General features: G+C 37.0%; 51 protein-coding genes, 4 pseudogenes and 1 riboswitch. Of the genes and pseudogenes, 38 read left to right on the forward strand and 17 right to left on the reverse strand.

What is annotated here, in order from left to right; translation table 11 throughout:
* Positions 1–103: 103 nt before the first annotated feature.
* The 5 genes from BT1A1_RS08010 (at position 104) to BT1A1_RS18635 (ending at position 1,606) form a co-directional block, all read left to right on the forward strand.
* Complete coding sequence (locus BT1A1_RS08010; protein WP_034769901.1) at positions 104–352, forward strand: hypothetical protein; 249 nt, start codon at positions 104–106, stop codon at positions 350–352.
* A 47-nt stretch (positions 353–399) separates the two neighbouring features.
* Positions 400–750, forward strand: a complete 351-nt coding sequence (locus BT1A1_RS08015; RefSeq protein WP_034769902.1) for a hypothetical protein — start codon at positions 400–402, stop codon at positions 748–750.
* 137 nt (positions 751–887) lie between these two features.
* Entirely contained in the window at positions 888–1,334 is a 447-nt protein-coding gene (locus tag BT1A1_RS08020) for a YaiI/YqxD family protein (protein WP_034769958.1), read from the forward strand.
* Between the two features lie 33 nt (positions 1,335–1,367).
* On the forward strand, positions 1,368–1,502 hold the full coding sequence (locus BT1A1_RS19470) for a hypothetical protein (protein ID WP_269147490.1): 135 nt from the start codon (positions 1,368–1,370) through the stop codon (positions 1,500–1,502).
* Positions 1,469–1,606: a hypothetical protein gene (locus BT1A1_RS18635; protein WP_156103201.1), complete on the forward strand. Its 138-nt coding sequence runs from the start codon at positions 1,469–1,471 to the stop codon at positions 1,604–1,606. The genes BT1A1_RS19470 and BT1A1_RS18635 overlap by 34 nt, the downstream gene beginning before the upstream one ends.
* A 13-nt stretch (positions 1,607–1,619) precedes the next feature.
* Here BT1A1_RS18635 and BT1A1_RS08025 read toward each other — a convergent pair whose 3' ends face one another.
* Both BT1A1_RS08025 and BT1A1_RS08030 read right to left on the reverse strand, forming a co-directional pair.
* Positions 1,620–2,018 (reverse strand): hypothetical protein, encoded by a 399-nt coding sequence (locus BT1A1_RS08025; RefSeq protein WP_034769905.1) that lies wholly within the window; start codon positions 2,016–2,018, stop codon positions 1,620–1,622.
* A 75-nt stretch (positions 2,019–2,093) separates the two neighbouring features.
* Positions 2,094–3,008 (reverse strand): CAP domain-containing protein, encoded by a 915-nt coding sequence (locus BT1A1_RS08030; protein WP_231553313.1) that lies wholly within the window; start codon positions 3,006–3,008, stop codon positions 2,094–2,096.
* 471 nt (positions 3,009–3,479) lie between these two features.
* On the opposite strand from BT1A1_RS08030, the gene BT1A1_RS19475 reads away from it, so the two are divergent.
* The 6 genes and pseudogenes from BT1A1_RS19475 to BT1A1_RS08050 all read left to right on the forward strand — a co-directional run bounded on the left by BT1A1_RS19475 (position 3,480) and on the right by BT1A1_RS08050 (position 6,665).
* The gene (locus tag BT1A1_RS19475) at positions 3,480–3,581 is read left to right on the forward strand and encodes a putative holin-like toxin (RefSeq protein WP_268756472.1); all 102 of its coding nucleotides are present in this window, start codon (positions 3,480–3,482) and stop codon (positions 3,579–3,581) included.
* A gap of 445 nt (positions 3,582–4,026) precedes the next feature.
* Positions 4,027–4,197, forward strand: a complete 171-nt coding sequence (locus BT1A1_RS19300) for a metal-sensing transcriptional repressor (RefSeq protein WP_231553317.1) — start codon at positions 4,027–4,029, stop codon at positions 4,195–4,197.
* A 71-nt stretch (positions 4,198–4,268) separates the two neighbouring features.
* Positions 4,269–4,766: pseudogene (locus BT1A1_RS08035) on the forward strand (glycogen/starch/alpha-glucan phosphorylase); the annotation flags it as partial.
* Positions 4,767–4,959: 193 nt separating this feature from the next.
* Positions 4,960–5,220, forward strand: coding sequence for a transcriptional regulator SplA domain-containing protein (locus tag BT1A1_RS08040; protein WP_034769908.1), 261 nt, complete (start codon positions 4,960–4,962; stop codon positions 5,218–5,220).
* Between the two features lie 17 nt (positions 5,221–5,237).
* On the forward strand, positions 5,238–6,266 hold the full coding sequence (splB, locus tag BT1A1_RS08045) for a spore photoproduct lyase (RefSeq protein ID WP_034769961.1): 1,029 nt from the start codon (positions 5,238–5,240) through the stop codon (positions 6,264–6,266).
* 132 nt (positions 6,267–6,398) lie between these two features.
* The gene (locus BT1A1_RS08050; protein ID WP_034769963.1) at positions 6,399–6,665 is read left to right on the forward strand and encodes a YqhV family protein; all 267 of its coding nucleotides are present in this window, start codon (positions 6,399–6,401) and stop codon (positions 6,663–6,665) included.
* A 65-nt stretch (positions 6,666–6,730) separates the two neighbouring features.
* Here BT1A1_RS08050 and BT1A1_RS08055 read toward each other — a convergent pair whose 3' ends face one another.
* Positions 6,731–7,486 (reverse strand): acyl-[acyl-carrier-protein] thioesterase, encoded by a 756-nt coding sequence (locus BT1A1_RS08055; protein ID WP_034769909.1) that lies wholly within the window; start codon positions 7,484–7,486, stop codon positions 6,731–6,733.
* 191 nt (positions 7,487–7,677) lie between these two features.
* Here BT1A1_RS08055 and BT1A1_RS08060 point away from each other — a divergent pair, with 191 nt between their 5' ends.
* Together BT1A1_RS08060 and BT1A1_RS08065 are read left to right on the forward strand one after the other, a co-directional pair.
* Entirely contained in the window at positions 7,678–8,004 is a 327-nt protein-coding gene (locus tag BT1A1_RS08060) for an ArsR/SmtB family transcription factor (RefSeq protein ID WP_034769911.1), read from the forward strand.
* 159 nt (positions 8,005–8,163) lie between these two features.
* Positions 8,164–9,108 carry a cation diffusion facilitator family transporter gene (locus tag BT1A1_RS08065; protein WP_034769912.1) on the forward strand — a complete coding sequence of 315 codons (945 nt, stop codon included), beginning with the start codon at positions 8,164–8,166 and terminating at the stop codon, positions 9,106–9,108.
* 96 nt (positions 9,109–9,204) lie between these two features.
* Here BT1A1_RS08065 and BT1A1_RS19480 read toward each other — a convergent pair whose 3' ends face one another.
* Positions 9,205–9,333 carry a hypothetical protein gene (locus tag BT1A1_RS19480; RefSeq protein WP_255602025.1) on the reverse strand — a complete coding sequence of 43 codons (129 nt, stop codon included), beginning with the start codon at positions 9,331–9,333 and terminating at the stop codon, positions 9,205–9,207.
* A gap of 58 nt (positions 9,334–9,391) precedes the next feature.
* Positions 9,392–10,012, reverse strand: coding sequence for an FMN-dependent NADH-azoreductase (locus BT1A1_RS08070; protein ID WP_034769913.1), 621 nt, complete (start codon positions 10,010–10,012; stop codon positions 9,392–9,394).
* Positions 10,013–10,316: 304 nt separating this feature from the next.
* Positions 10,317–10,429, forward strand: a riboswitch (SAM riboswitch).
* Between the two features lie 59 nt (positions 10,430–10,488).
* Here BT1A1_RS08070 and BT1A1_RS18205 point away from each other — a divergent pair.
* The 3 genes and pseudogenes from BT1A1_RS18205 to BT1A1_RS08090 all read left to right on the forward strand — a co-directional run.
* Positions 10,489–11,955, forward strand: a pseudogene (locus tag BT1A1_RS18205) (bifunctional homocysteine S-methyltransferase/methylenetetrahydrofolate reductase); the annotation flags it as partial.
* Positions 11,956–12,077: 122 nt separating this feature from the next.
* A pseudogene (locus tag BT1A1_RS18210) lies at positions 12,078–12,785 on the forward strand (vitamin B12 dependent-methionine synthase activation domain-containing protein); the annotation flags it as partial.
* Between the two features lie 235 nt (positions 12,786–13,020).
* On the forward strand, positions 13,021–13,953 hold the full coding sequence (locus BT1A1_RS08090; protein ID WP_034769919.1) for an aldo/keto reductase: 933 nt from the start codon (positions 13,021–13,023) through the stop codon (positions 13,951–13,953).
* A gap of 320 nt (positions 13,954–14,273) precedes the next feature.
* On the opposite strand, the gene ilvD is transcribed toward BT1A1_RS08090, so the two are convergent.
* The gene (gene ilvD / locus BT1A1_RS08095) at positions 14,274–15,944 is read right to left on the reverse strand and encodes a dihydroxy-acid dehydratase (RefSeq protein WP_034769964.1); all 1,671 of its coding nucleotides are present in this window, start codon (positions 15,942–15,944) and stop codon (positions 14,274–14,276) included.
* Positions 15,945–16,491: 547 nt separating this feature from the next.
* Here ilvD and BT1A1_RS08100 point away from each other — a divergent pair.
* The 3 genes from BT1A1_RS08100 (at position 16,492) to BT1A1_RS18640 (ending at position 17,702) form a co-directional block, all read left to right on the forward strand.
* Positions 16,492–17,289: an HAD family hydrolase gene (locus tag BT1A1_RS08100; RefSeq protein WP_034769921.1), complete on the forward strand. Its 798-nt coding sequence runs from the start codon at positions 16,492–16,494 to the stop codon at positions 17,287–17,289.
* Between the two features lie 91 nt (positions 17,290–17,380).
* Complete coding sequence (locus tag BT1A1_RS08105) at positions 17,381–17,560, forward strand: hypothetical protein (protein WP_034769922.1); 180 nt, start codon at positions 17,381–17,383, stop codon at positions 17,558–17,560.
* Positions 17,541–17,702 carry a hypothetical protein gene (locus tag BT1A1_RS18640; RefSeq protein ID WP_156103202.1) on the forward strand — a complete coding sequence of 54 codons (162 nt, stop codon included), beginning with the start codon at positions 17,541–17,543 and terminating at the stop codon, positions 17,700–17,702. Before BT1A1_RS08105 ends, BT1A1_RS18640 begins: the two co-directional genes overlap by 20 nt.
* On the opposite strand, the gene BT1A1_RS08110 is transcribed toward BT1A1_RS18640, so the two are convergent.
* The 7 genes from BT1A1_RS08110 to pplA (BT1A1_RS08140) form a co-directional block, all read right to left on the reverse strand.
* Positions 17,699–18,316 carry a YhcN/YlaJ family sporulation lipoprotein gene (locus tag BT1A1_RS08110; RefSeq protein WP_034769924.1) on the reverse strand — a complete coding sequence of 206 codons (618 nt, stop codon included), beginning with the start codon at positions 18,314–18,316 and terminating at the stop codon, positions 17,699–17,701. The genes BT1A1_RS18640 and BT1A1_RS08110 overlap by 4 nt on opposite strands.
* Positions 18,317–18,406: 90 nt before the next feature.
* Positions 18,407–19,207 carry an energy-coupling factor transporter transmembrane component T family protein gene (locus BT1A1_RS08115; RefSeq protein WP_034769925.1) on the reverse strand — a complete coding sequence of 267 codons (801 nt, stop codon included), beginning with the start codon at positions 19,205–19,207 and terminating at the stop codon, positions 18,407–18,409.
* Entirely contained in the window at positions 19,204–20,067 is an 864-nt protein-coding gene (locus tag BT1A1_RS08120; RefSeq protein ID WP_231553314.1) for an energy-coupling factor transporter ATPase, read from the reverse strand. Before BT1A1_RS08120 ends, BT1A1_RS08115 begins: the two co-directional genes overlap by 4 nt.
* A complete protein-coding gene (locus tag BT1A1_RS08125; RefSeq protein ID WP_034769926.1) occupies positions 20,052–20,876 on the reverse strand; it encodes an energy-coupling factor transporter ATPase in 825 nt (274 codons plus the stop codon). The genes BT1A1_RS08120 and BT1A1_RS08125 overlap by 16 nt, the downstream gene beginning before the upstream one ends.
* 12 nt (positions 20,877–20,888) lie before the next feature.
* Positions 20,889–21,827, reverse strand: coding sequence for a 1,4-dihydroxy-2-naphthoate polyprenyltransferase (gene menA / locus BT1A1_RS08130; RefSeq protein ID WP_034769927.1), 939 nt, complete (start codon positions 21,825–21,827; stop codon positions 20,889–20,891).
* A 284-nt stretch (positions 21,828–22,111) separates the two neighbouring features.
* Positions 22,112–23,185 (reverse strand): FAD:protein FMN transferase, encoded by a 1,074-nt coding sequence (locus BT1A1_RS08135; protein ID WP_156103203.1) that lies wholly within the window; start codon positions 23,183–23,185, stop codon positions 22,112–22,114.
* Between the two features lie 92 nt (positions 23,186–23,277).
* A complete protein-coding gene (pplA, locus tag BT1A1_RS08140; protein WP_034769929.1) occupies positions 23,278–24,192 on the reverse strand; it encodes an extracellular electron transfer flavoprotein PplA in 915 nt (304 codons plus the stop codon).
* Positions 24,193–24,449: 257 nt separating this feature from the next.
* On the opposite strand from pplA (BT1A1_RS08140), the gene BT1A1_RS08145 reads away from it, so the two are divergent.
* The 4 genes from BT1A1_RS08145 (at position 24,450) to BT1A1_RS08160 (ending at position 28,790) form a co-directional block, all read left to right on the forward strand.
* Positions 24,450–26,324: an FAD-dependent oxidoreductase gene (locus BT1A1_RS08145; protein ID WP_034769931.1), complete on the forward strand. Its 1,875-nt coding sequence runs from the start codon at positions 24,450–24,452 to the stop codon at positions 26,322–26,324.
* A gap of 50 nt (positions 26,325–26,374) precedes the next feature.
* Positions 26,375–26,791, forward strand: a complete 417-nt coding sequence (locus tag BT1A1_RS08150; protein WP_034769933.1) for a NusG domain II-containing protein — start codon at positions 26,375–26,377, stop codon at positions 26,789–26,791.
* Between the two features lie 23 nt (positions 26,792–26,814).
* Entirely contained in the window at positions 26,815–27,354 is a 540-nt protein-coding gene (locus BT1A1_RS08155) for a Gx transporter family protein (RefSeq protein ID WP_034769934.1), read from the forward strand.
* 455 nt (positions 27,355–27,809) lie between these two features.
* Entirely contained in the window at positions 27,810–28,790 is a 981-nt protein-coding gene (locus BT1A1_RS08160; protein ID WP_034769935.1) for a polyprenyl synthetase family protein, read from the forward strand.
* Between the two features lie 336 nt (positions 28,791–29,126).
* Here BT1A1_RS08160 and pplA (BT1A1_RS08165) read toward each other — a convergent pair whose 3' ends face one another.
* The gene (pplA, locus tag BT1A1_RS08165) at positions 29,127–30,050 is read right to left on the reverse strand and encodes an extracellular electron transfer flavoprotein PplA (protein ID WP_034769937.1); all 924 of its coding nucleotides are present in this window, start codon (positions 30,048–30,050) and stop codon (positions 29,127–29,129) included.
* Between the two features lie 162 nt (positions 30,051–30,212).
* Between pplA (BT1A1_RS08165) and BT1A1_RS08170 the strand changes: the two genes are divergently transcribed.
* The gene (locus BT1A1_RS08170) at positions 30,213–32,078 is read left to right on the forward strand and encodes an FAD-dependent oxidoreductase (RefSeq protein ID WP_034769939.1); all 1,866 of its coding nucleotides are present in this window, start codon (positions 30,213–30,215) and stop codon (positions 32,076–32,078) included.
* A gap of 23 nt (positions 32,079–32,101) precedes the next feature.
* On the opposite strand, the gene BT1A1_RS08175 is transcribed toward BT1A1_RS08170, so the two are convergent.
* Complete coding sequence (locus BT1A1_RS08175; RefSeq protein WP_034769940.1) at positions 32,102–32,608, reverse strand: CcdC family protein; 507 nt, start codon at positions 32,606–32,608, stop codon at positions 32,102–32,104.
* A gap of 618 nt (positions 32,609–33,226) precedes the next feature.
* On the opposite strand from BT1A1_RS08175, the gene BT1A1_RS08185 reads away from it, so the two are divergent.
* From BT1A1_RS08185 to BT1A1_RS08235, 11 genes and pseudogenes are all read left to right on the forward strand, one after another.
* Entirely contained in the window at positions 33,227–35,296 is a 2,070-nt protein-coding gene (locus BT1A1_RS08185; RefSeq protein WP_034769942.1) for a thioredoxin domain-containing protein, read from the forward strand.
* A gap of 661 nt (positions 35,297–35,957) precedes the next feature.
* A complete protein-coding gene (gene recA, locus BT1A1_RS08190) occupies positions 35,958–37,007 on the forward strand; it encodes a recombinase RecA (protein ID WP_034769943.1) in 1,050 nt (349 codons plus the stop codon).
* A 415-nt stretch (positions 37,008–37,422) separates the two neighbouring features.
* On the forward strand, positions 37,423–38,982 hold the full coding sequence (gene rny / locus BT1A1_RS08195) for a ribonuclease Y (RefSeq protein WP_034769944.1): 1,560 nt from the start codon (positions 37,423–37,425) through the stop codon (positions 38,980–38,982).
* Positions 38,983–39,167: 185 nt separating this feature from the next.
* A complete protein-coding gene (locus BT1A1_RS08200; RefSeq protein WP_034769945.1) occupies positions 39,168–39,965 on the forward strand; it encodes a TIGR00282 family metallophosphoesterase in 798 nt (265 codons plus the stop codon).
* A 152-nt stretch (positions 39,966–40,117) separates the two neighbouring features.
* A complete protein-coding gene (spoVS, locus tag BT1A1_RS08205; RefSeq protein ID WP_033829016.1) occupies positions 40,118–40,378 on the forward strand; it encodes a stage V sporulation protein SpoVS in 261 nt (86 codons plus the stop codon).
* 433 nt (positions 40,379–40,811) lie between these two features.
* Positions 40,812–42,362 carry a tRNA (N6-isopentenyl adenosine(37)-C2)-methylthiotransferase MiaB gene (miaB, locus tag BT1A1_RS08210; protein WP_034769948.1) on the forward strand — a complete coding sequence of 517 codons (1,551 nt, stop codon included), beginning with the start codon at positions 40,812–40,814 and terminating at the stop codon, positions 42,360–42,362.
* A gap of 4 nt (positions 42,363–42,366) precedes the next feature.
* Entirely contained in the window at positions 42,367–42,807 is a 441-nt protein-coding gene (locus tag BT1A1_RS08215) for a YlbF/YmcA family competence regulator (protein ID WP_034769950.1), read from the forward strand.
* An 81-nt stretch (positions 42,808–42,888) separates the two neighbouring features.
* Positions 42,889–43,677 (forward strand): metallophosphoesterase, encoded by a 789-nt coding sequence (locus BT1A1_RS08220; RefSeq protein WP_231553315.1) that lies wholly within the window; start codon positions 42,889–42,891, stop codon positions 43,675–43,677.
* 182 nt (positions 43,678–43,859) lie between these two features.
* Positions 43,860–44,399: an outer spore coat protein CotE gene (cotE, locus tag BT1A1_RS08225; protein WP_034769951.1), complete on the forward strand. Its 540-nt coding sequence runs from the start codon at positions 43,860–43,862 to the stop codon at positions 44,397–44,399.
* Between the two features lie 609 nt (positions 44,400–45,008).
* Positions 45,009–46,574, forward strand: coding sequence for an acyl-CoA synthetase MbcS (gene mbcS, locus BT1A1_RS08230; RefSeq protein WP_156103205.1), 1,566 nt, complete (start codon positions 45,009–45,011; stop codon positions 46,572–46,574).
* Positions 46,575–46,654: 80 nt separating this feature from the next.
* Positions 46,655–47,335, forward strand: a pseudogene (locus tag BT1A1_RS08235) (ISL3 family transposase); the annotation flags it as partial.
* A 93-nt stretch (positions 47,336–47,428) separates the two neighbouring features.
* Here BT1A1_RS08235 and BT1A1_RS08240 read toward each other — a convergent pair.
* The gene (locus tag BT1A1_RS08240; RefSeq protein ID WP_034769953.1) at positions 47,429–48,601 is read right to left on the reverse strand and encodes an MFS transporter; all 1,173 of its coding nucleotides are present in this window, start codon (positions 48,599–48,601) and stop codon (positions 47,429–47,431) included.
* Positions 48,602–48,613: 12 nt separating this feature from the next.
* A complete protein-coding gene (locus BT1A1_RS08245; protein WP_034769954.1) occupies positions 48,614–49,081 on the reverse strand; it encodes a MarR family transcriptional regulator in 468 nt (155 codons plus the stop codon).
* Positions 49,082–49,293: 212 nt separating this feature from the next.
* On the opposite strand from BT1A1_RS08245, the gene BT1A1_RS19660 reads away from it, so the two are divergent.
* The 3 genes from BT1A1_RS19660 (at position 49,294) to BT1A1_RS08255 (ending at position 51,684) form a co-directional block, all read left to right on the forward strand.
* Positions 49,294–49,422: a tRNA-dependent cyclodipeptide synthase gene (locus BT1A1_RS19660; protein WP_081912311.1), complete on the forward strand. Its 129-nt coding sequence runs from the start codon at positions 49,294–49,296 to the stop codon at positions 49,420–49,422.
* 336 nt (positions 49,423–49,758) lie between these two features.
* Entirely contained in the window at positions 49,759–50,454 is a 696-nt protein-coding gene (locus BT1A1_RS08250) for a tRNA-dependent cyclodipeptide synthase (RefSeq protein WP_034769955.1), read from the forward strand.
* Positions 50,455–50,475: 21 nt separating this feature from the next.
* Positions 50,476–51,684: a cytochrome P450, cyclodipeptide synthase-associated gene (locus tag BT1A1_RS08255; protein WP_034769956.1), complete on the forward strand. Its 1,209-nt coding sequence runs from the start codon at positions 50,476–50,478 to the stop codon at positions 51,682–51,684.
* Positions 51,685–51,737: the final 53 nt, after the last annotated feature.

The following is a 51,737-nucleotide window of genomic DNA, read 5'->3' on the forward strand; positions in this document are numbered from 1 at the left end:
GTTCGGTGAAGTTGGATTGTCCTTTTCATATAATCACAAATTGGTCTTGAGTGATTTTTCATTTTTACGATGTTGATGAACCGGGTGAAGGGAATATGGAAAAATGAAGAGCTTGTACAATCGAGCGGTAAATAAAGTTCAAAGCAAAATTATTGAAGATATTGATCGTTATTTTGAACGGCTTGATGATTTGCCAACACTTGATCAATATTATCATGATCGCAATAATTTTTTACAACAGATTTGGCAAAATATATGGGTAAATGTTGTGCAAGGGGCATACTCGATTAAGGAACGGAAGCAGTATTTGATTGAAAAAGGTGTGCAATTTGAAAGTGCAGATAATAATTAGTTAAAAAATTATTTCAAAGTGAGATAAAGGATGCATATACCTTTGATGTGGAACAATGGCTTAATGATACATTTCCGGTCGCTGTATGGGAGAAAAAGTTTTTTGAAATTAAAAAGATGCAACTAAAAAGAGAAGAAGAAAGAAAGCTGGAAGCCATGCGTGAGGAGCAAGAAAGGATTCTTGAAGAATTGGCTGAACAATGGCTTAGTAACAATGCAAAAAAACTATACATTTATATTCGGTACAAAATCGCACTCGAAGTAAAAAAGGATATGGAAGAGAGACCCAAATATGCGGGAAAAAGCTTCCCTTTCATCACCAATATGCGATATGCGACCGTTGTTATGAGAGACGATTTTTTTATTTTTAACAAGGCCAGTGAAAATCAATTTGAATAAGTATACTTACACAATATACAAGTGGGGTAGACCACATGAATAGAACTAGGTATGGTGTTTGACGGGCGATCTTATGAATTTTTGCATTTTTTAGTGGTCTCATTTTTAACAAAAAGGAATGTTGAGAAGTGGAGAATGTGTTACCGAAAGTATTAGTCGATGCTGACGGGTGTCCTGTCATTGATGAAACAATAAAAGTGGCAAAACAATTTGGCTTACAGGTTTTGCTGTTTTGTGATACATCCCATGCAATTGATCGCCCCGAAGCGGAAACAATTATTGTCTCCAAAGGGGCGGATGCGGTGGACTTTAAGTTAGTTAATCATGTCCGAAAAGGAGATATTATTGTAACGCAAGATTATGGTCTTGCCTCAATGGTCCTTGCAAAAAAAGGATATGCCATCAATCAAAACGGTTGGGAATATACGTCTGAAAATATTGGACAACTTTTAGAATTCAGGTATACTTCACAAAAAATCAGGCGTGCCGGCGGGAGATTAAAAGGCCCGAAGAAGCGTCAAAAAGAAAACGATGAAAAGTTTGAACAAGCATTAACGGAACTTTGTCTTAGAGCGATAAATTAAATTTACGATAATATTATTATGTAAATTTGTGTAGTGACGATAAGTGTTTTCGTCACCATTTTGCGATGGAAAATCAACTTTTTTGGCGATGAACCCCGTTCTCGTCGTCATTTTGAGAAGAAAAGAGCATTATTTTGGCGACGAGATCCATTCTCGTCGTCATTTTAAGCCGAAAAACTTGCTATTTTGGCGACGAGATCCATTCTCGTCGTCATTTTAAGCCGAAAAACTTGCTATTTTGGCGACGAACCCCGTTCTCGTCGCCATTTTGAAGAGAAAATAGCTTTATTTTGGCGACGAACCCCGTTCTCGTCGCCATTTTGAAGAGAAAATAGCTTTATTTTGGCGACGAACCCCGTTCTCGTCGCCATTTTGAGCCGAAAAACTCACTTTTTTGGCGACGAGATCCATTCTCGTCGTCATTTTTTGCCGGAACCCCCATTTTTTGGCGACGAGATCCATTCTCGTCGTCATTTTTTGCCGGAACCCCCATTTTTTGGCGACGAGGCCCTTTCTCGTCGTCAATTTGAGGCCGGAAACTTCACTTTTTGGCGACGAACCCCGTTCTCGTCGCCATTTTGAAGAGAAAAGAGCATTATTTTGACGACGAGAACCAATCTCGTCAGCTTTATGAAGCGAAGATACGAAGATATTGCCTTCATAGAGTTCAACTTTAGCGGTCACTCAGTGAACTCAATTCGGAAGGGTGGCGTTTTTTCATTTATGAGGCGGCATAATGCTGGCCGCCATTTAGGTTTCTTACTTCCCGATAAACATTTGTGTCCAATGGTATCCCTGTGTTTCAAAACCAACTCCTATATGGGTGAAGTTTTTATTTAATATATTAGCACGATGCCCGGAACTGTTCATCCATGCGTTTACTACTTCTTTAGGTGTTTTTTGCCCCTGTGCAATATTTTCTCCTGCCGTCTTGTAAGTAACACCAAAATCACGCATCATATCAAACGGTGATCCATAGGTGGGGCTTGTATGAGAAAAATAATTATTTTGTTGCATATCTTGAGATTTTCTTTGGGCGACATCACTTAATGTCGTATCAATTTGTAAAGGAGCCAATCCGTTTTTTTTCCTTTGTTCGTTTGTTAAGTTTACAACTTGTCTGGCGAATTCCGATATGCCTGCATTTTGATTGGCTTCTGGATTGGTTGTATTTTGTTGGTTTTGATTGTTTGTTCCGGGTGCTCCTGTCTGTCCTTCATTTGGTGGTCCCGCTTGTTGATTATTGTTGCCTTGCCCTCGATTTGTTCCCCCAAAAAATTGGCTGAATTGCCCGCCAAAATATCTTTGGATTCTTTCATTTCGATAACTTATTTGTTCTTCATTGGTTGGTACATAATCATATTTTGCCTCTTGTATTAATATCGGCTTCGTATGGGGATAGTTATTACTGTTCGTTTTTGTTGAAGTTGCTGAAATTTCATTATTGTTTATATCATCTGTCATCTGCCTATCACCATTTGTTCTTCGGTTGGCATGGATTTCGTCATTGGTAACGCTATAATATGGCGAAGTTTGATTAGGTGTCCAACTTTCTTCCATATTCGTATCTCTAACTTGATTATTTTCATTCCCGTTGTCTGCACCAAAATTTCCATTACATCCGGTGAGTAAACTAAAGGTTAACAATAAAACCGGATAATATTTTTTAATCATTAAATATCCCTCCTTTCGTTCGTAGCGGCAATATTAGTTTTCTTATCGGTTGATGATTCTATTATGGTAATTCCAGTCATAAGAGGAACTCAATGGACATCTATAATAAATTAAACGGAGATTATGTAAATTCGGTATAAAAGCTTGCCGGGTTCGATTCGTTATTGATATTAAATTTACATGAAAAAGAAATGCAGATGATTTGTACTATGTAGGATAAAACATAGAAAAGATTGCTGTTCGAATTGGAAAGCGCTTTAGGTGTAAAAGGAAAATTGCAGCAAATGGGGTATCTGCATAAAAGTAGAGTTTGAAAGAAAAAAGTATTGACGATCAGATTCAAGTAGAACTAGGCTGAAAAAATGATATAATTGAGACATACAACTACATAGCAGGGTGGGCAGTGGCCGCAATCTTTCTTTGAATGGAGGTGATGTTTTAAAAACTTCCTTCGAAGGGAGGTGGCCACTGGTGGTTACGTATGAAGCACTAAATTTGATGTTAGCCTTCGGAATGTTTATTTTAACATTCATATCAGTTTTAGTGGCTATCTTTTTCAATAAAAAGAAATAACCCCACCCTTGCACCGACCAAGTGTTTTAAAGGGTAGGGTTTTTCTGCTCTGAAATTCATGCGGTCACTGCTATTCTGGCAGTGTAGTTGTATATATGGATGCCATTTTTAAGGCATCCTTTTTTAGTATCATCTTCTATTTTTATTATATACCAGAAAATGATTTTTACAACTCAATATGCTTGTTTTTGTTAAAAATAAGCCATATTTTTCTTCATGGACGGCAAGATTTGGCCATTGTTTTGTCAGTATAAATAGGGAGCAGATGAAATTGTTCCACTTACGACCATCTCTATCATGTATATTTTCTCTTTACGCAAATAATGGGCTTCGACTTCTCTTTTTTAGTTGTTTTTCTGCATTAATTGCTCTTACCTTTACAAGTTTTTTTAATAATCATATTCCCGAAGGCTTTTATAGTCAAGTGAAAAACCGTTTATAACGGATTGAAGGTCAAATTCGCATTCGCGAGATCTTACATGCAAAAGATTGTAAGGATGTGGTTACCCAATTGTCCGCAACTAGGACAGCGAATGATCGTACCATTGAGGTTATTGCCAGTTCGAACATCTTTGAATGTGTAAAGAACTCTGAAACAAACGGTGCTAAATTGTAAAGTCAAATGCATAAAATTTTTTTAAATCTTGTTAGATTACGGTTGCCTGTAAAAAGCTAATCCTATCAAGGGAAATGATGCGGATTTTGATGGATGAAGAACGATTGAGCTGGGACGATGCATGGAATATTACGACAAAAGTTTTTGCCTATACCAACCATACGACATTAAGTGAGGCAATGGAGACTTGGCCAATCGAAATGTTTCAACAATTGTTACCGAGAATCTACATGATCGTCCATGAAATCAATGAACGGTTTTGTCAACGAATCTGGTATGATTATCCCGAGTTTAGGGAACAGATTCCGGAAATGACAATCATTGCTCGCGGAAAAATACATATGGCGAAACTTGCCATCGTGGGAAGTTTCTCCGTTAATGGAGTTGCCAAGCTTCATACAGAAATTTTAAAAACGAGGGAAATGAAATATTTTTATCAAATGGATTTGGGAAAATTTAACAATAAAACAAATGGGATTGCTCACAGGCGCTGGTTATTGCAGGTTAATCCGAAATTAGCCTCGCTTATTACAGAGGTAATCGGCCCGAATTGGATTATATTCCCCAGGCTTGTTGCAGTAAATTTTAAGAATTGAGTATAAGCGGCTAAGGGACCGAACTGACAAATTGCTAGATCATATTATTTATCATAAATTTTTCTCTTCAAAACGATTGATGAAACATAAATAGTGAAAATTACCAAGCAAAATTTTTTATAATAAAAGTTTTTATAGGCAAAATGTAGATGAAAGAGGTGATTAGATGAACTTTTTTGATGAAAACCATTCTTATCAAGCAGGGGATATTGTCTATGTATTTTATCGCAATCCTCATACACAAGATGTTGCCAATATACAAGAAGCTGCAGTCGTTCGCCATCCCGATAATCCAAATCAACTGGCTATTTTTTTATATGAAACATATTATCCGCTCTCAGATGAAATCGCTATTTTTCAAAGTGAGGAAGAAGCAAAGCAAGCATATCATTATTTTTTTGGTGATGATGAAGAGACTTATTTTTAAAGAAGGGAGTGAAATTGATCGTGAAGCCGTTTATGCCCCGACTAGTTTATTTTGAACCGAAAGCTTTAGAGTATCCGCTCGGAAAACAATTGTTTGATAAATTCGAAAAAATGAATTTAGAAATTCGCTATACGACATCCCACAATCAAATACGTGATTTACCCGGCGATAATGATTTTCAGAAATACCGAGTGGCCAAATCAACATTAGTCGTCGGAGTAAGGAAAACGCTCCGTTTCGATACATCAAAGCCCTCTGCGGAATATGCCATTCCACTTGCGACAGGTTGTATGGGTCATTGCCATTATTGCTATTTACAAACGACAATGGGCAATAAACCGTATATTCGAACGTATGTAAATGTCGAGGAAATTTTTGAAGCTGCTGATAAATATATGGAGGAACGAGCGCCGGAAATAACGAGATTTGAAGCTTCATGTACGTCTGATATTGTTGGGATCGATCATTTAACCCATTCATTAAAGCGAGCGATTGAACATATTGGTGAGTCAGAATATGGCAGGCTCCGGTTTGTGACGAAATTTGATTCCGTCGATCATTTATTAGATGCGAAACATAATGGCAAAACAAGATTCCGCTTTAGTATTAATGCCGATTATGTAATAAAGTACTTTGAACCGGGCACGGCACCATTAACCAAAAGAATTGAAGCAGCCGCAAAAGTTGCCAAAGCCGGCTTTCCATTAGGGTTTATTGTCGCTCCTATCTATTTGCATGAAGGATGGGAAGAAGGTTATTACCATTTATTTGAACGATTGGATGCGGAATTGCCGCAAGAGGTAAGAAAAGATTTAACGTTTGAATTTATCCAGCATCGTTTTACAAAACCGGCCAAACGAGTCATACAAAAAAATTATCCAATGACAAAACTGGAACTGAATGAAGAAGCGAGAAAATATAAGTGGGGAAAATATGGTATAGGCAAATATGTATACAAAGATGATGAGCAATTAGAAATTCAGAAACATTTACATGTATATATGAAAAAGTTTTTTCCGGAAGCAAAGCTGGAATATTTTACATAATATATTTATGGTAAAGACAAAACCGTTATCCCGCACTTTATTGTTTTATGGCGAATAAAAACTTGTCCTTCTTTTTCCTACTGCTTCATATACATTTTATAGTTAGGTAAAGGAGGGCAGAACATGTTTCAAATGTTCGAAAAGGCAATTTTAGGGATGGCATTTTTACGCATTTTTTCCGGATCCTTAGAAATATTAGTTGCACTAATTATTTTGAAGTTAAACAATGTAGAGAAAGCTTTAGTTGTCAATAGCTCTTTAGCATTGATCGGACCGCTTATTTTAATTACGACAACGTCCATTGGTTTAATCGGGATGGCAGATAAAATTTCTTTTACAAAAATTATTTGGGTATTTATCGGAATTGCCTTTATTCTGTATGGAGTAAAGAGTGGCTAGAAAGAAAATCATAGTGATGAGGCTCCCTAATAAAATAAAGAGCCTCATTTCAAAAGATGGACGAATTATCTTTCGCTTATTTCTACTGTCGCTTTAAAAACAGTATTTCCGGATTCTCCCTTTTGACCTTCGATATAAATTTTGTTTTCACGGGATTCTGATACATCACGAAATAATGTGATGGTATCGCCCGGTAAGGCTTCATTAATAAAATTTACTTCAATCGCCTTTACTTCAAATTGCCGGTGATTTTCGATCGGAAAACAATCCATTGCATAGTCAACATATCTGGAATTGTTTAAATGTCCGTTAAAATCTACATCACTATACCCGATTACTTTTTGATATACTTTTTCAAGATGTCCATAGCCATTCAATTTCCCCAGTTTTTTCTCAAGAGCTCTTTCTTTAATGACACTTGGATAATGAATGCCAATTGCATCATTGCGTTTCAGTCTCCGTTGATGGATATCCATTAATACCCAGACCGAAACCGCCCGGATGATGACTTCTCCATTGGCGTCACGGACAAGATAATCTCTTTCAAATTCGATTCGTTTAGGTTCTAACGGCCAAGTCTCAATTGTTATTTTCTCGTCCCATTCCGGCATTCGGGTAATTTCAACACGAATTCGAATTAAAACCCAACTTACCCCAAATTGGCTTTCCAGTTGTTCAATTCCATAACCTAATTCGACTGAGGCCAGACTTGCGACATCTTGAAAATAGCTAAAAAGGGTGCTTAATTTCACTTTTTTTGTAAAATCAACATCGCGTAAATCAACATGAATTTTTGACTGGAAACGAATATTTTGTTCCATAATGAATCCTCTTTTCTATATGTCCATTATTGGAGTTTGTAATGAAGTATAAGTTTATCGTAACAAATGAATAAAAAATTTGCTATCCCTGACCAAATTTGCTTACTGAAAAAGTTCATCTGGATTTAACTGGATTAATATATGAATATATGTTAATATATGAATATAAGAATATGGAAGGTGATCATTTTATGGGGGAAGATGAAAGACTCGAGAAACCGAATGAGAAAGATTTAGACGAGGAAACATTATTTGTCGTTTCACAGACCTTTAAAGCATTGAGCGATCCGACCCGAATTCGGATTCTAAATCTGCTTTTCGAAAAGGAATATGCGGTAAATGAAATTGCTGAAGCATTAGGATTACGACAATCGACCGTATCCCATCAATTACGTTTTTTAAAAAATTTACGACTTGTGAAGTACCGTCGAGAGAAAACGACCTTATATTATTCCTATGACGATAACCATGTCATGGATTTATTAAAACAAGCAATTGAACATGCACGCCATGAATAAAATGTCTTATGTTTACACAGATTCGTCAGTGACCATTTTTTCTTTTTAAGATAGGATAATATGGCCGGAGGAAAAATTTTTTCGCTGGAACATTCCTATATGAACATGGATAAATATATTGGAAGTAAAAAAATATGCTTCATACGTAGGGGGATTAAAATGTCAAACCATCATGGCCATAGCCATTCCCATACAGGAAATAAAAAAGCCTTATTGATAAGTTTTTTGATCATAACAGGATATATGATTGTTGAAGCAATTGGCGGGTTATTAACGAACAGCTTAGCACTTCTTTCCGATGCCGGTCATATGTTAAGCGATTCAATTTCATTGGGGATTGGATTATTAGCATTTACTTTTGGGGAAAAAGTTGCAAATTATAGTAAAACATACGGATATAAACGATTGGAAATATTGGCGGCCTTTTTTAATGGTCTAGCGCTTATTGTGATTGCCGTGTTTATCATTTATGAGGCAATTGGCAGATTTTCCAACCCGCCGGAAATTGCGTCAACAGGTATGTTTGTAATCGGGATTATTGGTTTATTCGTCAATATTCTTGTTGCTTGGATTATGATGCGCCAAGGTGATACGCATGAAAATTTAAATTTGCATGCAGCATTTTTGCATGTAATAAGCGATATGTTAGGTTCGATAGGAGCAATTGTTGCGGCCATTCTCATTATGCTATTTGGTTGGGGTTGGGCCGATCCGGTTGCCAGTCTTATTGTTGCCGTCTTAGTTTTGAACAGTGGTTGGCGGGTTACCATGGATTCTCTTCATATCTTAATGGAGGGGACACCGCAAAATATTGATATTGATGACATTGTAAACACAATGATAAACATACCCGGAGTAATCAGTGTTCATGATTTGCATGTATGGAGCATTACGAGCGGAAGCAATGCCCTATCCTGCCATGCTGTTGTTGACGGGGATTTATCGATCACTGATTGTCAAAAGATTTTACGGAACATTGAACATGAATTGGCTCATAAAGGGATTCAACATGTCACCGTTCAAATGGAGAACAGTGAAAATCCCCATGAAAATTCAGTTATGTGTAGGACCCAATATGAAGTTCACCTTCACCATCAACATTAAAAAAGCAATTGGAAAACAATAAAACGCCTTCGTAGGCGTTTTATTTGTGGCATCAGTGGGATAAAAAACCCCACCGATGGAAGTTTCACTTTACTGTTATTTCTTCTTAGTTGTTTTTAACAATTTTTCCTCTTTACTGTTACCGCCGTAATCGGGCAATTGTCCGGCATGGGTTTCGTGATATTTTGATCCGGAGTCATTATGATTGTGATCGTCCTTTACCAAAAGACTCACCTCCATCTATCTTTGTTGTTCATCCTAAATAGAGAATAAACAGTCATTCCTAAAAAGCTTTCGCCAATTGTTGGGCTTTTTCGACTGCTTTTTCTACAATTTCATCGGCTTTTTCCGGGTTATGGTCCATCCCTTCAACAAATAGTTGATGAAAGTCGGTCACACCTAAAAAGGTAAAAATCGTTTTCACATATTGGCTGGCCGGGTCTGAACCATTATATACTCCTCCGTTTGCTTGAATATGTAGGACTTTTTTTCCTTTCACAATACCGACCGATCCGGTTTCCGTATACTTAAATGTTTTCCCGGCCACGGTAATACAGTCAATCCAAGCTTTTAATCGTGTCGGTATACTTAAGTTCCACAACGGGTTCGCAATAATAATTTTATCTTGTTGCAGAAATTCTTCCGTATATGAATTGAACATATTTACCTTCTGCTGTTGGGAATCAGATAACGAATCAAAAGGTTTTCCTTGATTCAAATCATTCCATGCATTAAGCAGGTCTCGGTCAATCTCAGGGACGTTTACGTGATATAAATTCATATCTTCAATCTTATGGTCCGGGTGTATCTCTTTATAAGCGTTAAGGAAGGCATCGGTTACTTTCATAGACCGAGAAACTTCTTGATTTAGCGGGTGTGCCCTGACAATTAAAACATTTACCATTATTTTTTCTCCTCTCGAAACCAATCTATCTTTTTCACTTGATATTAGTAGTATAAGCGCAATGTTCATTTTTATCAAAAGTTTTTGCAACAAAATAATGGGTGAAAATTAGGAATATTATTAGGAAAAATTTGGTTTGAACTATTTGCCCGGTTTCTAACCGACTTTGACTGAACAAGATTGGAATAGACGAATGGCCAAAAAAAGACAAAAATATTTTATGAAGTTTTCATTTTTTTATTGATTATTTTATCAAAATTCGTTAAAGTAAGAGTAATTTATATTAGAAAAAGTAAATGGATGATTCTTATCAAGAGAAGTGGAGGGACTGGCCCGATGAAGCTTCAGCAACCGGATACCCATGGGTACCACGGTGCTAAATCCAACGTGCTTTCTTTTCGGCACGAAAGATAAGAAGAAGATTAGATAAAAAAGTCTTCTTCTTTGGAAGGCTTTTTTCTATTGGGGGGAACACAATGGGATTAATACAAGATCTTGAAAAGCAAATTTTGATAGCGGACGGCGCTATGGGAACACTGTTGTATTCATACGGGATTGATCGTTGTTTTGAAGAACTAAATGTATCAAATCCGCAAGAAATTGAACGGATTCATAGGGAGTATATTGAAGCGGGAGCCAAGATCATTCAAACCAATACATATGGAGCAAATCGGATCAAACTTGCCCGTTACGGATTGGAAAACGAAGTACAAGAAATTAACGCAAAAGCAGTTGAAATCGCAAAAAAAACGGTAAAGACAAGCGGTAAGCCGGTTTATGTTCTCGGTACAATCGGCGGGATCCGGACTTTCCAAAAAGCAATTTTTTCAACAAATGATATTTTACAAAGCTTCGAGGAACAATTGGACATATTACTGAAAGAACAAGTGGACGGAATCTTATTAGAAACCTATTATGATTTAGATGAAATAAAAGCGGTTCTCGAAGTAGCAAGAAAGAAAACAGATTTACCGATAATGGCAAATGTTTCTTTACATGAAAAGGGTGTATTGCAAAACGGGACTCCTTTGGCGAAAGGTTTCAACCAACTTATTGATCTTGGCGCAAATATCGTTGGACTGAATTGTCGGCTCGGACCATACCATATGATTCAACCATTTGAGGAGATCACTATACCGAATGATGCATTTTTATCTGCTTAACCAAGTGGAAGTTTACCAAGTATGGAAGATGGACGATTAGTATATGAGTCGGATGAACAATACTTTTATGAAGCAGCGATTCAATTCGTAAAAGAAGGGGTCTGTTTATTGGGAGGATGTTGCGGGACAAGACCCGAACATATTAGAGCAATGGCTGAGGCGGTGAAAAATCTTTCTCCGGTCACTGAGAAAAAAGTTATTAAAGAAAAACCAATCATTCAATTAATACAAATTCAACAAGTTCATGAACTGTCTCTAGTTGATATCGTAAAAAGTAGAAGATCGGTTATTGTTGAATTTGATCCGTCTAAAACATTGCCGATGAGTCAATTTTTATCAGGGGTCAATGTGTTAAAAAATGCAAAGATTGACGCAATTACACTTGCGGATAATTCTTTGGCATCACCGCAGATTAATAATGTTGCTTGTGCACAAATTGTGAAGAATCGTTATCATCTCCGCCCGATTGTTCATTTAACTTGCCGGGACCGGAATTTAATCGGTATTCAATCACATTTAATGGGATTACATGCGTTAGGTATCCATGACATTTTAGCATTAACCGGTGATCCGACAAAATTGGTGTCTTTTCCCGGAGCTTCATCGGTTTTTGATTTGACTTCATTTGATTTAATTCGGTTAATTAAGCAATTTAATGAAGGTTTATCCTATTCCGGAACATCTTTAGGAGAAAAAACAAATTTCACAGTAGCGGCTGCTTTTAACCCTCATGTAAAAATTATTTTTTCTGCCAAAATCCGTTCTTCTTCGGGAATCGAGGCATACCTTTCTAATTTTTCTGTATTCACAATTGCATAGTCTAACCCTGCTTGTGTAAAGTGATATAAAAAAACTGCAATCTTTGGAAGAACGGCTGGCGCAATATGTTGTGGAAGGGACAAAACAATTTTGGACAAAAAGGAAATATTAACAAAAAGCTGGCTGAAAATCACGTAAAGGCAGTGGAAATAAAGGCAGTGATCGATGAATTGTTCGAATTAGGAAAAGTGGAAAATTGGTTCCGACCGTCTGCAATTTACCGATTTTTCCCTGCTTATCGTGAAGGAAATTCCATCCATATTCTGGATTCAGAAACGAAAAAAACAATCATCGAAACTTTCAACTTTCCACGACAAGAATAGCCGCCATATTTATGTATTGCTGATTATGTGAGTGAACAAACGGAGGATACTCCTCATGACTATATAGCTTTGTTTGCAGTAACAGCCGGGGAAAATATTCGCAAGTTAGCTATTCAGTTTAAGGAAAAGGGTGAATTTTTTAAAAATCATGTAATTCAGGCCATGGCATTGGAACTGGCAGAAGGGTTAGCAGAACGAACTCACCAATTAATTCGCGATCGTTGGGGATTTCCGGATCCGCTCGATTTTTCAATGAAAGATTGTTTTCAGGCAAAATATCAAGGTCAACGGTTTTCATTCGGATATCCGGCATGTCCAGATTTAGAAGACCAAGCGAAATTATTTAAATTACTGCAACCTGAAAAATTTGGCATCCAGTTGACGGAAGGGTTTATGATGGAGCCGGAAGCCTCTGTTACTGCATTTGTTGTCGCTCACCCCGAAGCGAGATATTTTAATGTCCTGTAAGACAAGTTATAATGTTAAGTTTGGGATGGAGATAAAGGATTGTATCAATTGTTTGAAAGAAACTGTAATACAAATAAATAAATCTTAAGTAGGGGATGTTGAAAGGTTTGCATTTGACCTTTTGGACATCCCTTTGTTGATATTTGGAAAAACAGGGAATTGTTCATGAACTTGTAATTATTTTTAGACTTAAATATGGTAAGCTAAATGTAGAAATGATATAGAGGTGGGAATGATGAAAAGAGTTCAACTTGGTAAAAGTGATTTACAAGCTCCTAATATTGCCTTAGGCTGTATGGGAATGTGGAAACTATCCGTAAAAGAAGCAGAAAAAGTTATTCATCATGCACTGGAACTTGGTATTGATTTTTTTGACCACGCGGATATTTATGGCGGGGGAAAATCAGAAGAAATTTTTGCGGAAGCGATTGCTTCAAATCCTTCCATTCGTGAAAACATGATTTTGGAATCAAAAGCCGGAATCAGACAGGAAAACGGGACGAACATCTGCTTTGATTTTTCGAAAAAACATATTATAGAATCTGTTGAAGGCAGTTTAAAACGATTGAAGACGGATTACATCGATATCTTTTTACTTCATCGCCCGGATGCTTTAATGGAGCCGGAGGAAGTGGCAGAAGCATTCACTGTATTGAAAGAAAGCGGGAAAGTAAGATATTTTGGTGTCAGTAATCAAAACCCAATGCAAATCGAACTTCTAAAAAAGTATGTTAAGCAAGATTTAATTATTAATCAGTTGCAATTGAGTGTCATGCACACGGGTATGATTGATGCCGGATTAAACGTAAATATGACAAATGCTGTTGGAATCAATCGGGATGATTCAGTACTTGATTATTGCCGTCTAAATAATATAACTGTTCAAGCATGGTCACCATTCAGATACGGTCAATTTGAAGGGTTTTTTATCGATAATGAAAAATTCCCGGAATTAAATGCCAAACTTCAAGAAGTAGGAGACAAATACGGCGTAGATAAATCAGCTATTGCCGTCAGCTGGATTTTACGGCATCCTGCAAAAATTCAAACGATTGTTGGCACAATGCGACCGGAACGTTTGACCTCAATTGCTAAAGCTTCTGATATCGTATTGACACGGGAAGAATGGTACGATATTTATCTTTCGGCAGGTCATCAATTGCCGTAATTAATTAGAAATAAAAAAATCATCACAAAGAACGGGAGGTAAAACAATATTTTTTGTTTCTGCCTCCTTTCGTGTTGATATATTGCTTGCTGCTAACGCCGAGATAAAATGCTAGAGCATATTTGTCCTTTAAAAAATTGGGTTCTTTCCTCGAAAAATATGTTACCAATTCAATTGGACTCGACCACTAAAAAATCGGACGTTTTACTGGAACACTCCACTGCCCTAGCCATGTAGCAGGGAAGGTGAAAAACGCCGACAGGGAGATAATGGCATTGAAAAAGCTATCCGTTTATCGTACGGATAGCTAAAACGATATTTTAAATTTTCATTACGCCTCCTGTACTTGCAGAAGTAACAAGTTTTGAGTAGCGAGCCAAATAGCCCTTTTTCACTTTTAGTTCAAAACCTTTCCATTCCGCTTTCCGTTTTTCAAATTCTTCATCAGAAATTTCAAGGGTAATTTTTCGGTTATTTAAATCCAGTTCAATCATATCTCCGTCTTTTACAAAAGCAATTGGACCACCCTCAGCGGCTTCAGGAGAAATATGACCGATGGAGATTCCGCGGGATGCACCGGAAAAACGTCCGTCGGTAATTAAACCGACCTTTGCCCCAAGTCCGCGACCAACAATCTGGGAGGTAGGTGCCAACATTTCCGGCATTCCCGGTCCGCCTTTTGGTCCTTCATAACGGATAACAACGACATGACCTTCTTTTACTTTTCCGGAAATAATACCGGACAATGCTTCCTCCTGGGAGTCAAAGCAAATCGCCGGTCCGCGATGATAACCCCCGACTGAAGGATCCACCGCCCCCACTTTTACAATGGCACCATCCGGGGCAAGATTCCCAAATAATACGGCAAGTCCGCCTGTTTCAGAATGTGGGTTATCTAATGGGTGAATCACATCTTTATTGATAATTTCACAACCCGACACATTTTCACGAATCGTTTTTCCTGATACCGATAAGCAATCACCATTAAATGCGCCCGGCTTTTTCAAAAGTTCATTAATAATGGCACTGACACCACCGGCCTGATGGACATCTTCAATATGATAATCGGAGGCCGGAGCAATTTTAGCTAAATGAGGAACCCGGTTTGCTATTTCATTAATTCGATTTAACGGATAATCGATTTCTGCTTCATGTGCTAGGGCAAGGGTATGCAAAACGGTATTTGTCGAGCCACCCATCGCCATATCCAAACTGAAAGCATTATCGATAGATTCCATAGTTACGATATCTCTTGGTTTAAGATCTTTTTTGATTAGTTCCATTAATTGTTTGGCAGAACGTCTGGCAAATTCTTTCCGCTCTTCTGTATCGGCCAAAATCGTACCATTTCCCGGTAAGGCGAGACCTAAAGCCTCTGCAAGACAGTTCATCGAGTTTGCTGTGAACATCCCGGAACAGGAACCGCAAGACGGACAGGCAAATTGTTCAATTTCTTGCAATCGGTCTACACTGATTTTGCCTGATTGATAAGCACCAACGCCCTCGAATACAGATGTTAGAGAAAGCGGGTTCCCTTGACTGTCCCGACCGGCTCTCATTGGACCACCGCTGACGAAAATGGTTGGGATATTAACCCGTAGTGCTCCCATCAGCATTCCCGGTGTAATTTTGTCACAGTTCGGGATACAAATCATTCCGTCAAACCAGTGTGCAGATACAACAGTTTCAACAGAATCGGCAATGATTTCCCGGCTAGGAAGTGAGTATCTCATGCCGATATGACCCATGGCGATTCCGTCATCCACACCAATTGTATTCATCTCAAACGGAACGCCACCCGCTTCACGGATCGCTTCTTTCACGACTTTTCCAAACTCTTGTAAATGGACATGTCCAGGAACAATATCAATATAGGAATTGACAACCGCAATGAACGGTTTGCCAAAATCTTCCGGTTTTACGCCGGCAGCACGAAGAAGACTTCTGTGCGGTGCCCGATCGACTCCTTTTTTAATCATGTCACTACGCATTTCTACCAACTTAATTACCTCGCTTTCAAGAAGATTACTATTCAACCAATTTTTGAACTTTTTCCTATTTTAACACTGTTGTCGGAATATGTGTAGTTTAAATTTTTGTGTACGTTAAGAAATTATAAATTTCGGAAAGGATGGGAATTTGCTTGATTTAAATGCAAGTGTACGGGAAAAGCAACGAAGACAGGGGAGGTTTTAAAGGCAATTTCAGAACGCTTTGTCCGATAGAGCACTGTTTGGTCACTCCTATGGGACATTTTAGCTTCAATTTCCGATTAATTTGTCCCATAGGGCTGGTCCATGAGACATTTCTGTTCGCTTTTCCGGCGTTTTTGTCCCATAGAAAGCGTTTCGGCCACTCCTATGGGACCATAAAGCAATTCCACTGCACATTTCTGTACTTACTTTATTACTTCAGAAGGTTTGGTCCTACGTAAAGAACTTTATATCTTCTTTTAACGTATTAAAAAGTAGTTAACTTTTCACCTATTTTATATTAAACTATTAAAAAGTAGAAAAATTACAAAAAAGTAGGGATATGATGATTAAAGCAATTTTCTTTGATTTAGATGACACGCTTTTATGGGATCAAAAAAGTGTGCAAAAAGCATTCTTGGCCACATGCAAAATAGCTCAGGAACGTTACGGGATTGACCCGAGTAAACTGGAGGATGAAGTTCGGCAGGCTGCCAGAACATTGTATCTATCTTATGAAACATATCCGTTCACCCAAATGATCGGCATTAATCCTTTTGAAGGGTTATGGGGTGAATTTTGCGATAAAAATGACCAATTCAAAGCGTTACATGATATCGTCCCAACGTATCGAAAAGATGCATGGACACAAGGGTTAAAAGCACTTGGTATTGATGACCCTGATTTCGGCTCTGAATTAGGAGAGACTTTTCCTAAAGAGCGAAGAAAAGTCCCGATTGTTTATGAAGATACGTTTCCTGTACTGGAACAATTAACGAAGGATTATCGTTTACTTTTATTGACAAACGGTTCACCGGATTTGCAAACGACAAAATTATCCTTGACTCCTGAACTACCCCCGTATTTTGAACATATTGTCATCTCCGGTAATTACGGGAAAGGAAAACCGGATCCGGGAATTTTTCAATATGCTTTATCTTTAATGTCCTTAGAGGCAGACGAGGTTCTAATGGTCGGGGATAATTTAAATACCGATATTTTAGGGGCAAATCGTACAAAGATTAAATCTGTTTGGGTGAATCGCCATCAAAAAAGAAGAACGGACATCACACCGACGTTTGAAACACAAAATTTAACCGAGCTATTCTCCATCCTAGAGAAAGTAAATGTGAAAAACAGCTAAATCATATACATTTGTAGCACGTTTTGCCACGTATCATTTCTGTATCGATGAGGAAAATAAAGAAAGAAATAAACATGAGGAGATGAATCAAATGGCAAAACGGAAAGCAGAGAGAAATGCTGTTGAAAAATACACAAAAACGCCACATAAAAATAACCGAGAAACTGATTTTACAGCCGAGTTTGCCGGTGAGGAAAACCCGATGAAAGGGGCAAACAGAAATTCACAAAAGGGAAGAGCGGGAAAGCATAATGAAAGACCAATCGAATAAAACGAACAAGGATCTCAAGGGCCGGGTTGAATTTGGCATTGAATTTGGAAATGTGAATGCAGGAAAGGAATTGGAAACACTCATAATGAATCAAAAAGAACAGAAGCATAAAAAGAAAGATTCCTCTAAAAAAGAACGTTAATCATTTGTTTGCACTGAAATGAAGTCAAAGAGTGGCACAGGTCCACTCTTTGAAAAACCAGTTTTAAAAGTTATTTCGTAAAAATAGTCATTCAGCATCTGGTTAAAATCCTCCGTAACATTTTGGTCGCCACGCTTCAGTCTTCTGGAGAATTCACTCATTTGCTGAATAAAATGTGGATTTTCAGAAATATATACATGGTCAATTTGTGGATGATTCTTTTTTACTTGATCGGTTATTTGATTTTTCATCTTGGACGTCAGTTTTTGCCTTTGTTGCAGAACCACCGCCACATAAGCATTATTGTTGCTAATAATGACATTTGTATCGATGACTTCCTTCATGGCTAAAAGGTTGTTTTTTGTGTCCGTATCGGTAAAAATCGTTGGTTGACGAGCTTCATTTTTTTGTTCGTTTGTACCTGGATTTTTACTGTTTATGAAATTTTGCCCTTTCGATTGAGAAACATTAGATGTCCTCCATGGATGATCAGAAGTGTCTGTTACGGTCAAATTGCGATGATCATTAGATTGATTTTTATCATAATACGTACACCCGGACAATAGAAGAAAAACCGAGAGAATTGAGCAAGAGATAACGATTATTTGTTTCAAAATGGACCCCCCAAAGGATTGCAAATTGTTGTATTCCTATTTTTTGCACTAAGAAAATTTTTTATGCAATCGTTAAGAGGGGACCTTGATTCAGACAATTGTATTCATGATCAGTAAGCCGACTGTTAAGAAAATCATAATGACTAAACTTAACGTATCAGCCCATTTCCAACGCAGTTTCCGAAATGAGGAGCGTCTAGCGTTTGGTTGATAACCACGAACTTCCATAACATTTGCGACTTCTTCCGCCCGGTTTAGTGAACTCACAAATAATGGTAAAAAGATTGGTACGAGAGTTTTCATTTGTTGGAATAAAGAACCTTTGCCGAATTCTGTCCCTCTTGCTTTTTGTGCATCCATGATTTTTTGTGTTTCATCTAATAAGTTTGGAATAAAGCGCAAAGCAATGGACAGCATAATGGATATTTCTTCAACAGGTATTTTAAAAATCCGAAGTGGCTTGAGAAGAAAATGAATGGCTTCGGTTAAGTCAATCGGTTTTGTTGTCAGTGTAATAACCGTAGAGATAAAAATGATCATGACAAAACGGAAAAAGATATAAATACCGCTCACTATCCCAAATTGAGATATGGTTACCGGACCCCATTCGAAGTAAATTTCTCCCCCGGCTGTAAATAATACTTGTAAGCAGACGGTAAATAAAATCAACCAAATTAAAGGTCGTACGCCACGTATGTAGGTTTTGAAATGGACACCGGATAAATGCATGACCCAAAAGGTAAACGACCATAGAAGAATATAGGCCGGCCAATCCTCGGCAAAAAACAAAATAAAAATAAAATAAAAACCGGCGATTAATTTTGCTCGAGCATCAAGTATATGGAGTAAAGAAGTACCGGGAAGATAACGACCGATGATTAATTTATTCATGCAAGTCCCACCTCGATTAAGCAGTCTGCAAGTTCCTCCACTGTCAGACAAATTTTTGGCAAGGATACACCGGTTTTTTCTTCAATGAGTAATTGAAATCTTCTTGCTTCCGGAATATCAAGGTTCCAAGATTGGATTTGATTAAGATCAGCAAAAAAAGTTCGCACATCATCATGAAAGACGATTTTTCCTTTTTCCATAACAATTACATCATCAGCGAATTTAGCTACATCATCCATTTCATGTGTGACCATCATTGTTGTCAGTTTATTGTTTTTATTCCAAGAAGCAATTAGCGAAAGGATTTCTTGTTTTCCAATAGGGTCAAGTCCTGCTCCGGGTTCATCTAAAATTAAAATATCCGGTTTCATCGCTAAGATCCCCGCAATGGCGACCCGTCTTTTTTGGCCGCCGGATAATGAGAAGGGGGATTTCGGTAAAAAGGAGGCATCCAGGCCTACCTGGTAAATGGCTGTTTTTGCCATTTCTTTCGCTTCACTAAGCCCCACACCAAAATTCAAAGGACCAAAACAAATATCTTTTTCCACGGTCTCTGCAAATAACTGGGATTCAGGAAATTGGAATACCATGCCTATACGTTTTCGTACTTCTTTTAAAGAAGTAGGATCGTTATTTGAAGAAACAGAGTATTTGCCGATTTTTACCTCACCTTGTTTCGGGCGTATTAAGCCATTCATTACTTTTAGTAAACTTGATTTTCCGGCTCCGGTTTGGCCGACAATAGCGGTAAAGGATGAAGGTTTTACGAATAAATTTACATCATCTAAAACATTTTTTGTTCGAATCGGACCTAATTGGTAATCTGCGGATACATTGCTATATCTTATTTCCATAGCCATTCTACCATCTCTTCTTCACTCATATACGTATTTGGCACGTTTCTTCCTTTCATTTGTAAAATTCGTCTTAGTTTTTCGGTAAAGGGGGCTTCAAAATCAAGTTCTTTACTGAAAACTTCTTTCGGTGTGCCAATGGAACTGATTGTTCCGTTTTTTAACACAATAATGCGGTCACTGGATGCAGCTTCATTCATATCATGTGTAATGGAAATAATAGTCAGTTGATGCCGAGATTTTAATTTTTGTAGCGTTTTTAATAAATCTTTTCGACTTTTCGGGTCTAACATAACAAAGGCTTCGTCCAATAATAATATTTCCGGTTGTAAAGCTAGTAAACCGGCAATTGCCACTCGCTGCTTCTGTCCGCCGGATAACCGGGTCGGATCAGCGTGACGATAATCATACATATCAACCATATGAAGTGCTTCATAAACTCGCATCTTCATCTGTTCATAAGGCATATTCAAATTTTCTAAGCCAAATGCCACATCGTCTTCAACGGTCGAACCGATAAATTGATTATCCGGATTTTGGAAGACAATACCCATTCGCTTTCTTATTTCCCATTTCGTCTCTTCATTTAACTCATAACCGGCGATTGTTACAGAACCAAATTGCGGTTTGTACAACCCTAATAAAATACCGGCTAATGTTGATTTCCCGGAACCATTGTTGCCGATAATGGCGACCCACTCACCTTTTTGGACGGAAAAGTTAATGGAAGATAAGGTTTCAGTCGAACTACGTAAATCATAACGAAAAGATACATCTTTTACTTCAATGATTGGGTTTGTTGAATCAAGTACCATGAACAGCACCTCTTATATGAAAACAGCTAAACAAAGGATTGCGGAAATGACCCCGTTAATAATGACCAAATTTTTTACGGAAATGACAAACGTCTCGGATTTTATTTGTTTCTTATTAAATAATTTCACGTGTTTATAGACAGGGATACTTGCTAAAAGGGCAAGCAACATAATTTTTGGCAATAAATGTAACGCAACAGCTGCCAAAATTGCAAAAAAGGCAATGAGATATAAAGCATTAAATAACCAGATGGCGTATTTTTTCCCAATGTAATAGGGGAGGGTAAACCGATTATTTTTAATATCCTCCTCCAGATCACAAATGTTGTTGGCCAACATGATATTGGCAATGGTGGCTACACATGGAATAGAAACAAGAACAATTTCTAATATTAGCAGAAGATCGGCTCGGAAACTAATCATTCTGCCTTTCCAAACAAGATTGGCGATATTTTGATCAAAAGCATTTACATAGACAGTAAGAAACAGAATTCCAAATCCCATTGTTACCCCGGAAAAAATTTCTCCAAGAGGCATTCGTGAAATAGGAATCGGACCAAACGTATATAAAATACCGATCGCAAAACAAACCATGCCGATAACTAATACGAGAATATCCGTTTTAAAAACAAGCCAAATGCCGAGACAGGTTGCTGTTGTCAATAAGCAAAGTATTGTAGTTACGACAAGCCATTCCGGAATATTCTCTTGACCGATAATATTCTTTTGTTTTCTGTATTGTTCATTTGTTGCTTTTCTGTAATCCATATAATTATTTATTGCTGTTGTTGTCAAATCAAATAAAAACATGGAAAAAAAGAAAATCAATGTATTGATCGGTCTAAATGTACCATAACGATAAAAAACGAATAACGATCCTACTAAAAAAGGGAAAAGGCTGGCCAATTTTGTTTGAATTTCAACTAGTTTTAAAAATGCACGTAAAGACATTATAAACGCCCCTTCACGGATCAAAGGATTTTGAGTTTGTTTTAGCTAATAGGAAAGTATAAATTTTTCAATTTCTACTTTCCTAACGTATAAGTGCTCTTGCGGCTCTGCTCTCACCTAAAGGCTCGGCAATCGCCGAGTTTTCTTTATTTTTCAGTTCTGTCCCACCATAACGGCGAGCCAAGACTCCACCTCAAGATTTTGAGATTACAAAGAAGATAGGTGGGATGCTTGCCGCACACGATTGGATCAACGAACGATTAGCGGGGATGAAAAAATCCCACTTATGGATGTTTCACTGTGAATTCTTTATTAGTAAGCTTAAATTTATTTTTAAGTTTGCTTGTCAAATATACATCTTTATTATGTGTAATGAAAATAGCATCTACACCGATTTTCTCGGCATAGGCAAGTCCATCTTTTACTCCTTTTGAAAAGAGGAGAGTCGAGAGTGCGTCACCGTCCGTTGATTCATCTGTAATCACAGATACACCGGCAATATCATTTTTGAAAGGATACCCGTCTTGCGGATTTAATAAATGATGGTAAATTTCACCATTAACTTCTAAATACCGTTCATAAATGCCGGATGTAACAATTGATTTATTCGCTTCTTGAATGCTCCCGATAATTTGACCACGAGGAGAGAAGGGATCTTGAATGCCGACGGTCCATTTGTTTCCACTGGCATTTTTTCCTAATACATAAACATTCCCACCTAAATCAATGATGGCGGAAGTAACACCATGGTCTACCAACACATCACGGACTTTATCGGTAATAAATCCTTTTGCAATGCCGCCTAAATCAATTTCCATTCCTTTATTTTGTAAATAGACAGTTTGCTTGTCGTCATTTAATTCAACGAAACGATAATCAATCAGTGGAAGGACGTTATTAATTTCTTCTTGTGTTGGTTTTCTTGCATCAGGAAAACCAATATGCCAAAGAGAACTGAGGGGACCAATTGTAATATCAAAAGAACCATTCGCACGATCACTATAAGTTTTTCCGGCTGTAATTAACGTAAAAATATCCTCCGATACTTCAACAGGGCTTATTCCGGCATTTTGATTGATTTTATCAACTTCAGATTTTGCTTCCCCATCATTGACAGTAATTTCATCAGCTAATTTTTGAATCTTTTTAAATACCGGATCCAGCACATCTTCTTTATTTTTATCATAAATTTTTACAGTAACAACTGTCCCCATTAAAAATTCAGTTCGGCTTGCCGGGTTGGTCGTCGTCTGTGAATGGTTTTCATCAGCAGTTTCATTTTTTGATTGACCGCAGCCGGTGAACAAAAAGGTAAATAAAATCAATAGGATAAGTCCGGTTTTTTTCAAATAATTCATCCCCTTCCTGGAACGTTTGTACTGAAAAAAAGACTTTAGAGAAGTCTCTAAAGTCTTTTAACTTGTCTATGGAAGTTGATACGTAATACTTATTATTCTTCCTCAAAAACAAAATTATCAACTTCAATAGGAGTAGTATCTCCTTTTTGTGCAGCATTTATTAATTGAGCAGCATACATTTTAAATGCATGACTGGAATGTGTTGCCCCACTAACAACTTCAACATCAGCAGCACTTTGCTTATCAATTAACGATTGACTTAATGCCGGAATGTATTCTTGTGGACCTGTACCTGATTTTTCAGTCATTGTTTTTTCATAATCTTCATCTTCGGTTTTTAATTTTCCATCTTTATTTAAGAAGTTATAATCAACTGCAGTAATTTTTCCACCGGATACGGTCATTTTAATGTATGTTTTCCAACCGGTTGAACCAAGATTTTTTTCAGAAAGGCTATATTCACCATCTTTTAAAGTTCCTTGGGCATCAATTTCAATCGGCGTTGTGTCACCTTTTTGAGCTGCTTGAATTAATTGTTGTGCATAGTTAATAAAGTTTTCCGATGAATGGGTAGCACCGCTGACAACTTCTACTTGAGCAGCATCTTGTGTACTTACTAATTGTTTATTCAGTTCAGGTATATACTCAGCAGGACCGACACCGGATTTCGCTTTCATTGCTTCTTCATATTCTTTGTCTTCCGATTTCAACTTGCCGTCTTTGTTCACGTAATTATATTTAGATTCGGTAATTTTGCCGTCTTTCACCGTAATCTCAAAAGTCGTTTTCCATCCTTTATCATCAAAATCTTTTTCTGTTAACGTGTATGTCCCGTCTTGTAATGGACTCCCGGCAATTATTTTTTTAGCAACTTTCTCCGTTTTAGCAGCATGGTTGCTTTCACTACCGTTATCTTTAGTTTTTGTACTACTTTCATTAGATCCGCAAGCTGCTAATAGTAATGAAAGTGAAAGAGTGGCTGCAAATATAATTTTGTTGAATTTCATGGACTCTCACCTTTTCTATATTGTATTATTTGTGAATGAAATCACAATTACCGAGTTTTATATTAGCATGACGATAACCAGATGTCTATGACAAATTTGTTAATAATATCACATTTTAATAACGTGGAGATTATGAAAATATAGTGAACAAACTAGACAGATACCATGAAGACATGTAAAATAACAAACTGTGTTCACTTTTTCACAATTTATTTAACTTGATAGATATTTAAATGAAGACATATGGAGGAATCGTAATGGATAATAAGAACATTGTGATTATTGGTGCAGGTTATGCCGGTGTTCATGCGGCAAAAAAACTTGCTAAAAAATATAAAAAAGACGATAGGGTAACCATTACGTTAATCGATCGTCATTCTTACCATACCATGATGACAGAATTGCATGAAGTTGCTGCTCACCGCGTTGAACCGAATGCAATTCAATATGATCTGCGAAAATTATTTAACCGGACAAAAGTAAAACTTGTCACAGATAATGTCACAAAAGTTGACCATGAGAAAAAAATTGTAACAACAGAGCACGGTTCATTCCCATATGATTATTTAATTTTAGGAATGGGTGGAGAGCCAAATGATTTTGGAACTCCGGGTGTAAAAGAACACGGCTTTACCCTTTGGTCTTGGGAAGATGCTGTAAAACTTCGTGAACATATTGAAAAAACGGTTCATCAAGCAGCCATGGAACATAATGATGAAAAACGCCGCACAATGTTAACTTTTGCTGTTTGCGGATCAGGTTTTACCGGTGTAGAAATGGTTGGCGAACTGTTAGAATGGAAAGAACGTCTGGCAAAAGATAATAAGTTAGATCCGGAAGATATTACATTATATCTGGTCGAAGCAGCTCCAACCATTTTGAATATGCTTGACCGGAAAGATGCAGATAAAGCAGAAAAATATATGGTGAAAAAAGGGATTAAAATCTTAAAAAATTCACCCATTGTGGAAGTGAAAGCTGACCGGGTTGTTTTAAAATCCGGCGAAGAAATACCAACACATACATTGATTTGGACAGCAGGAGTCAAAGCAAACTCAGACACGAAAGATTACGGTATGTCTCAAGCTCGTGCCGGTCGACTTAAAGTCAATGAATATATGGAAGCGGAAGACCTAAAAAATGTATACGTTGTTGGGGACTTGGCCTATTTTGAAGAAGCGGAAGGCAAACCAACTCCTCAAATTGTTGAAGCAGCCGAACAAACAGCAATGACGGCAGCGAAAAGTATTATTGCTGAAATTAGCGGCGGTGAAAAACAACCGTATCAAGGGAAGTACCACGGTTTTATGGTATCCATTGGGGCGAGATACGGTGTTGCAAACTTAAGTGGACTCCGTTTAAGCGGCTGGTTAGCTATTTTAATGAAACATTTAGTGAACTTATATTATTTCTTTGGAATCAGAAGCGGTTATTATATGTTCCAATATATTATGCATGAATTTTTCCATATAAAGGATAAACGCAATATTTTCCGTAATTTCACCAACCGTTATGGAAATGTTTTATGGAGCTTTCCATTACGTTTATTTGTTGGAGGTTTTTGGTTAGTTGAAGCCGGTGCAAAAATTTGGGGAGAATCCACTTGGAAGGAAGCCATTTCCAGTTGGTCAAAAGTTCCTACCTTATTTGACGGACTAGGTGAAGATTCTTGGTTAGTCGGGTCTACAGTAAGAATGCCATTTGATTGGTTGCAAACAACAACAAGTGGTGCAAGTGAATCCGCTAGTGCAACTGCAACAGAATGGGCGACTCCAATACTAAGTCATATGCCGGGCTGGTTTGAATGGATTATGCAAATCATGTTACCGAATGCAGATATGGCAGTATTTATGCAAAAAATGATGGTATTTATTGAATTAGGTATTGGTCTTGCTATCTTAGGCGGATTATTTACATGGCTTGCCAGTGCAGCCAGTGCCGGTTTCTTAGTTGTCTTTACCCTTTCTGCAATGCTTGGTTGGGATAAAGTTTGGGCACTTCCGGCTTCTATTGCTTTAATGAACGGATCCGGACGAACACTTGGTCTCGACTATTGGGTTGTTCCATTCCTGCAAGCAAAATTAGGCCGTGCATGGTATGGTAAAGAAAGGGCAATATATAAAGACAAGTAAATTATTTTTGATTGATGAGAATTTGGAATTAAATGTTTGGAGGAATAGAGATGAAATCTTACTACAAAATGATTAAACCTTGGGATATCATCGTAGTATTCTCTTTAGTCCTTCTTTCATTTATTCCTTTTTTTATTTTCAGTTTTGTTCAAGCCCAAAAGACAGAAGGTACATCAGTCAATACAGCAGTCATTTCTGTTGATGGGAAGGAAATTAGACGGATTGTCCTTACTGATAATACATCAACAGAAACATTCGATGTCCATAGTTCAGATGGTGGATATAATACCATTGAAGTTACGAATAATAAAATTAGAATTAAGGCTGCGGATTGTACCGATCAAGTATGTGTCTTAACCGGATACATATCGAAGCCCGGGGAAACGATTGTTTGTTTACCGCATAAAGTGTTAATTGAAATCGTTAGTGAAACAGCCGCTGAAGATGATATTATTATAAGTTCATGACTTTGGATCGAAGGGGATAACCGATGACAAAAAATCAACGAATTGCTTACATAGCTTTATTAGCTGCACAAGCTGTTATCATTAGTTTAGTTGAACGAGCGATTCCCTTTCCTTTCCTTGTTGCTCCAGGTGCAAAACTAGGTTTGGCAAATATTATTACATGCATGGCTATGTATACGTTGTCGGCAAAAGATACAATAAAGGTTATTGTCATTCGGTTAATTTTGGCTACATTACTTGGAGGCACCATATCGACATTTATGTATAGTGCTTCTGGAGCTGTTTTAAGTTTTTTTGGAATGTGGATGGTAAAAAAATTAGGTCCGAATCGGGTAAGTATGATTGGTGTTAGTACAACAGGAGCAATTTTACATAATGTTGGTCAGCTTCTTGTTGCCAGCCTAATTGCTCAAACATGGACGGTTTTATTATATTTACCTATCCTTTCTTTTGTTGGAATTTTAGCAGGTATTGCTACGGGAATCATGGCCAACTTTTTACTGACACATGTAGAAAAACTTGAGTACTACATGTATTTGCAACAGTCAGAAAATGCGGGTTAAAGGCGAACATGATCGTTTGCGTCAAGATCAACGTCGCATTGCCTGAGGTAAATGAATAGCAGCGTTCGCTTACAATTAGTATATGAAGAACTCTTCACTGATGGAATTTTCACTTTTTTAGCTAATAGGAAAGTATAAATTTTTCAATTTCTACTTTCCTAACGCATAAGTGCTCTTGCGGCTCTGCTCTCACCTAAAGGCTCGGCAGTCGCCAAGTTTTCTTTAAAAGATAAGAAAGTATAAAAATACAAGTAAATAACTTGGAATTAGTTTTATTGTCTAGCTCCGAGCGCCAGCGACTAGCAAACTTCACTCCCCTCCACTACGATAAGTCAACATCGGCTCGTCCCTCGCCGTGTTTCCTTTATCTCATTGCGGGGCGCTCCAGTTTGTACGTCGCTAAGCGGGCGCTCTGCGCTTTTCTTATACAAATTATTGATGAAAGGAGGATCATTATGGGGGTACACTCAATGTGGGAAGATTATCCAGAATTAGCTAAGGACTTATCCAGTGTAATTGAACTTATTGATTCACAAATTCACGTTCGTGATAAAACCATTGAGACAATTGTTAAAAATTTCCTTCACTCCGGTGGTAAATTACTACGTCCGGCTTATTCTTTACTATGTTCGCAAATCGGACCTGAACAAGATAAAGAACGTGCCATTGCAATAGCTGCTGCAATTGAATGTATACATATGGCAACTCTTATTCATGATGATGTCATTGATGAAGCTGAAACCAGGCATGGAAATCCTACCATTCATTCCCAAAAAGGAAATAAATATGCCGTCTACTCAGGAGATTATTTATTTTGTCTCACGTTCAACCTTCTTTCAAAATATGCTCAATCATTATCACAATTAGAATTCAATGTAAAGGGAATGGAAAAAATTTTAACCGGTGAATTAGAACAACTAAATTCTCAGTATGTTGAGCCTGTGTCAGTAAAGGACTACTTGTCAAGAATTGCGGGAAAAACGGCACAATTATTTGCTGTTAGTTGTTATTCCGGGGCTGTAACCAGTAAAGCTGCTAAAAGGGCAACAATGCAAGCATGGAATTTAGGGCATTACATTGGGATGGCTTTTCAAATTATTGATGATATTTTAGATTACCAAAGCGATGACCAAACATTAGGAAAACCGGTTATGAATGATTTTCGCCAGGGAATATATACCTTACCTCTTATATATGCAATGAAAGAAAATCGTCAGGCATTTATCCCTTTTATTGCAAAAAAAGATCAATTAACTGATAATGATATATCCGCTATTTCCGATTTAATTAAACAGTATCAAGGGATAGAAAAGGCATATGACCTTGCCGGAAAATATACCAATAAAGCTTTAAAAGAGCTGGAAAAATTACCTGACGGCGAATATAAAAACATATTATATGATATCACGGCTTCCTTATTAAAAAGAAACATGTAATGTAAAGAAAACTCGGGTGTCGAAATCTAAAGGCGAGGGGGAGCCGTACAGGTAAAAATTTTTGCTGCGTCGAATTCACATCTTTGCTGGACGTAAAAAAAGCATCTTGTTTGATTTTTTACAAGATGCTTTTTTTGGTTAATAGGAAAGTAAAAATTTTTCAATTTCTACTTTCCTAACGCATAAGTGCATAAGGAATGCTTCGTGGGAATACATCGCAGCCAAAAAATTTTATATTTTTTCGGTGACTAGAGAGATTTCGGTAGCATTCCCTTGCAAGCGAAAATGTTTATTCGCTGAACTACAGCTCTGCTTTCGCCTAGTTTTCTTTATAAATTATTCTTCAGCAAAAACGATGTTATCTACTTCAATCGGAGTTGTGTCGCCTCTTTGTGCCGCATTGATTAATTGTGCCGCATACATTTTAAATAAATGACTGGAGTGGGTTGCACCGCTGACTACGCTAATCCCTTCTGTGTTTTGACTTTCAACTAATGCCTGGCTTAATTGTGGAATATATTCTTTTGGCCCAACACCGGACTTATCTTTCATATTCTTTTCGTAGTCTTCATCTTCTGATTTTAATTTTCCGTCAGCATTCACATTATTATAGTCCACTTGCGTAATTCTTCCGCCTTCTACTGTCATGTTGATATATGTTTTCCAACCATTTGTATCAAGATTCTTCTCTGTAAGTTTGTAAACCCCGTCTTTTAAAGGAGCACTTGTATCGATCTGAATTTCAGTTGTGTCCCCGGCTTGAGCTTTTTGAATTAATTGTTGGGAATAATTGACAAACTTTTCCGAGGAATGGGTTGCACCGCTGACAATTTCCACTTGTTTTGCATCTTGTTTTTTAACCAATTGTTTATTTAATTGTGGAATATAATCTTGCGGGCCAACACCTGTTTTCGCACTCATATTTTTTTGGTAATCTTTATCATCCGTTTTTAGCTTTCCTTCTTCATTGATGTAATTATAGTCCGCTTTCGTTATTTTGCCGTTTTTAACTGTAATTCTTTCCGTTGCTCTCCAACCGTTTTCATCATAATTTGTTTCAGTTAAAGAATACGTTCCATCTTGAAGTGGACTACCGGCGACAACTTTATTCTCAACATTCTTGCTGTCAACACCACTACCTTGGTCTTTCTGTTCTTCTTGATTATTATTTTTCTTTGCGTTGTCATCGTTATTACCACAGGCACAGAGTAGTAAGGATAAGGATAAAAGAGAGGACACAAAAATCTTATGATATTTCATGTTTTCACTTCCTTTTAAAATTTTTTTATAAAATTATTTGGCATGTAATGTTAGGTTGCACGTTTCCTATCTATATATACACCAAAAAACATAAGGTTCATGAAAGACAATTCGCATAAAAAGGCAATGTCAGGAAAAACTTTTTTTAAGGAGTGAACGCTTATGGATAAAAAGAAAATTGTAATCATCGGTGCCGGTTATGCCGGAGTACATGCGGCAAAAAAACTCGCAAAAACTTTTAAAAAAGATGAACAGGTTTCAATCACGTTAATCGACAAACATTCTTACCATACGATGTTGACAGAATTACATGAGGTTGCTGCCCATCGTGTTGAACCAACAGCCGTTCAGATGGATTTGCGAAAATTATTTAACCGAACGAAAGTTAACTTAATTACGGATGAAGTACAACATGTTGATCATGAGAAAAAAATGGTCATTACCAAAAATGAAACTTTTCCTTTTGATTACTTAATTTTAGGAATGGGTGCCGAACCAAATGATTTTGGTACACCCGGTGTGAAAGAACATGGCTTTCTTTTATGGTCATGGGAAGATGCGGTGAGTTTAAGGAAACATATTGAAGAAACCGTTCGGCTAGCTGCGGCGGAAACAGATTCGCTTAAAAGAAAAGCGATGTTAACATTTATTGTTTGCGGATCCGGTTTTACCGGTGTGGAAATGGTGGGAGAGTTATTAGAGTGGAAACACCGATTAGCACGAGAGAATAAATTGGAAGAGAATGATATCACTTTATATTTAGTGGAAGCGGCACCAACAATATTAAATATGCTTGATCGAAAAGATGCCGATAAAGCAGAGAGATACATGGAACGAAAAGGAATTAAAATCTTAAAAAACTCACCGATTGTGGAAGTAAAAGAAGACCGGGTCATTTTAAAATCCGGTCAGGAAATCCCTACATATACGTTAATATGGACGGCCGGTGTAAAAGCAAATTCTGATGTGGAAGGATTTGGTATGCAATCAGCACGAGCCGGCCGTTTAATAGTGAATTCATATATGGAAGCGGAAGGGTTAAAAAATGTTTATGTAGTTGGTGATTTAGCTTATTACGAAGAAAATGAAGGGAAACCAACGCCGCAAATTGTTGAGGCTGCTGAACAAACTGCGGTAACTGCTGCGAAAAACATTATTGCTGATATAAAAGGCGGTCAAAAAGTTACCTACAAAGGAAACTATCACGGGTTTATGGTTTCAATCGGTGCTAGATTTGGTGTCGCTAATTTAAATGGCATCCGCTTAAGTGGCTGGTTAGCCATTTTAATGAAACATATTGTCAACCTATATTACTTTTTCGGCATCCGTAGCGGATATTATATGGTTCAATATATTAAACATGAATTTTTTGAAGTCAAAGATAAGCGAAATATTTTTCGAAACTTTACCAACCGTTATGGAAATGTATTATGGAGTTTTCCACTTCGATTATATGTCGGTGGCTTTTGGCTTGTTGAAGCCGGAGCAAAATTATGGGGGCATGATACGTGGAAACATGCAACCTCAAGTTTTCGTAATGTTCCCGTTCTTTTTCAAGGATTGGGTGAAGATTCATGGTTAGTTGGAAACACGGTCCGAATGCCTTTCGATTGGCTTCAGGAGCCGACAACCGGGGCGACCGCTGCAGAAACCGGGGGAGAGTGGGCTACCCCGATTTTAAGTAAAATGCCGTTTTGGTTTGAGTGGATTATGAAAATAATGCTGCCAACACCAGAAGTTGCCATATTCATGCAAAAATTCGTTATTTTTGTAGAAATGGCGATTGGGTTGGCGCTTATTGCCGGGCTATTTACGTGGCTGGCCAGTTTAGCAAGTGCCGGATTTCTTGTTATGTTTACTTTAACTGCGATGCTCGGGTGGGATAAGTTTTGGGCTTTACCTGCTTCGATTGCGTTATTGAACGGATCCGGACGGACACTGGGGTTAGATTATTGGGTTATTCCATTTTTGCAGGTGAAATTAGGAAAATGGTGGTATGGGGAAGAACAGGCTATATACAGGGGATAAAGAGATAAAAATAAGAGGAGAGTTTAATTTGCTCCTCTTATTTCCATTTCAAGTAAATTTTCCTGGTTTTGATTCTGCAATTGATTTTGCATTTTATTGTATTGGATTAGCATAGCAATTCGCCAAGGAACAATCATGCCAAAAGCAAGAATCCAAAACATTCCGCCCGTTTCACCGACATGGACGGTTAAACTTAATGCGGCTTTTAATCCCGTTCGAATAAGCAATAGCCCGATCAATATAAAGGCAAAGGCCTTGGAGCGCGTAACATAAATTTCATTCCCGCGAATTTCAAAATGTGTTGTTTTAATAAGAAATATAGAAAAAAATATCCCGACACACAGCGCTTCAATTACTTGTAAAAAAGGAACGCGAAAAAACGGAAAGATGAACATCAATGCACCGGTACTCATAAAGATTGGCGGCAAAATGATTTTCTTCCTCGTTACGGGATGTTTCGTTGCTTTCATTCTAATCACTAAAACGGCAATAGCCATGATGATTGGTATGATAAAAGTAAGATAAACCATGAGTCTCAACCCTTTTCAACTTTTCTCCCGCATAAATGGTCACTAAATCTCCCTCTAATGAAAGGGAAATCAAGTACCCGGAAGTGCCCGATTGGTTCAACTAACCATCAGTGGACGGTGAAGAAAACCCCCCACTGGTGGAAATTTTCACTTTATCACAGTGAAAAACTGTACGACTCATTTTATCAGATTTTATTCGATATAACAACAAACAAGAAGTACCAATCAGGACATTTAAAACAGTTTTAATTGCTCAACTTTTCTTTGTACAATTGGCTCTTTACCAAAAATTTGATAACCCATTAAATGATAAGTCTTTAATCTTTTTTCAAACATGGCTTTTAAAAGAGTTTCATTTTCATCTACATAATCGTATACTTTGACTTTTTCTTTTTTATTATGGAAGCGATGCAAAGCTTACTATTTTGCATTATTACTGCGTATAATCTGGGATAATATGCTACTTTTTCCACTTTATTTTTATTTCAGAATGTGCAAAAATCTATATAAATTTTTACCTAGCTTTTCGCAATGAATACTTATTATTATGTCTATTTTATTATTTTCGGGTAAACTATGTTATAAAGAATAGATTAAAAACTAAGTAGGTGAGGTTTAATGAGTGAAAACAAAAACCCGAATCGTTTAATCAATGAAAAATCACCTTACTTGCTTCAACACGCCTATAATCCGGTCGACTGGTATCCGTGGAGTGAAGAGGCATTTGAAAAGGCAAAAAGTGAAAATAAGCCGGTATTTGTTAGTATTGGTTATTCGACTTGCCATTGGTGCCATGTGATGGAGCGGGAGTCTTTTGAAAATGAAGAGGTGGCGCAGATTCTCAATGAGAAATTTGTTTCGATTAAAGTGGACAGGGAAGAGCGACCGGATATTGATTCTATCTATATGCTCGTTTGCCAAATGATGAACGGGCATGGCGGCTGGCCGTTGAGTGTATTTTTAACGCCGGATCGAGTTCCATTTTATACCGGAACTTATTTCCCGCGGGAAAGCCGTTATGGAATGCCTGGCTTTAAAGAGGTACTGAATTATTTATATCAACAATATACCGAAAATCCGGATCGAATAAAGGATGTAGGGGCACAAGTAAAACAAGCGCTTGAGCTTAGCCGTGAAAAAAGGGAACAAACTTCCTTAACGAAAGAAACAATTGATAACGCTTTCCAATATTACAAACAAACTTTTGATCCTCAATACGGTGGTTTTGGCGAGGCACCGAAATTCCCAATGCCGCATACACTCGTATTTTTACTTATGTATGCCAAATTTTATGAAAATCAAGAAGCGCTTAACATGGTAACAAAAACATTGGACGGGCTGGCACGCGGGGGAATTTATGACCATATTGGTTATGGTTTTTCTCGTTATTCCGTTGACGAAAAATTTTTGGTGCCGCACTTTGAAAAAATGCTGTATGACAACGCTCTCCTTGCGATGGCTTATACCGATGCTTTCCGGATGACGAAAAATTCCCGATACAAAAAAATAACGGAAGAAATTATCAAGTATGTGTTACGTGATATGGTTCACCCGGATGGAGGGTTTTACTCTGCAGAAGATGCCGATTCAGAAGGTGAGGAAGGAAAGTTTTATGTTTGGACCCCGGAAGAAGTGAAGGATGTGTTGGGTGAACAGTTGGGCACACTCTTTTGCCAAGCATATGACATTACTAAACAGGGTAATTTTGAAGGGAAAAATATTCCCAATCTGATTACAAGTCATTTAGAATCGATTGCAAAATCGGAAAGGATTTCTTCTGCAGAGTTAGCGGAAAAATTAGAAACGGCACGACAAAGATTGTTTCAACATCGGGAAAACCGGGTTCGCCCATTCCGTGATGATAAAATTTTAACGGCATGGAACGGCTTAATGATTGCAGCGCTCGCAAAAGCAGGGCGTGTTTTTCATCAAGCATCCTATGTGCAGTCTGCAGAAAAAGCAGTTTCTTTTATCAGGGACAACTTGATTCAAAATGGCCGGGTAATGGTGAGATACCGAGATGGCGAAGTAAAAAATAAAGCTTTTATTGATGAATATGCCTTTCTATTGTGGGGATATATTGAACTGTACGAATCAACTTTTGCTCCATTTTATTTAGAGGAAGCAAAAAAACTGGCCGGCAACATGATGGATTTATTTTGGGACGATCACGCGGGAGGCTTTTTCTTTAGCGGAAACGACGATGAGCCATTGCTCGTCAACCAAAAGGAGTCATATGACGGGGCACTGCCTTCCGGAAACAGTGTCGCTGCATGCCAATTGTTAAGACTGGCTAAACTGACCGGGGATTTTACGTTAGAAGAAAAGGTCCAGCAAATGTTTCAAGTTTTCAGTAAGGATATCCATGATTATCCCAATGGTCACGCAATGATGCTGCAGTCTGTAATGTTATCACAGCAAGCAATGAAAGAAGTCGTTATCGTTATGGATAATGAAACAAAAGAAGTTGTTGATTTTATCCAACATATACAGGAGAATTTCCACCCCGAAATTTCTTTAATGGCTGTAAAAAGGAACGAACAGGCCAAACTCTCTGAAATTGCTCCGTTTATTGAAGACTATGCCATGATAAATGAGAAACCGACCATTTATGTCTGTGAAAATTTTCAATGCAACCAGCCGACAAATCATTTTCAAACTGCAATGGATTTACTCTTTAAAAAATAAATGCATGGAAGGTGACTTGACCTTCCTTTTTTTTTATACCTTAATGCGCAAAGGTGCGAATTACCGGGAGTTTCGTTAAAATGATTACTTGAGTTTCGCATCCCAATGACGGGTGGGTTTTCATCGCCAAAAAAGGGAGTTTCTCACTCCAAGTCCATCCCTCGACGGGCATGAGTTCCTTGCCAAGAAGCAAGACTTCATAAACTTCGGCTCTCCAGACAATGTTATCATGCCCGTCTCTCCGCATAAAGTTTCTTGTATCGTTCTGTTATCGCTTGTTAGCCTTATATCCAAGTTTCTTTGTTTACTTAACCTTAATTTTTCTGCCCAGTTAATTGTAACCTATTCAACCTTAAATTATTTTAATAGTATTCCCATAAATCTTCCTAAATAGCAGATTAGGATGTACAATTAAGTGAGGTGTTTTTGAACTTCCTCTTTAATTGAAAAGTATTACAATTGATAAAAATAGTATTTTCATGTTAAAAAGCAAGTTGAAAATGTAATTTTTGTAAGGAGAAAATACGATTTTACAGCAAAACTTTCCTTTAAAAGCTGACGAATGAACGTTCGACAAAATACTTGGCAAGTTGAGTAAAAAAGTATATAGTATTAATAGGTTTCAAAACTAATAGCCTATTTAATAGAAGGGGGAAATTGCGTGAGTGATCGTCAACAAGCCTTAGAGCAGGCGTTAAAACAAATTGAAAAGCAATTTGGTAAAGGCTCTATCATGAAAATGGGGGAAAAAACAGATACCCAAGTTTCCACAGTTTCAAGCGGTTCTTTAGCATTAGATATCGCACTGGGTATAGGTGGATATCCAAGAGGACGAATTATCGAAATTTATGGTCCGGAAAGTTCAGGGAAAACAACCGTTGCCTTGCATGCTATTGCAGAGGTACAAAAGCAGGGCGGACAAGCAGCTTTCATCGATGCAGAACATGCGCTTGATCCGAAATATGCGCAAGCCTTAGGTGTAAATATTGATGAATTACTTCTTTCCCAGCCGGATACAGGTGAGCAGGCATTGGAAATTGCAGAGGCTCTTGTACGGAGCGGTGCAGTTGACATCATCGTCATTGATTCAGTTGCCGCCCTTGTTCCGAAGGCAGAAATTGAAGGGGAAATGGGGGATGCGCATGTTGGTTTACAAGCACGTCTTATGTCTCAAGCGTTACGGAAGCTATCCGGTGCCATCAACAAATCAAAATCCATTGCGATTTTCATTAACCAAATCCGTGAAAAAGTTGGAATTATGTTCGGCAATCCGGAAACAACCCCCGGTGGTCGTGCCTTAAAATTCTACAGTACCGTAAGACTTGAAGTTCGTAGAGCAGAGCAATTAAAACAAGGAAATGATATGGTTGGGAATAAAACAAAAATTAAGGTGGTAAAAAATAAAGTGGCACCACCATTTAAAACTGCCGAAGTTGATATTATGTACGGTGAAGGGATTTCGCTGGAAGGAGAAATTATTGATATCGGCGCTGACCTTGATATTATTCAAAAAAGCGGCTCTTGGTACTCCTATGAAGGAGAAAGGGTTGGACAAGGCAGAGAAAATGCAAAATTATTCCTAAAAGAAAATCCAAAAATTAAACTGGAAGTTTTGAACAAAATTCGTGAACATTATGGTCTGGATTTACTGCAAGAAAGCCCTGAAACAAAAGATGCTGTGGATCAAGAACAACTTCAATTAGAAGAATAAACTTTTGCGACTGCCTATATGATTACTGTATATTGGCAGTCTTTTTTATCGTTAAAACATACAAACGGTCAATAAATCTTCCACTTGTTGCTTAAGGGAAATAAAGATGAACGAGGAGGGAGATAAGTGCAACTAACTATCTGTGGAGATCAAAAACTCCCCTAGTGGAAGTTTTACTTTATTCCATCCTTTTTTGGAATCGTTCTATTACTTGACAATGAAAATTCACACCTTTACAATGAAAATGTATATTTTACAATTTTTTTGTAGTTTTTGGCATAAAATTTGGCTTATTGCAATATTTTGCCTTTATGTTAGGTTCTTCATACCTGACGTTATTTATTAAAAACTTTTTGAAAATGTACATGCCGACATGTATGAAATTGTAAAGTTCATAGCAAGAGGAGGTGAAATGATGGACTTAGTGCAAATCATCATCTCCATTTTGCTTCTTATCGTCGGTGTTGTTGCTGGTTATTTCATTCGAAAATCCATTGCTGAACAGAAGATTGCAGGAGCAAAAGATGCTGCAGAAAAAATATTAGCTGATGCAAATCGAGATGCAGATTCTTTGAAAAAAGAAGCCCTGTTAGAAGCAAAGGATGAAATTCACAAACTTCGTACAGAAACTGAACGTGAACTTCGCGAACGAAGGAACGAATTGCAAAAACAAGAAAATCGGTTATTGCAAAAGGAAGAGAATCTTGATCGAAAAGATGAAACATTAGACAAGCGTGAAATGATATTGGAAAAAAAGGAGGATTCTCTAAATCAAAGACAACAGCATATTGAACAGATGGAAAGCAAAGTGGAAGAGATGGTTCGAAAACAACAGGAAGAACTTGAACGAATTTCCAAATTAACATTGGATCAAGCAAAATCCATCATACTAGAACGAGTTGAAAAAGAGCTTTCCCACGATATTGCCAAGATGGTGAAAAATGCAGAAAATCGTGCGAAAGAAGAAGCGGATAAAAAAGCAAAAAGTATTCTCTCACTGGCTATTCAACGATGTGCTGCTGATCATGTCGCTGAAACAACAGTATCTGTAGTCAATTTACCAAATGATGAGATGAAAGGTCGGATTATCGGACGTGAAGGTCGTAATATCCGTACGCTTGAAACATTAACTGGTATTGATTTAATTATTGATGACACACCTGAAGCAGTAATCTTATCCGGTTTTGATCCAATTCGAAGGGAAACAGCGCGACTTGCATTGGAAAAATTAGTTCAAGACGGAAGGATTCATCCGGCCAGAATCGAAGAAATGGTCGATAAATCCAGACGTGAAGTGGACGAATATATCCGTGAAGTCGGAGAACAAACGACTTTCGAAGTTGGTGTTCATGGTTTACATCCGGACTTAATTAAGATACTCGGACGACTGAAATACAGAACCAGTTATGGTCAAAATGTATTAAATCACTCAATTGAGGTTGCTCAATTAGCAGGAATATTGGCTTCTGAATTAGGAGAAGATGTAACGCTGGCAAAAAGAGCCGGACTTCTACATGATATTGGTAAAGCTGTCGATCATGAAGTAGAAGGAAGTCACGTTGAAATCGGCGTCGAACTTGCCACCAAGTATAAAGAACATCCTGTCGTAATCAATAGCATTGCATCTCACCATGGTGATACAGAACCTACTTCGGTTATATCCGTTTTAGTAGCTGCCGCTGATGCATTATCGGCTGCAAGACCTGGGGCCAGAAGTGAGACTTTAGAAAGCTATATTCGTCGTCTGGAAAAACTTGAAGAAATTTCCGAATCCTATGATGGTGTAGAGAAATCATATGCCATTCAAGCAGGAAGAGAAGTTCGGATTATTGTAAAACCGGAAATGATTGATGATTTAGAAGCACATCGATTAGCTAGAGATATACGGAAAAAAATCGAAAATGAACTCGACTATCCCGGTCATATTAAAGTTACTGTTATTCGGGAAACCCGGGCAGTCGAATATGCCAAATAAAACGGAGGGGACATTCCTTGGTGGTGTTTCTTCCTTCTTGAAATCACCTTTAAAAAATGGTTTTCAAGAAAGGAAGATAATCGACACGTATCCATGGTTTGTCCCTTTCCTTTATTCTTCGTATCGATTATAATATGGCAAAATAAAAATAGATGAAACACTTTTTATAAAAGAAAGGAAACAATATGAAAATTCTTTTTATTGGTGATGTGGTGGGAGAACCAGGTCGAAAAACAGTAGCAGAATATTTACCTAAGTTAAAAGTAAAGTATCATCCAACATTTACTATTGTAAATGGAGAAAATGCCGCTGCCGGAAAAGGGATTACGGAAAAAATATATCGGCAATTTCTTGAATTGGGTGTACAAGTAATTACAATGGGAAATCATACTTGGGATAATAAAGACATTTTTGAGTTTATTGATCATGCGAAGTATCTTATAAGACCGGCAAATTTCCCCGAAAACAATCCGGGGAAAGGGATCGTTTATGTGAAAATTAATTCATTTGAATTGGCCGTCATAAATTTGCAAGGCAGGACATTTTTACCGCCAATTGATTGTCCTTTCCAAAAAGCAGAACAATTAGTAAATGAAGCAAAAAAGCGAACCCCCTATATTTTTGTCGATTTCCATGCAGAAGCTACCAGTGAAAAGCAGGCAATGGGTTGGTTTTTGGATGGTCGTGTCAGTGCTGTTGTGGGCACGCATACCCACGTTCAAACAGCAGATAACCGTGTTTTGCCGGGGGGTACAGCCTTTATAACAGATGTGGGCATGACAGGTATTTATGATAGTATACTTGGTGTAAATAAGGAAACGGTGTTAAGAAAATTTTTAACAAATTTACCGTCAAGGTTTGACGTTCCGAAACATGGCCGGACGCAACTTTGTGGTGTTGTTGTTGAAATCAATGACAAAACGGGATTGGCAGAAAATATTGAACGGATGATTTTAAATGATGATCAGCGGTTATTTAATTAGATGAAAGTATGATAAAGAAAAATTATTTAAAAATCAGTTTCAGCTTGGAATAAGGGTTCGACTCCTTGAATATAGTAGCAATGGAATGGTTTTACACTTGCAGGTCAGTCCACGAAAAAAATAAACCAGAGAGATTCAAGGAGGAACAAAGTATGGAAATATTAAAGGTTTCAGCAAAATCGAGCCCGAATTCAGTAGCCGGTGCACTTGCAGGAGTTCTACGGGAAAGGGGCGGTGCAGAAATCCAAGCTATTGGTGCAGGTGCGTTAAATCAAGCGGTAAAAGCGGTAGCCATTGCCAGAGGTTTTGTTGCCCCGAGCGGAGTTGATTTGATTTGTATTCCAGCTTTTACCGATATTCAAATTGATGGGGAGGAACGAACAGCAATTAAGTTGATTGTAGAACCTCGATAGAGCAGTTTAAAACCATTTTCAACTTGTATCGTGATGATACTTTCATCATTTTGAAATTTATAAAAGGTCCTTTTACAAAAGTCTGGTTGTTTAACGCAATCAGACTATTTTTGTCTAATGTTTCAATTTCTACTTTTCTTACGCATAAGTGTACAAGGAAAGCTTCGCGGGAATACATCGCAGCAGAAAAAATTTTATATTTTTTCGGTGAACCCACGGCTCGAACGCACGAGTTTTCTTTAGTTTATCTCACCTTATCCGAGTTTTGATTATTTTATGGAACTTCCATGTCTTCATATAACCACCCATTACATACTATATCTTATTGTTAATTGCTTTATAAACGTTTATAATGATAAATTGAATAGAGATGTGTTTTAACAGATGTGGCAAGAATATGATTTGTTTTTATGGTCTTGAAAGGAGTTTAATTATGAACGAACAACAACGGTTACAAAGTCAACAAGTGAAACAAGCTTCTCCAACGGACAAAAAATCCGCTGCCGGAGAAAAAGATTATAGTAAATATTTTCAAACTGTCTACATGCCGCCTTCCCTAAAGGATGCAAGGAAACGAACAAAAGGAAATGTAGGTTATTTTAAAGATTTTGACGTGCCGGAACCATTAAAAGGAATGGGGGAAGGTCGAAAATTTTATATCCGTACGTATGGTTGTCAAATGAATGAACATGATACCGAAGTAATGGCCGGAATTTTCATGGAATTAGGCTATGAACCGACCGATACAACCGAGGATGCCGATGTCATTTTACTCAATACTTGCGCGATTCGGGAAAATGCCGAAAATAAAGTGTTTGGCGAACTGGGTCATTTAAAATCATTAAAACAAGAAAAACCGGATCTTCTTCTCGGGGTTTGCGGGTGTATGGCACAAGAAGAATCAGTCGTCAACAGGATTTTGCAAAAACATCAACATGTCGATATGATTTTCGGTACCCACAATATCCATCGTTTGCCGCAGATTTTACATGAGGCTTATATGGCTAAAGAAATGGTTGTTGAAGTTTGGTCAAAAGAAGGCGATATTATTGAAAGTCTTCCTAAGGCACGGAAAGGTAACATTAAAGCTTGGGTTAACATTATGTACGGCTGTGATAAATTCTGTACATATTGTATTGTTCCATACACACGCGGGAAAGAAAGAAGCCGCCGTCCGGAAGATATTATCGAAGAAGTTCGTCATTTAGCTGCCCAAGGGTATAAAGAAATTACTTTACTTGGCCAAAACGTGAACGCATATGGAAAAGATTTTGAAGATATCGATTATCGCTTCGGTGATTTAATGGATGATCTGCGGAAAATTGATATACCGCGAATTCGCTTCACAACCAGCCATCCGCGTGATTTCGATGATCATTTAATTGAAGTATTGGCAAAACGCGGCAATCTTGTTGAACATATTCATCTTCCGGTTCAATCCGGTTCCAGTTCCATGCTGAAAATTATGGGACGGAAATATACCCGGGAATCTTATTTGGAATTGGTGCGCAAAATTAAAGCGGCCATACCGGATGTTGCCTTGACAACGGATATTATTGTCGGTTTCCCGAATGAGACGGATGAACAATTTGAAGAAACGTTATCCTTGTACCGTGAAGTGGGATTTGATTCAGCTTTCACTTTCATTTACTCACCTCGGGAAGGAACACCTGCGGCAAAAATGAAGGACAATGTCCCGATGGAAGTGAAGAAAGAACGGTTACAACGATTAAATGATTTAGTGAACGAAATTTCTGCACAAAAAATGAAAGCAATGGAAGGGCAAACCGTCGAAGTACTTGTTGAAGGTGAATCGAAAAACAATCCGGAAGTACTCAGCGGTTACACGCGAAGAAACAAACTGGTCAATTTTGTCGGACCAAAATCGGCCATCGGTCAAATTGTAAAAGTAAAAATTACGGAAGCAAAAACATGGACATTAAACGGGGAAATGGTGGTTGAGGAAAAAATCGAGGTGAGCTAAAACAATGGGGAAATATACAAAGACGGAAATCATTGATAAAGCAAGGGAACTGGCTAAAATGATCGCCGAGACAGAAGAAGTGAATTTTTTTAAGCGGGCGGAAGCAAAGATTAATGAAAATCAAAAGGTTAGGGAAAAAATTAACAGCATAAAAAGTTTACAAAAACAAGCAGTTAACTTCCAAAACTATGGAAAAATCAAAGCTTTGAAACAAGTCGAAGAAAAAATAGAAGCGCTGGAAAAGGAAATTGATGAAATTCCGATTGTGCAGGAATTTAAAGAGTCACAATATGAAGTAAATGAACTTTTACAAATGGTTTCAAATACAATTGCCAATACAGTTACAAATGAAATTATTCTGTCGACTGACGGTGACTTGTTGCAAGGTAAAACAGGCGCACAAGTCCGGAGTGAAAAAGCAGTCATGTCACAAGACTTATCATAAAAAGGATATTTCCATCCTGTTAAACACATAAACGATTAAGGGTCTATCTTCCAGAGGTAGGCCTTTTTTAGGAGACATATTATGGAAATTTTATTGATTATTATTATCGTTTTACCGGTTCTTTTCCTTTGGTATATGTGGAAAGTCGCTCAAGAAAATCATATGATTAAACACAAGTTATCTTTTCCTTCGTTCCCCGTTTCCTTTGGCGAAATCAACATTTTTTTCATATCTGATATCCATCGACGTCTTATCAGTGAAAAAATCATTGATCAAGTTAAGGGGAAAGCTGATCTTGTCATCATTGGCGGTGATTTAACAGAAAAAGGAGTTCCCTATACGAGAACGGAAGAAAACTTACGGCGACTAAATGAAATAGCCCCCATCTACTTTATTTGGGGAAATAATGACTATGAGAAGAACCGAACAAAATTGATGGAAATCTTCCATAAAAATTTTGTCACTGTTTTAGAAAATGATTATCGAGTGCTTCAATCAGATAAAGGGGAAAAATTATATATCATTGGGATCGGTGAAATAAAATATCAGGACATTTGTTTGAAGAGTGTTTTAGAACCTGTAGACAAGGAATCGTTTAAAATTGTTATTTGCCATAATCCGGAAATTTGGAATGATGTAAAAAAAGAACATCGTATTTCTTTGTTGTTAAGCGGTCATACCCATGGAGGACAAATCCGTTTATTTGGGCTTGGTCTATATCCAAAGGGGAAATTGTATCAAGGACAAGAAACAACCTTATTAATAAGCAACGGATATGGAACGACGCAATTACCGTTACGATTGGGAGCAAGGCCTGAAACCCATTTAATAAAAATAACCGGAAATAAGGAAAACGAAGATCACCCGTAACAGTGTAAACTCAATCTTCCGTTAATCATTTTATCTGCTTCGTATCGACTGCCGGTAGACAATTGCCAACCTCTCTTCCTTTAGTCATTTTCCTTGAAAACGAACTTCCAAGAAAATTTACGCACACTGGTTTTTTGTCCCGCATAGGATGAAGTGATAAAACTTGAGGAGGTTACGCTCGCATGGGAAATACAAGAGAGATTATTACAAAAGCGGTCGTTGCGAAAGGGCGAAAAAATACCACTTCCAATCATACAATCCGACCAAACCATGCTCCGTCCAGTATCCTTGGTGCATGGATTATCAACCATGCATATAAAGCGGAGAAAGTCGGAAAAACTGTGGAAGTAAGTGGACATTATGATATTAACTGCTGGTATTCCTGCAATGATAATACGAAAACGGATGTTGCAACTGATCGGGTCGAATACAAAGATGTCATCAAATTAAAATATAAAGATGACAAAACCATTGCCGATAAAGAAGTCAATGTACAAGTACTTCAACAACCGAATTGTGTCGAAGCAGTCATTTCACCGAATGGGAATAAACTGGTTGTTACGGTCGAACGCGAATTTTTAGTCGAATTGATTGGTGAAACGAAAGTAGTTGTCCGATTAAGTGATGAAGATTTTGAAGATGACGATTGGGATCTCGATATTGACGATGAGGAGTTTGAAGAATTAAACCCGGATTTTCTTGTAGATGGGGAAGAGGAATAACGAAAATTTATTGATAATACTATTTGGTTCTGTCTGACACTCACTTCCAACACGGTACAATGGTGATAAACCTTAAAATGATATCATGTGGGGTCAGACTCCTTTTGTTTTACATGAAGAATGTATAAATTTCCAGCAAAAGAGAGAATTTGCTTGGTACGGGAAATTAAAAGAATGAAGGAAAAGTGCACAAGGAAAGCAACGAAGCGTTTTATCGGAATCGAAAAACCAGGGTATTTTTTCGTTGAACTGTGCTCTTCTCTCACCTAAAGCTCGGACCCCCGAGTTTCTTTATACGTTAAGAAAGTATAAATTTCCAGAAAAGAAGCGAATTCGACGTAGTGGGAAATTTTAAGAATTAAGTATAAGTGCATAAGGAAAGCTTCACTGGAATACATCGCAGCCGAAAAAATTTTATATTTTTTCGGTGAACTACGGCTTTGCCACCGCCTAAAGGCTCGGCAATCGCCGAGTTTTCTTTATTTGGAAAAATTTTTTTGAAAAAATTTATTACCTAGTACTAACATTTAGTAATATGTTGAGGTATAATATACATATTCGATTTAATTTAAATAGAAAGTGTGATTAATAATGGTGGAAAACAAGTCAATTACATTGAAAAGTTTAATTGCGCCTACAAAATATAATATTATTGATGAAATTGAAAAACATAAATCGAGTAAAATTGCTTTGAAATTTATTAGTCAAAATGGCGATCGGAAAGAAATTTCTTATGAAGAGTTCATTGCACGGGGCAACAAACTTGCAAATGCCTTAAAAAAATTAGGCTTAAAAAAGGGCGACCGTGTTTTTATCATGGTCCCGCGGATGATTGAGACCTATATTATTTATTTTGCTTGTTGGAAGGCCGGTCTTGTTATCATCCCGGGTTCTGAGTTACTTCGGGCGCAAGATATTCTTTTTCGGCTGAATAATGGGAAAGTGAAAGCAATCATTTCTTATTTTTCATTTTGTGAAGAAATCGACAAAATAACAAATGAAGCGACCAATTTACAATATAAAATTACTTTTTCAGAGTCAGTACCCGGTTGGAAGCAAATGGAAGAACTTGCTGAAAATGAATCAGAAATTTTTAAAAAGGTAGAAACTTCAAGGGATGACTATGCATTAATTACGTATACTTCCGGAACAACCGGACAACCAAAAGGAGTTGTTCACGTACATGGTTGGGCATATGCACATTTACGGATTGCCGCGACACAATGGCTCGATATTCATGAAGGGGATATTGTTTGGGCGACTGCAGGCCCCGGTTGGCAAAAGTGGGTGTGGAGTCCTTTCCTTTCTGTACTTGGCATGGGGGCGACCGGGCTGGTATATTTAGGCAGGTTTAATCCGGAAACCTATTTAAAAATACTGGATCAAGAAAAAGTGAATGTTCTCTGCTGTACGCCAACAGAATATCGACTAATGGCAAAAGTCCATGATTTATCGAAATATCATTTATCCCATTTACAAAGTGCCGTTTCAGCCGGAGAAGCATTAAATCGGGAAGTCATCGATATCTTCCAAAATCAATTTAATATCATGGTTCGTGATGGCTATGGTCAAACAGAAAGTACGCTTGTCATCGGAACCGTAAAAGGAATGGAAATCAGACCGGGATCAATGGGTAAACCGATTATGCCGGAATTTGTGGAGATTGTTGATGAAGATGGGAAGCCGGTAAAAGTAGGTGAAAAAGGGAATATTGCCTTACGAAAAGATTTCCCGGCACTTTTTGTCAAATACTACGAAGATCTCGAAAGAACTGAAAAAGCTTTTAAAGGGAATTATTTTGTAACCGGAGATCTTGCCTATAAAGATGAGGATAATTATTATTGGTTTGTCGGAAGAAGCGATGATATGATCATTAGTTCCGGATATACAATTGGACCTTTTGAAGTGGAAGATGCGTTAATGAAACATCAATTTGTAAAAGAATGTGCGGTTGTTGCCCATCCCGATCCGATTCGGGGAAATGTGGTGAAAGCTTTTGTTGTTCTTAAAGACGGAATTGAAGCCGGTAAACATTTAGTTAGAGAACTTCAAGATCATGTTAAACAACTTACTGCACCTTACAAATACCCAAGATTAGTTGAATTTGTTCAATCTTTACCAAAAACAGATTCAGGAAAAATCCGTCGTGTTGAATTGAGAAGCCAAAATTCATAATAACGAAAAATAGGACTCCTCACATATAACTTGGATGTTTCAGTGGTTAAAAAAAGGGGACAACCGAAAAAGGAAAATATCAATGTGTCATCGGAGACCCTCGAGGCTTCAAGGTATTTGATGTGATTCAAGACCGTAAGTTGTCCACGCTAAAAGATTATTTTCGTTCTTTACCGACTCATCGTGTTCAAATGGTGGTCATGGATATGTGGCAGCCGTATAAAATATTGGCTCAACAACTCTTTCAAAATCCAATTATCATCGTGGACAAATTCCATTATGCTCGTCATAACTTCTGGGCACTTGAACGAGTACGAAAGAGAGTACAAAAGTCGTTCCAAGACAAAGATCGAAAATCGATGAAAAAGTTACGTTTTCTCTTACATAAACCGAAAGAGAAGTTAACCACAAGAGAACAGGAGCTCCTGCAATATTATTTAGAGTTGTCCCCCGATTTAAAGAAAGCTTACCAAGTGAAAGAAGTCTTTAAAAAATGGATGACACAAAGCAATGAACGCAATGTAAGGTTGAACTTAGAACAACTGTATCAAGCGATTGACGAATCAGGACTGGACGAATATCAGTACATGAAACGAACCTTTAAAAGCTGGGAGAAAGAAATCATCAATTCGTTTATTTATCCCTACACTAACGGTTATTTAGAAGGGATTAACAATAAAATGAAAGTCATTAAACGAATGTCTTATGGTATTCGCAACTTTCAACGACTTAGAAATAAGGTATTATGCTCACTTATTTAACTTTCATACATATAAAAGAGGTGCACTTCACATCAAGTGCACCCCAACAATTGACATAGAACCATTGTAAATAAAGGATGAAGAAACCATTTTTTATTTTAAAATCTGATTAATCATGAACGAAATCACTAAAAACACGATTCCTAGAATAAGAAATAAGGAAGAGGAACTCAGAAAGCTAATTCCGACAATTCCTGCTCCTATTGCCATTCCACAATATCGTACAAAATTAAATATTCCTAATGCCAATCCTTTTTCATTTGTATATTGACTACTAATGATTGTTGAAAATAATGGTGGAGAGAATCCTAGTAAAACACCATAAATGAATAAAATAATACTTAATATGATAATGTTCTTTTTCATCATTAAACCAAATAATATAATGAAAAATGGCATTAAGTATAAAATTGCACGATATAACTTTTCTGAATTAAATCTTCTTTGTAACTTTTTAAATAGGGTACTACCTATAATCATACTAATTGTCAAAGGCAAATATAATAATCCGATAATCTGTAAAGATATTTGATAGTGATCGTGCAATAAAACAGGTAAATATGTCAATATTGAAAAATATACCAGAAAGACGAAAAAACCAATTCCGATAACACTCATGCCTTTTTTATTTGCCCATAAAATTTGATATTTTAGAAGTGTTTGAGCTTTATTTTTATTATCGGATAATTGTTTACTATTTAATGTTGGAAGTTTGTATCCTAAAAAAATCAACAATGTCATTGAAATGACAAATAGAAATAAAAATACACCTGAATAATTGTAGTATTGTCCAATGAATCCTCCCAAGATCGGCGCAAGTGCGGGGGCTAATGTCAATAAGATTTGATATGTTCCCATTGCATCGCCCCGTTCTGCCCCTTCAAATAAATATGCAATGACATTCACTGCAATCAACGGAATCATTCCTGTACCGATGGCTTGAAACATTCGTGCAACAAAAAATACCATAAAATTTGTTGTAAATGCACAAAATAAGGTTGAGATACTTGTAATCAAAAGACTAGTGATCATTAACTTTTTTTGATTAGCAGAATCAATAAATGTTCCTAATATTACTTGCATGATAGAAATAATAAAGATAAAACCACTAACTGTTAAATCCACCCAAAAAATCGTTGTGTCAAAAGTATCTCGAATAAGAGGAATCAAAGGGGAATAAATATTTTGATTTAATGACGCAAAAAAAGCTGAAATACTTAGGAGAAGAACCAGAACTTTGCTTTTTTGTTGAAGGGCTTTATCCAAAGCTCTTCCCTCCTACTTCATATTTTCATTTTTCAAATGATTAGTAAGCGTATTTAAAAATAATATGATTGTTTCAAGTTGTTCCTTATTGAAGTTATCTAAAAGTGATAAATATTGTTCTTCAGCCTCCTTATGCAGCTTCTCATGAATTGCGGCCATTGTTTCCCCTTTTTCAGTTAAAACATAGAAAATTTCTTTTTTATTTCCTTCATTTTGTTTTTCCTTAATAATACCTTTCTCCAGTAATTTTTTTGTTGCTTTAGTTACCGCTGGTTTAGATATATTAAGTTCTTTAGCTAAGGTTGTATTATTCATTAATTCATTTTCTTTCAGAAGGGCAACAATGTGAAATTGTGTCAATGTCCATGAAACACCGAACAATACGTTCTTATTATTACTCGATTCAGTTCTTCTGATCGATTCTCTAGTTGTGATGAATTCTTGTAATGCTTTTAGAACTTTCTTTTTAGTGCTTTCCATTTTTATCCTCCTTACGATAGTTAACCAGTTAACAATAATGGTAAGGGAATTTTTACGTGTTGTCAAGAAATAAAGGAAAAATATTTAAATGATAATTCGCATAACTCAATAATGTTTTTGAGTTGTGTTATATTATGTTAAATGTTTAATGTTAACTTATTAATCATAGTTAGGGAAAGGAGTTTTTTTAATGCAACAAGTTATTAAAAGATTTGTTCCATGTTGTTCCACCATCTAGAAATTGCGAGGAAATTTATAAGAATAAGACTCACATGCTCTTAGGTATCAGTCCCTCTAACAATAAGTTTTCCCAAAACTATATTCATCAACGGGTTAGATAAACAACAATGTGAAATTGTGTCAATATCCATGAAACGCCAAACAATACATTCTTATTATCACTCGATTCAGTTCTTCTGATCGATTCTCTAGTTGTGATGAATTCTTGTGATGGATGCTTTTAAAACTTTCCCTTTAGTGCTTTCTATCTTATTGTTAACCGGTTAACAATAATACTAAAGGAATTTTCGTGTGTTGTCAAGGGGGTTCGAATAATAATTTGTTCAATTCGATAATGTTTGACAATATTTTTGGGGTGTGTTATATTATCGTTAACCAGTTAATATTAATCGGTTAATATTAACTGGTTAATTATAATTGGGGAAAGGGGTTTTTAAATGCAACAAGTTATTAAAGATTTGTTCTATGTTGTTCCACTATCTAGAAATTGTGAGAAAATTTATAAGAATAAGACTCACATACTTTTAGGTATCAGTCCCTTTAACAGTAAGTTTTCACAAAACTATATTCACCAACTTATTGATTGGTCATCAAAAAATTTCAAAAATGTGACCGTTTTATTAGCTGGAGATGAAGCTAAGAACTTACTTGAAGCCCTCGGAACTCCTACAACAAAAGCGGAAAGAAAAGTCAGAAAGGAAATCAGACGTCATTTCCGTTTTAGCGAAGAAGCATTAAGGAAAAATGGTAGAGAGATTGATATATATACTTTTTCAGATTTTAAAAACAACAAAATTTATAATGAAGTTTATCAAAACGTAATTTATTACTTTGAAAAAGATGAAAAATTTAGGAAATCTTGTTTGGCAATGTCTCATGATGCACTTTCTAGCCGAGCGAAGTCTTTAAATATGGAAGATATAGAAATTACAGATAATATGTTATTTCACGCTGTAAAATACGTATTAGCAGAACTACCTTTCTTTCTATCAGGTGCTTCAATTCTAGGCTATAAAGAGTCCGTGCTTGCATATCATAGACCATGGAAATTAGGAGAGAAAATAAAAAATTCAGAATTTTATATTAAGATGAGTGACAACCAAGGCTATATCATCTTGAAACAAATTAATTAATATTTGAAAGGAGTTTTATATATGCTGCAACAAAGTAAAATAAGTATTTTTTCAGAAGCTTACTCAAAAGATCCTTACAAGTTTTTCCCTTATTTTAGAACACAAGAGCCTGTTTTTTATGAAGAATCTATTGACTGTTATTTTGTTAGTAATTATGAAGATGTAAAATATGTTTTAGAAAATGAAGAAATATTTACTACTAAAACGTTAGCGAAACGAGCTCAACCAGTTATGCGTGATAGAGTTTTAGCCCAAATGACTGGAAAAGAGCATAAAGAAAAAAAGAAAATGATAATGAAAGGGCTCACAGGTGAAAATCTCAAACGATTACTTTCTTTATTCAAACAAAATGCTATTGAAGTCTTAAAACCTTATCTTAATCGTGGAAAAATAGACTTAGTAAATGATTTTGGCAAGATATTTGCTGTTCAATCAACAATGGATATGTTGGGCTTAGATAAAAAGGATCAAGAGCAAATTGCCGAATGGCACAAAGGCATAGCAAAATTTATTACTTCTTTCAATCTCTCTGATGAAGAAATTGAGTATTGCTTTTGGTGCAGTGAACAGTTAGAAAAATATTTACTTCCAATCATAGAAAGTAAAAAAGACTCTTCTGGAAACGATTTAATATCTATACTACAACGTTCAGAATTTAATGGCATAAAAATGACTTCTCAGGAGATTCTTGCCCTAACATTGAATATTTTATTGGCTGCAACTGAACCTGTCGATAAAACTTTAGCTTTGCTATTTTACAATCTACTTCAAAATCCAAAACAATTCGAGGATGTAAAAAATAATCGCAAGCTTTTGAAGAATGCTATTAATGAAACATTGCGTTTTAAACCTCCAGTTCAATTTATTCCTAGACAAGTTTCTAGAGAAGTGACTATCAAAGGAGTTTTGATTCCTAAAAATGCAGTAATTATAAATATGATTGGTGCTGCTAATAGGGATCCTAAAGCCTTTTCAAATCCAGATAAATTTGATATTTATAGAAGCATTGAAGATAATAAAGCTTTCACTAGTCACTCACAAAATCTAGCATTTGGGTATGGAACACATACTTGTGTAGGGGCTTCCTTAGCGCTTATGCAATTAGAACTTGTAGCAAATATTATTTTAGACAGTTTTAAAAACATTGAGTTGGACGAGTCTTTTTCGTATGAAGAAAAAGGATTATATACTAGAGGTCCAGTTTCTTTAGTTTTAAAGTTCACTACATAGTGAACTCGAGACTTTTCTGAGATTCAAATATATCAATAAATTTATAGAATCAA

Origin of the sequence: Caldibacillus thermoamylovorans, from assembly GCF_000751775.1 — a bacterium.
GTDB lineage: Bacteria > Bacillota > Bacilli > Bacillales > Caldibacillaceae > Caldifermentibacillus > Caldifermentibacillus hisashii.

What these genes read in the sequence shown, in the direction of transcription:
- BT1A1_RS08155 (WP_034769934.1), top strand. Translation starts at nt 26,815, where the DNA reads ATGACAAAAAATCAACGAATTGCTTACATAGCTTTATTAGCTGCACAA.
- rny (WP_034769944.1), top strand. Translation starts at nt 37,423, where the DNA reads ATGGACTTAGTGCAAATCATCATCTCCATTTTGCTTCTTATCGTCGGT.
- BT1A1_RS08250 (WP_034769955.1), top strand. Translation starts at nt 49,759, where the DNA reads ATGCAACAAGTTATTAAAGATTTGTTCTATGTTGTTCCACTATCTAGA.
- BT1A1_RS08135 (WP_156103203.1), bottom strand. Translation starts at nt 23,185, where the DNA reads ATGAATTATTTGAAAAAAACCGGACTTATCCTATTGATTTTATTTACC.
- BT1A1_RS18640 (WP_156103202.1), top strand. Translation starts at nt 17,541, where the DNA reads ATGAAAGACCAATCGAATAAAACGAACAAGGATCTCAAGGGCCGGGTT.
- BT1A1_RS08145 (WP_034769931.1), top strand. Translation starts at nt 24,450, where the DNA reads ATGGATAATAAGAACATTGTGATTATTGGTGCAGGTTATGCCGGTGTT.
- BT1A1_RS08255 (WP_034769956.1), top strand. Translation starts at nt 50,476, where the DNA reads ATGCTGCAACAAAGTAAAATAAGTATTTTTTCAGAAGCTTACTCAAAA.
- spoVS (WP_033829016.1), top strand. Translation starts at nt 40,118, where the DNA reads ATGGAAATATTAAAGGTTTCAGCAAAATCGAGCCCGAATTCAGTAGCC.
- BT1A1_RS08050 (WP_034769963.1), top strand. Translation starts at nt 6,399, where the DNA reads ATGTTCGAAAAGGCAATTTTAGGGATGGCATTTTTACGCATTTTTTCC.
- BT1A1_RS08245 (WP_034769954.1), bottom strand. Translation starts at nt 49,081, where the DNA reads ATGGAAAGCACTAAAAAGAAAGTTCTAAAAGCATTACAAGAATTCATC.
- BT1A1_RS08060 (WP_034769911.1), top strand. Translation starts at nt 7,678, where the DNA reads ATGGGGGAAGATGAAAGACTCGAGAAACCGAATGAGAAAGATTTAGAC.
- BT1A1_RS08010 (WP_034769901.1), top strand. Translation starts at nt 104, where the DNA reads ATGAAGAGCTTGTACAATCGAGCGGTAAATAAAGTTCAAAGCAAAATT.
- BT1A1_RS08090 (WP_034769919.1), top strand. Translation starts at nt 13,021, where the DNA reads ATGAAAAGAGTTCAACTTGGTAAAAGTGATTTACAAGCTCCTAATATT.
- BT1A1_RS08055 (WP_034769909.1), bottom strand. Translation starts at nt 7,486, where the DNA reads ATGGAACAAAATATTCGTTTCCAGTCAAAAATTCATGTTGATTTACGC.
- BT1A1_RS08115 (WP_034769925.1), bottom strand. Translation starts at nt 19,207, where the DNA reads ATGAATAAATTAATCATCGGTCGTTATCTTCCCGGTACTTCTTTACTC.
- BT1A1_RS08220 (WP_231553315.1), top strand. Translation starts at nt 42,889, where the DNA reads ATGGAAATTTTATTGATTATTATTATCGTTTTACCGGTTCTTTTCCTT.
- BT1A1_RS08070 (WP_034769913.1), bottom strand. Translation starts at nt 10,012, where the DNA reads ATGGTAAATGTTTTAATTGTCAGGGCACACCCGCTAAATCAAGAAGTT.
- BT1A1_RS08065 (WP_034769912.1), top strand. Translation starts at nt 8,164, where the DNA reads ATGTCAAACCATCATGGCCATAGCCATTCCCATACAGGAAATAAAAAA.
- BT1A1_RS08170 (WP_034769939.1), top strand. Translation starts at nt 30,213, where the DNA reads ATGGATAAAAAGAAAATTGTAATCATCGGTGCCGGTTATGCCGGAGTA.
- BT1A1_RS08120 (WP_231553314.1), bottom strand. Translation starts at nt 20,067, where the DNA reads ATGGCTATGGAAATAAGATATAGCAATGTATCCGCAGATTACCAATTA.
- BT1A1_RS08150 (WP_034769933.1), top strand. Translation starts at nt 26,375, where the DNA reads ATGAAATCTTACTACAAAATGATTAAACCTTGGGATATCATCGTAGTA.
- BT1A1_RS08175 (WP_034769940.1), bottom strand. Translation starts at nt 32,608, where the DNA reads ATGGTTTATCTTACTTTTATCATACCAATCATCATGGCTATTGCCGTT.
- BT1A1_RS08030 (WP_231553313.1), bottom strand. Translation starts at nt 3,008, where the DNA reads ATGATTAAAAAATATTATCCGGTTTTATTGTTAACCTTTAGTTTACTC.
- BT1A1_RS08185 (WP_034769942.1), top strand. Translation starts at nt 33,227, where the DNA reads ATGAGTGAAAACAAAAACCCGAATCGTTTAATCAATGAAAAATCACCT.
- BT1A1_RS08105 (WP_034769922.1), top strand. Translation starts at nt 17,381, where the DNA reads ATGGCAAAACGGAAAGCAGAGAGAAATGCTGTTGAAAAATACACAAAA.
- BT1A1_RS08215 (WP_034769950.1), top strand. Translation starts at nt 42,367, where the DNA reads ATGGGGAAATATACAAAGACGGAAATCATTGATAAAGCAAGGGAACTG.
- BT1A1_RS08160 (WP_034769935.1), top strand. Translation starts at nt 27,810, where the DNA reads ATGGGGGTACACTCAATGTGGGAAGATTATCCAGAATTAGCTAAGGAC.
- cotE (WP_034769951.1), top strand. Translation starts at nt 43,860, where the DNA reads ATGGGAAATACAAGAGAGATTATTACAAAAGCGGTCGTTGCGAAAGGG.
- BT1A1_RS08040 (WP_034769908.1), top strand. Translation starts at nt 4,960, where the DNA reads ATGAACTTTTTTGATGAAAACCATTCTTATCAAGCAGGGGATATTGTC.
- BT1A1_RS08125 (WP_034769926.1), bottom strand. Translation starts at nt 20,876, where the DNA reads ATGGTACTTGATTCAACAAACCCAATCATTGAAGTAAAAGATGTATCT.
- BT1A1_RS08200 (WP_034769945.1), top strand. Translation starts at nt 39,168, where the DNA reads ATGAAAATTCTTTTTATTGGTGATGTGGTGGGAGAACCAGGTCGAAAA.
- miaB (WP_034769948.1), top strand. Translation starts at nt 40,812, where the DNA reads ATGAACGAACAACAACGGTTACAAAGTCAACAAGTGAAACAAGCTTCT.
- menA (WP_034769927.1), bottom strand. Translation starts at nt 21,827, where the DNA reads ATGTCTTTACGTGCATTTTTAAAACTAGTTGAAATTCAAACAAAATTG.
- ilvD (WP_034769964.1), bottom strand. Translation starts at nt 15,944, where the DNA reads ATGCGTAGTGACATGATTAAAAAAGGAGTCGATCGGGCACCGCACAGA.
- pplA (WP_034769929.1), bottom strand. Translation starts at nt 24,192, where the DNA reads ATGAAATTCAACAAAATTATATTTGCAGCCACTCTTTCACTTTCATTA.
- BT1A1_RS08100 (WP_034769921.1), top strand. Translation starts at nt 16,492, where the DNA reads ATGATTAAAGCAATTTTCTTTGATTTAGATGACACGCTTTTATGGGAT.
- pplA (WP_034769937.1), bottom strand. Translation starts at nt 30,050, where the DNA reads ATGAAATATCATAAGATTTTTGTGTCCTCTCTTTTATCCTTATCCTTA.